Origin of the sequence: Xenorhabdus thuongxuanensis, assembly GCF_001908095.1 — a bacterium.
GTDB classification, from domain to species: domain Bacteria; phylum Pseudomonadota; class Gammaproteobacteria; order Enterobacterales; family Enterobacteriaceae; genus Xenorhabdus; species Xenorhabdus thuongxuanensis.
Genome location: NZ_MKGR01000005.1, coordinates 77,903 through 135,573, shown reverse-complemented (window position 1 = coordinate 135,573; position 57,671 = coordinate 77,903). Strand labels below are relative to the sequence as shown.

Sequence of the window (57,671 nt, the reverse complement as noted above, 5' to 3'; positions counted from 1 at the left end):
TGGGTGATGACCATAATCATCGACCAACATCACGCTACCTTCTTTGCCATTGATATGTTTAAGAGGAAAATTTCCCAGAAAATCAAAGCGGCGTCCGGTTCCCTGAAACTCAGCCAGAGAAGCCAGAATAGCGGTATCATCAATGCTTTCTTCTGTTGCCACTGCAACCGCGGCAGTTGCATTCAGCGCATTGTGGCGGCCAGGGGCATTTAACACTACATGTAAATCCGGCAAATCCAATCGGCTGATAGTGAAAAATCCCTGAGCCCCTTTCTGCTCATAATGGGTAATACGGACGTCTGCTTCCTCACTGAAACCATAGGTTGTGATATAACGCCCAATTCGGGGAATCAGTTCTTTCACGACCGGATCGTCAATACACATAACCGCACGCCCATAAAATGGCAGGTTATGCAGAAAGTTAACGAACGTTTGCTTTAAGTTTTCAAAATCTCCTTGATAGGTATCCATATGGTCGGCTTCAATATTGGTAACAACCGCCATCATGGGCTGCAAGTGCAAGAATGAAGCATCACTTTCATCTGCTTCTGCAATCAGATAGCGGCTACTACCTAAGCGAGCATGTGTGCCAGCCGCTTTTACTAACCCACCATTCACAAATGTAGGATCAAGACCCGCCTGTGCATAAATGCCAGCAATCATTGCCGTCGTGGTGGTTTTTCCATGTGTTCCCGCAATAGCGATACCGTGGCGATAACGCATAAGCTCTGCCAGCATTTCCGCACGACGGATCACTGGAATTCTCGCTTCGCGTGCAGCCACAATTTCGGGGTTTTCTGCCGAAATAGCCGTGGATGCTACGACTACGCTAGCGTCCCGCACATTTTCTGGGCGATGATTGAAATAAATAGTTGCACCCAGTGCAATTAATTGCTGTGTAACAGGATTGGGAGCCAGATCAGAACCACTTATCTGATAACCTTCATTAGCCAACACCTCGGCGATACCACCCATGCCAGCACCACCGATGCCAACAAAGTGGATATGCCTGACTTTTCTCATTTCAGGCACTGAAGCTCTTAATTTCGCCAACTGTTGTGTATTCACGTTTTAATCTTCACTCGTTATGTTTACATCACCGTTCTATCTGGAACGGCCTGAATGATTCTCTACAGCATCAATCAATGCTGCTGCTACACGCTCGGTTGCATTAATGATGGCTACTGAGCGTGCTTTTTCTGCCATTTCTAACAATTGTGGGCGTTGCCACTGGGTCAATAACCCTACGACCGCATCAACCGTAAATTCGGGCTGTTCGAGTATTTTTGCGGCTCCCGCTTTTTCCAGAGGCAAGGCATTCCAATATTGCTGTCGATCTTTATGCTGGAAAGGAACAAAAATCGCCGGTAAGCCTGCGGCAGAGATTTCACTGACCGTAAGTGCACCGGAACGGCATACGACAATATCAGCCCACGCATAAGCCTGCGTCATATCATCAATAAATTCAGATACTTTGAATTCAGTTTTAACTGAATCTTCATATTGTTTCTGCGTCTCTTCCTTGGCGCCCTTGCCTGCCTGATGCCATAAAGTGATTTTATCGCCCAAGCGAGCGGCAACTTCTGGCATAGTTTGGTTCAGGATCCTGGCGCCTTGACTGCCGCCAACGACCAACACTCGAACAGGTCCTTCACGCCCAGCCAAACGCCGAATTGGTTCTGGCAACGCCAATACATCCTCCCTTACGGGGTTACCAACAACCGGCGCGCTGGGGAATGCTCCTGGAAATGCCTGTAAAACTGTTTTAGCAATTTTGGCTAACCAACGATTAGTGAGCCCCGCAATACCATTTTGCTCATGCAATACTACCGGAATGCCACACAACCATGCCGCGATTCCACCTGGCCCAGAGACATATCCTCCCATTCCCAGAACAACATCGGGCTGATAACGGCGCATAATGGCTTTTGCCTGTCGAATAGCCTTAAAAATTCTAATTGGGGCAGCAAGTAGTGCTTTAATTCCCTTGCCCCGCAAGCCTGAAATCTGAATAAATTCGATATCAATGCCATGTTTCGGAACTAAATCAGCTTCCATACGATCCGCGGTTCCCAACCAGCGAATATCCCACCCCTGCTCTTTTAAATGGTGGGCAACGGCCAGTCCAGGGAACACATGCCCCCCCGTACCACCAGCCATCACCATCAAACGCCGGTTTTTGCCACTCATTTAGGGCTCCTTACAAACGCCTGTGCTTTTGCCAGACGTACTTCATAATCAATTCGCAACAACAAGACGATGGCCGTTGACATCACTATCAAACTAGAGCCACCGTAACTGACTAAAGGTAGTGTTAATCCCTTCGTTGGCAACATACCTGCCGCCGCACCAACGTTAATGAACGCCTGAAAGCTGAACCATATGCCGATTGCACAAGCTAAAAAACCAGAAAATCGTTGATTAAGCTGCAATGCCCGACGACCGATCATCATGGCGCGGAAAGCGACGAAGAATACCATTGCCAGCACTAAAACCACACCGAAATAACCCAATTCTTCGGCCAGAATGGAGAAAATAAAGTCAGTATGGGCTTCAGGCAGGTATTCAAGTTTCTGGACTGAATTTCCCAGTCCTTGTCCAAAGAAATCGCCACGACCAAATGCCATTAACGATTGGGTTAACTGATAACCACTGCCAAAAGGATCTTCCCACGGATCCAGGAAAGAGGTCACCCTGCGTATACGATAAGGTTCAGCAACAATCAGGACGCACACGGCAAATATTCCGCAGCCAATAATGGCAAGGAACTGCCACAATTTCGCGCCTGCCAGAAACAGCAGAGCCAATGTCGTCACAAATAACACAACCACTGTCCCCAAATCGGGCTGTGCCAACAACAAAATCGCCAATGCAACCATGACACCCATCGGTTTGAAAAATCCCCAGAAGTTGTTTCTTACTTCCTCAACTTTTCTAACCAAGTAGCTGGAGAGATAACAAAAGAGTGATAGTTTCGACAATTCTGCCGGTTGAATGCGTAATGGGCCAATCGCTACCCAACGTGATGCCCCATTAACTGAACTCCCCACAAACAGCACCACAATCAGCATCATGATTGTGACTAATAACATGACATTACTGTAACGCAGCCAGAAGTTCATCGGAATGCGCAGCGTAATCAGGGACAGGAAAAAACACAGTGACAAATAAATGGCATCACGTCGTGCAAAGATAAAGGGATCCTGGGCAAGGCGTTGACCAACAGGCATTGATGCCGACGTTACCATGACAAAGCCAATTACAGCTAACCCTAATACCATCCAGACCAGGGTACGATCATACATAACGGTATCTGTGGCATCTCCCTCCACATTTCCCGCCAACCAAGTTTTAAATTTACCAAGGCCTGGAATGGTCATCAGCCTAACTCCTCTGCCAAACGAGCAAATTCATGACCACGATGTTCAAAGCTGTTGAACTGATCGAAGCTGGCACACGCTGGTGACAGTAATACCATATCGCCAGAAACCAGCTTAGGTGCAATTTCTCTCATCGCCTGTTCCATTGTTTCCGTCAGTGTTGCAATTTCTGGGCGCAATTGAGCAAACTGTCCCCCGTCACGACCAAAACAGTAAAGACGAACATGTTTCCCCGATATATAGGGTTTCAGTGGGGTAAAATCCGCCGCTTTTCCATCTCCCCCCAATAAAAGATAGAGTGTCCCTTTCAGCTTCAATCCACTCAGTGCCGCTTGGGTGCTGCCAACATTGGTTGCCTTAGAATCATTCACCCAACGAACACCATTTCTCATGTGAATCACCTGAAAACGGTGTTCCAGCCCGGAATAAGTACGTAGAGTCTGAAGGCTGGCAACACGAGGAATACCTACAGCATCTGCCAGTGCTAACGCTGCCAATCCATTGGTATAATTATGTTGCCCGACCAACTGCATTTCACGTGTTGCCAACACAGGATGTTGATTAACCATCAGTTGTTGGTGTTCACTATCAAGCTGATAATCACCACTATCCACACCAAAGCTGATACAACGGCTGTCTTTGCCTGTTTCTGGTAGTGTCAGAGCATCCTGTTCATTTACCACACAAATTTTCGCTTGATTGTAAATACGCAACTTTGCTGCACGATACTGTGCCAACCCTTTGGGATAACGAACCATGTGGTCTTCGGTCACATTCAGTACCGTCGCTGCCGCTGCTTTCAAGCTGTAAGTTGTTTCAAGTTGGAAACTGGACAGCTCCAGTACATAAAGCTGACAAGGCTGTTTCAGCAATTCCAGTGCTGGGATACCAATGTTGCCCCCCACACCAACCTGCCACCCCGCTTCTTTCACCATTTCGCCAAGTAGAGTGGTCACGGTGCTTTTACCATTTGAACCCGTAATGGCAACGATTGGCGCAGTAACTTCGCGGCAAAACAACTCAATATCGCCGATAATCTCAACACCAGCATCAGCCGCCGCTTGCAATTCAGGCGTTGCCAGCGCAATACCTGGGCTGACAACGATTAAATCAGCATCCATCAACCATTGTTTGTTCAGGCAGCCGGTGTGACATTCGACACTATCAGGCAACTGATTGCTGCCCGGTGGCACTATACGGGTATCTATCACACGCGGGAGCACCCCACGTGTAATAAAAAAGTCAACGCAGGACAGACCTGTCAACCCTAAGCCAACGATGACAACTTTTTTACCCTTGTATTCTGTCATGAGACGCTCAGCCATGATTAACGTACCTTCAGCGTTGCCAGACCAATCAACACTAACATTAAGGAAATAATCCAAAAGCGCACAATAACGCGTGGCTCTGGCCAACCTTTCAATTCATAGTGATGGTGAATCGGTGCCATACGGAAAATACGCTGTCCACGCAGTTTGAATGAGCCAACCTGCAAGATGACAGACAACGTTTCCACCACAAAAACGCCCCCCATAATGATCAGCAGGAACTCTTGACGCAGCAATACAGCAATGGTTCCTAATGCCCCGCCCAGAGCCAATGAACCAACATCTCCCATAAACACTTGCGCCGGATAAGTGTTAAACCACAAGAAACCCAGCCCTGCACCGACAATCGCAGTACAGACAATCACCAATTCACCCGCGTGGCTCAAATAAGGGATATGCAGGTAGTTAGCAAAATTCACGTTACCCGTTGCCCATGCTACCAAGGCAAAACCTGCTGCAACGAGTACTGTTGGCATAATGGCAAGGCCATCCAATCCATCAGTCAGGTTCACCGCGTTACTGGTTCCTACAATCACAAAATAAGTCAGCAGAATGTAAAGCAAACCCAGTTGCGGCATAACCTCTTTGAAGAATGGCACAACTAATTGAGTTGCAGATGTATCTTTGCCGATGCTGTACATGACAAACGCGACACCCAAAGCGATAACGGACTGCCAGAAATATTTCCAACGAGCAATTAGTCCCTTGGTGTCTTTACGCACCACTTTACGATAATCATCAACAAATCCCACAACGCCATAACCGACTAAAACAAGCAAAACACACCAGACATATGAATTATCCAAACGAGCCCACAGTAATACAGAGATCGTAATGGAGAACAAAATCAACAATCCCCCCATTGTCGGTGTCCCACGCTTACTAAAATGGGATTCAGGACCGTTATCGCGTACAACTTGACCTATTTGCAGTTTTTGCAGATAAGCGATCAATCTTGGCCCCATCCATAGCGCGATGAATAATGCAGTAAGCAAGCCGACAATGGCTCTGAACGTCAAATATGAGAAGACGTTAAAACCGGTGTGATACTTAACCAAATATTCGGCTAGCCAAACTAACATTGGAAGTTCTCCTTCAGCACGTTCACTACCTCTTCCATTGCGGCGCTACGTGAACCTTTAATTAATATGGAAATCATTTCGTGTTGTTCCAATAAAGGAAGCAGCGCTGCAACTAATTCAGTCTTGTTTGAGAAATGCTGCCCCCGACCACTCGTATCACTAATATGGGCACTGAAAGCCCCAACGCTGAGTACCTTATCTATGTTTGTAGATGCCACGGCTTCGCCTACCTCACGATGGCACTCAATCGCATGCTTCCCCAACTCTCCCATATCACCAACAACCATGACTCGATAACCGGACATCTGCGCTAGCACATTCGCTGCAGCTATCATAGAGCCCGGATTCGCGTTATAGGTGTCGTCTAATATCATTTTTCCCTCGGTCAGAGGAATAGGAAATAAACGTCCTGCAACCGCCTGCAATCCCGATAGTCCGGTACGAATATCATCCAGCGATGCACCAACAGAAATAGCCAGCGCACTGGCTGCCAATGCATTGGCAACATTGTGTTTTCCTGGCAATGGCAATGTCAGTTCAACGCTCCCTATTGGGCTATGGAGACAAAAATGCGTGGCCAACGGTTGTTCTAAAATATCTGTTGGGTAAAAATCCGCCTCCGTTGTTGATGAAGCGGAAAAGCGCCATACTGTTTGCTGAGCGCTAATGCTGTGCTGCCAATTTTCCCAATCATTGCTATCCAGATTGATTATTGCGGTTCCGGTCGGAGCAAGGCCCGCAAAAATTTCACCTTTTGCCTTTGCAACCCCAGCCAAAGAGCCAAATCCTTCCAAATGGGCAGAAAAGAGGTTATTGACCAATGTACTTACAGGACGCGTCATTTCTGTAGTATAAGAAATTTCACCGATATGGTTCGCTCCCAGTTCAATTACAGCAAACTGGTGTTTATCAGTAAGCCTGAACAAAGTTAATGGCACTCCAACGTCATTGTTAAAGTTACCCGCGGTATAAAGGGTATTGCCACACTGACGCAAGATTGCCGCTGTCATCTCTTTTACGGATGTTTTACCTGATGAGCCCGTTAAAGCCACTATGCGTGCTTTACTTTGTTGACGAACCCAACCCGCCAGTTTTCCCATCGCCAAACGAGTGTCTTTAACCACAACCTGAGGGCAATCAATATCCAGATAACGGCTAACCAATAAAGCACCAGCGCCCTGCTGTGCTACATCATCAGCGAAATCATGTGCATCGAATTTTTCCCCTTTTAAGGCAATAAACAACCCGCCACGCACGATCTTACGACTATCAGTTTCCACCGCATTAATTTGCAAAGTTTCAGCTTGCTGTTCGGTCACACGATATAACAAGCCACCCGTCAACTGTGCTAATTGTTGTAGTGTCAGAGGGATCATGCAATTACCCCCAGCAAACGCGCAACGGTCAGACGATCTGAGTAATCCAGACGACGATTGCCAACCAGTTGGTAATCTTCATGGCCTTTGCCTGCCACCAGAACAACATCTTCTTCGCTTGCCTGCATAATGACACTGGTGACTGCCTCAACCCGCCCATGAATCGCTGTCGCCTGTCCTGGATCGATGAATCCTTGCAGGATATCAGCCACAATTGACTGAGGCTCTTCACTGCGAGGATTATCATCAGTGACAATCACACGATCAGCGCCCTGCTCTGCGATACTCCCCATTAATGGACGTTTGCCTTTGTCGCGATCACCACCACAACCAAATACACACCAAAGTTGCCCTTTACAGTGCAGACGAGCCGCAGATAATGCTTTTTCCAAGGCATCAGGCGTGTGAGCATAATCAACCACAACCGTTGGACGACCAGCAGCAGAAAAAACTTCCATACGTCCACAAACAGGCTTCAGACAAGAAGCCGTCGATAGCAGTTTCTTCAGGGGATAGTCCAGGGACAACAAAGTTGCAAGCGCCAATAGTAAGTTATTCACATTGAACGCGCCCATAAGAGGGCTATTGAACGTTCCATCCCCCCAACTGGAATTAAATGTGATGGAAGCACCTTTATCGTGATAATGCACTTCACTGGCCGATAGCCAACGCCCCTGCCAATTTTCTGGCAAGTTATTTTCCATCGAGACAGCAACTGCATCCGGCAAACGAGACAACCACTTCTGCCCAACAGCATCATCAACATTAATGATTTTCTGCTTTACACCATGGTCACTGAACAGTCGCCATTTGGCACCTTCGTAATTTTCCATATCACCATGATAATCAAGGTGATCACGGCTTAAATTAGTAAAAATAGCAGCCTGAAATGGCAATGCTGCCACTCTTCCCTGAACCAGACCATGCGAAGAAACTTCCATCGCAACAAAAGTGGCATTTTGGTTAGCAAGTTGCTGTAAATCAAGCTGGATATCAACCGCAGAACCAGTCGTGTTTTCGCTGGGTACTATCATGCCCAGCAAACCATTTCCTACTGTTCCCATCACGGCACTGGTTTCGCCAAGCCCCTGGCTCCATTGCGCCAACAATTGTGTTGTTGTTGTTTTCCCGTTGGTGCCAGTCACTCCAACCAATTTCAGTTTATTGCCGGGATGTTGGTAAAATTCGCCGGCTAGCTTTGATAATTTGTTATTCAAATTATCCAGATAGATAATAGGCACACCGTGCATTTTCTGCACAGTGCCGTTATCCGCTTTTTCCTTCGCTTCTGCAATCACCGCAGCGACACCTTGAGCGATGGATTGAGGAATATACTTTCGACCGTCTGTTTGATGCCCTTTAACCGCAACAAACAAATCTCCGGCAGCCGCCTTACGGCTATCCAATGTCATTTCACGCAGCGGAAGCTCAGGTGTATCAACACCCCAAGGAGCCAGTAAATCGCGCAAATTACGATCTGCCACTTTTATCCTCTTTATTGATTAATCACAAATTCGTTTTTATCGCCTACAGGCAATGCATCTGGTTCAACATTCATGGTACGTAAAACACCACTCATGATTGTGCCGAAGATAGGTGCTGCAACTGCACCACCATAATATTTGCCTGCTTGTGGATCATTAATGATCACAACCAGTGAAAACCGTGGATTACTCGCCGGTGCAATTCCAGCGGTATAAGAAATATGCTTATTATTGAGATATCTGCCATCCGGCCCGACTTTTCTTGCCGTACCCGTTTTAACGGCAATGCGATAACCTTTTATCGCTGCCCGTACACCGCCTCCCCCTGGTAATGCCACACTCTCCATCATGTGCACCACGGTCCGCATAACAGTTTCAGGAAATACTCGGGTGCCCGGTACGGGAGGATCGACTTTGGTAATTGACAATGGGCGATAAATACCCAGGCTGCCTATCGTTGCATAGACTCGCGCTAACTGTAACGGCGTTACCATCAGTCCGTAGCCGAAAGAAAAGGTGGCCCTATCAAGATCTGACCACCGTTGTTTATTAGTTGGAAATAAGCCACTACTTTCTCCGACCAGCCCCAAATTGGTCGGTTTTCCCATCCCAAAGCGTGAATAAACATTTACCACCTCTGAGGCAGGCATCGCTAACGCCAGCTTGGAAACTCCAACGTTACTCGACTTCTGTAATATCCCGGTGATAGTTAACTCAGGGCGTGGTGCAACATCTTTAATTTCATGCCCCCGCGATCCATACGTTAATCGATATGGTCTGGTATCTAACACCGTATTTTCTTTGACAATGCCACTATTCAGTGCACTCATCACCACCAGCGGTTTCACCGTGGAGCCTGGCTCGAAGATATCGGTGATGGCGCGGTTACGCATCGCATCTTTCGGCGTTCCAGCCAAATTATTTGGGTTATAAGATGGGCTGTTTGCCATCGCCAAGACTTCGCCTGTATTGACATCCACCAGTACTGCTGTACCTGATTCGGCTTTGTTCAGTGCAACCGCTTTCGTCAATTCGCGATACACCAAAGTCTGAAGACGCTCATCTATGCTGAGCGTCAGATCGTGGGCAGCTCTGCTATCCGTAGATGAAATATCCTCAATAACACGCCCCGTACGATCTTTACGAACAGTTCGGCTTCCCGGCATGCCGGTCAACCAGTTATCAAAGCTCTTTTCAACGCCCTCAATGCCTTTACCATCAATATTGGTCACTCCAATAATATGTGCTGTCACCTGCCCTGCCGGATAATAACGGCGGGATTCCTGACGCAAATAGATACCAGGTAACCTCAATTTCTCGACATAATCGCCGATAGACGTATTCACTTGACGAGCAAGATAAACAAAACGTCCCTTGGGATATTCGCTAATTTTGCTGGTTAATTGTTCAAAAGGAATAGAAAGGGCATCAGCCAAAGCTTGCCAACGAGTGTCATTTGTGATGCCGCCTTTTTCAAACACTTCCTTGGGATCTGCCCAGACTGCATCAACAGGCACACTCACTGCCAATGGGCGCCCATTGCGATCATTAATCATGCCACGGGCAGTCGGAACAGATTGGATACGCAGGGAACGCGAATCACCTTCTTTTACCAAACGATCAGGACTGATGATCTGCAAATAGGCAACACGAATCAAAAGCCCGATTAAAGCAACACCAATGCCTCCACATAACAAGGCAAAACGCCAGCTTACAAAACTTGCTTTATCTTCTTGCTTTTTCAACTTTAAAGAGCGTGCAGCTTTCATCGCCCACCTTTTGGTTGTCAACTGGACTTATTGAGTGATCACAATATTCTCTTTACTTGGATCAACGTGTTGCATCTGCAATTTTTCAGTCGCAATCCGTTCAACCCGACTGTGATCACCCAGTGCGTTCTCTTCAAGGAGCAGATTACGCCACTCAATATCCTGAGCATCAAGCTGGATCACTTGACGCTCTTTTTCCGCAGTCAATAAGCGGGTCTGATGTGTGACCGTCACAACGCTGATAGCTGAAACTACAACGGCTACCAGCAAAATCAGTGGGAGTTTGGCATTACGAATTAAATCGTTACCAATCACTCCAACTAACCCATGACGTTCACCAGCCATCATTCACCCACCTTTTCAGCAAACCGCAAAACCGAGCTCCGCGCTCTTGGGTTTGTGGCTACTTCACCCTCTGAGGGTTTCATTTTGCCAATGGATTTCAGACTTCTTCCTCCCAACGTTTTTAACTGCGCTTCCGTGAGAGGCAAACCGACTGGAACCTGTGGCCCCTGACTGTGTTGTCGGATAAAGCGTTTCACTATGCGATCTTCCAACGAGTGGAAACTGATGACAGATAATCGCCCTTGTGGTGCCAGAACGCGCAGTGCGCCATCTAATGCACGTTCTATCTCCTCCAGTTCACTGTTAATGTAAATTCTGATAGCCTGAAAGCTGCGTGTTGCCGGATGCTTATGTTTTTCTTTAATCGGGCTGGCCTGAGCAATTAACTCTGCCAGCTCTCGGGTACGCGTAATAGGTTGTTCCTGATTGCGTGCCACAATGGCCTTCGCGATACGCTTGGCAAAACGTTCTTCACCAAATGTTTTTAACACCCATGCGATGTCATCTGCTTCAGCTTTTAACAACCACTCTGCGGCAGACTGCCCACGTGTGGTATCCATACGCATATCCAATGGCCCATCACGCATAAATGAAAAACCACGTTCAGGATCATCCAGTTGTGGGGAAGAAACCCCTAAATCCAGTAATACGCCATTAATTTTTCCAACCAAACCAGCATCTTCTACATAAGTTGCCAACTCAGAAAATGGCCCATGAGTAATAGAAAAACGCTTGTCCGTAATGGCCTTTGACGCTTCAATGGCTTGTGGGTCACGATCGATCGCCATCAAACGTCCATTAAGTCCCAATTTCGACAAAATCAGGCGAGAATGTCCCCCTCGCCCAAATGTTCCATCGATATAAATTCCATCTTCTTGAATATTCAGTCCATTGACAGCTTCATCCAGCAGTACACTGGTATGCTTAAAATGACTATTTGCCATGTTATAGTGATAAATCCTGTAGCCTTGCTGATAGAGGTTCTTGTGTGGATTGCTCAACCGCAATATCATTCTGTACCTGTTGATACCAAACTTGTTCATCCCACAATTCAAATTTATTAAATTGCCCAACCAGCATGACCTCTTTTGTTAGCCCTGCGTGCTGACGCAGTGTGCTGGCTAATAAAAGACGTCCTGCACTGTCCATTTGACATTCACTGGCGTGTCCCAATAACAAACGTTGAACACGACGTTCGGCTGGATTCATGCTGGATAAGCGAGATAATTTTTTTTCGATGATTTCCCATTCGGGTAATGTATAAAGCAACAAGCACGGCTGATGAAGATCAATAGTACAAACCATTTGGCCTGTTGATGCTTCATTCAGCATTTCTCTATATCGGGCTGGTACAGTAAGCCGCCCTTTGCTATCGAGATTAACCAGCGTTGCTCCACGAAACATACTCAGGTTACCCCTTGATGGCCCAAATCTCCACATTATCCCACAAATCACCACAATTAAGAGTTTACGGATGGTATGAAAACCTTGTCAAGCCAGAGCCCGTGCGCTTTAGCTAGATTTACAGAAAGATTCGGAAGAGAAAAAGAAGGATTTTTTAGTTTTGGCTATAATAATAATAGATAACACTATGATAATTTTCAATAATTTAATAAATCTGTAGAGAGCCTTATTTAGTGTGGAATTTAGTACAATTAATTACCACTTAAATTAATTTATGTAACCCATATCTCATTATTGCTCGATTGTTAATCAACATAAACTTATTAATAATAACTATATATTTAAGTTACAACAGTATAAAAAATAATAACATATTGAAATTTTGCATTTATCTAAAAACATAAAACGATTATATATCAATAAAGTAAAAAAATAACTCTCAAACAACAAATAACTTACATAAACAATAACTCTTTATCACAAAATTATTCATCTTGTGAATTTAAATAACACATTATCGATTTTCACGGTTATAAAAAGCCATTTAGAAGAATTTTAGTAAGAATAATCTCAAAATTACCTTAATGCGCGTATTTTGATGATATTAGGCAGGCAAATAGCACCCTCATCTTTAATGAGGGTACTCAATCAGGCTTTTCGACTTAACTTACCGCGACGACATAGATGACGACGCATTCGGGTTATTCCGGGGGTTGGACGCTGCTTTTCATCCAAACTGGCTAATACCAGTTCAAGGGCACGTTCAGCAACATCACGATGGCGTTGTGCCACCGATAATACCGGACATTCAAGGAAATCAAGCAACTCATGATCACCAAATGTAGCAATAACCAATTGACTTGGTAACCGGCCACTGCGCTTGAGAAGCGTATCCATGACGCCCTGAAGTAACGCAAATGAAGTCGTATACAAAGCCTGAGGAACGAGGTTTGCTTCCAACCACGATGCAAATACTTCTGCCGCAGCTTCACGTTCATAGCTATTGGCATAAAGATAGTTTACTTCCCGTGGATCATGTTCCCACGCTTCACGGAAGCCTTGTTCACGCAAAAAACTGACCGATAATTCAGGTAATGCTCCCAAATAAAGGACAGATTCAGCCGGGAATTGACGCAATTCCTGTGCCAGCATCTTCGCATCTTCGAGATCATCCCCAACCACACTGATAAAATGTTCGCTGTCCAGGGCACGGTCAAGTGCGATGATTGGCAATGAGCGATTTGCCCAACGCTGGTAGAAAGGATGCTCAGGCGGCAAAGCGGTAGAAACAATGATCGCGTCAACCTGACGTTGCAAAAGATGTTCAACACAGCGCATTTCATTATCAGGCTGATCTTCAGAACATGCGATCAACAACTGGTAGCCACGTTGCCGTGCCTGACGTTCAAGATAATTGGCAATACGTGTGTAGCTCGTATTTTCCAGGTCGGGTATGACTAAACCAATTGAACGGGTTCTTCCCGCCCGAAGGCCAGCGGCGACAGCATTAGGATGATAATTATGTTCCTTGACCACTGCCATCACTTTTTCTACCGTTTTATCGCTGACCCGATACTGCTTGGCTTTACCATTGATGACATAACTGGCCGTAGTACGTGAAACACCTGCTAAGCGGGCGATCTCATCCAGTTTCACATTAACCCCTCAGTAAGATTATGAAAAAGCCCTACTTTACAGTAGGGCTCAATGAATATCTGTATTTTAACCCGCAGATTACGATTTTTCATCGCATAATTTTATCTCCGCGAGAGACACCAACTATGCCCGAGCGCGCTACTTCGACGATCTCAGCCACTTCTCTGACTGAATCAAGAAAAGCGTCCAGTTTTTCACTCGTTCCGACTAATTGGACGGTATAGAGTGTTGAAGTCACATCAACGATCTGCCCGCGAAAAATATCTGTGCTGCGTTTAATCTCTTCCCGTGCGTATCCACTGGCTTGTAATTTAGCCAGCATGATTTCCCGCTCAACATGAGGCCCTGCTGTTAATTCATTGACCCGCAATACATCCACCAATTTATGCAATTGCTTTTCAATTTGTTCCAATACCTTGGCATCACCTTTGGTTTGGATAGTCATACGTGACAATGTAGGATCTTCAGTAGGAGCAACAGTCAAGCTTTCGATGTTATAACCCCGTTGGGAAAACAAGCCAACCACGCGGGATAATGCTCCCGATTCATTTTCAAGTAATACAGACAAAATCCGGCGCATGATCAGGTCCTCTCTGTTTTGCTTAACCACATTTCATCCATTGCTCCGCCTCGGATCTGCATTGGATAAACATGTTCTGTTTCGTCAACGGTAACATCCACAAAAACCAAACGTTGATTTTCAGTGACTTCATGCAGTGCTTGGGTCAATTTAGCCTCCAACTCATCATAAGTTTGGATGGAGACGCCAATATGCCCATAAGACTCTGCCAATTTGACGAAATCAGGCAGGGATTCCATGTAGGATTGAGAATGACGACCCGCGTATATCATATCCTGCCATTGTTTCACCATACCCAAGAAACGGTTATTCAGATTCAGCACCAGAACAGGCAGACCATATTGCAAGGCAGTAGACAATTCTTGAATATTCATCTGAATACTGCCATCCCCTGTTACACACACTACCGTGGCTTCAGGCTTCGCCAGCTTCACGCCGAGCGCAGCAGGCAAGCCAAACCCCATCGTTCCTAAACCACCAGAATTGATCCAACGTCTTGGTTTATCAAATGGGTAATACAAAGCAGCAAACATCTGATGCTGGCCAACATCTGACGCAATATAGGCTTCCCCTTTGGTTAGACGATAAAGGGTTTCAATGACCGCCTGTGGCTTGATCTTCGCTGTCGTGTGATCATAATCAAGACACTTGCGGCTGCGCCATTGTTCAATCGAAAGCCACCAATCTTTCAGGGCATCAGGATCTTGGGTATCTTCTTCTATGGAATCCAATAATTCCAGCATCTGACCAAGTACCTGTTTAGCATCACCAACAATAGGGATATCTGCTGTTACCGTTTTTGAAATTGAGGTTGGATCGATATCAATATGTAATACAGTTGCTTCCGGGCAATATTTTTCCAAATTATTGGTTGTTCGATCGTCAAAACGCACACCCACTGCAAAAATAACATCAGAGTTGTGCATTGCTTTATTCGCTTCAAAAGTCCCGTGCATCCCCAGCATTCCTAAGCTTTGGCGATGTGTTGCAGGAAATGCACCTAATCCCATCAACGAACTGACGACCGGAATGTGAAAATGTTCAGCCAACTTCAACAATTCAGTCGTACATGCTGAATTTATGGCACCACCCCCGACATAAATCACGGGTTTTTTTGCCCTCATCAGCGTCTTCAATACACGTTTAATTTGCCCCTTGTGTCCCTGAACAGTAGGGTTATAAGAACGCATGTTAACTTTTTCAGGATACACATACGGGAATTTCAATGTAGGGTTGACAGTATCTTTGGGAAAATCGATAACAACAGGCCCGGGTCGACCACTTGCAGCCAGGTAAAAAGCTTTTTTAATTGTATTTGGGATATCTTCTGCTTTTTTCACCAGAAAACTATGCTTCACGATGGGACGGGAAATTCCCACCATATCGCACTCTTGAAAAGCATCATTACCTATCAGGGAACTGGCAACCTGACCAGATAACACGACCATAGGAATTGAATCCATATATGCCGTTGCAATGCCTGTGACGGCATTCGTTGCCCCTGGCCCTGAAGTGACTAAAACAACCCCAACTTTTCCCGTACTACGCGCATATCCATCCGCCATATGAACAGCACCCTGTTCATGGCGCACTAAAATATGTTCGATTCCCCCAAGCGTATGCAGGGCATCATAAATATCCAGTACCGCCCCGCCCGGATAACCGAACACATGTTCAACGCCTTGATCGATTAGCGATCTGACAACCATTTCGGCTCCTGACAACATCTCCATCGAGTTTGCCTCCAGGCTCTGTTTGCAAGTTAATTGTCTGAATTTCATAAGGTAACGAAAAAGTTACCTTATTTATCCCATTCTATTTTTATTTATAGAGAGTGAATTACGTTCAACGTTATTTTGATAACGTACTATTTTGATAACGTACTATTTCGATAACGCTACATTAACTAACATAACGTTAGATACAAGTGTTAGCAAACATCAATTTACATATTGAAAACATCCGTTGAAGAAGAGCCGAACTTTTATCTATTTTCAATCCCGATACATAGATTCAATTTCGCGCTGATAACGCTGAGAAATAACCTTACGACGTAATTTTAATGTCGGTGTTAATTCTCCTTTTTCCATTGAAAAGGCTTCTGGCAAAAGAATAAATCGTTTGACCTGATGGAATTTGACAACATTTTTCTGCATTTCCTTTAAGCGCCGTTCAAACAGAGCTATAACCTGATGATTACACAACAGTTCAAGGCGATCGCGATAATGGAGATTGATAGATTTCGCGTATTCTTCCAGCGCTTCATAACTGGGAACAATCAGAGCAGAAACGAATTGGCGGGAATCAGCAATGACTGCAATATGTTCAATAAAACGATCCTGCCCTAACATCCCTTCAATCATTTGTGGCGCAATATATTTACCTGTTGACGTTTTCATCAAGTCTTTCAAGCGCTCGGTAATAAACAGATTATCATTATCGTCTAACCTTCCGGCATCGCCTGTCCGCAACCAACCATCCTCCGTAAAAGCATGGACAGTTTCCTCTGGGCGATTGAAGTAACCTTTCATTACAATAGGACCACGCATCTGGATCTCCCCTTCCGCACTAATGCGAACATCAATCCCAGGCAATGGCGTACCAATTGAGCCTAACAGATAATTTTTTTCTTCCCAGCAAGATACCGTGGCACAAGTTTCTGTCATACCATATCCATATTTGATATTCAGGCCAATGGATAGAAAAAAACGGGTGATAGTATCATCAAGGCGTGCTCCCGCCACCGGCAAGAAACGCACTCGTCCTCCCAAAAGCCCACGGAGCTTGTTCAACACCAATTTGTCAGCCAATCGATAACTACAGCGTGTGAATGGGCATCCTTTTTTATTCTTCTGCTGACGCACCCAACGCTCTTCTCCCCGCTTCAATGCCCAATTAAAAATCATCCTACGCCAAAAAGGCGCGCGAGAAACTTTTTCTAAGATCGCACTATGCACTTTTTCATAAAAACGGGGGACAGAACACATCACTGTCGGATGCACATCAGACATAGCTTCACGCACAAGATTAGTCTCTGTTAAATAGACGTTCAGGGCACCAGTGTGCATGACATAATAACTCCACGCCCGCTCAAAAATATGGGATAGCGGCAGAAAGCAGAGTGAGACATCCTGGTTGGTCAATGTTAACCTCTGGTCATGCAGATAAAGCTGTGCCGCCATATTCCGATAATCCAGCATCACCCCTTTTGGCTCTCCTGTTGTACCAGAGGTGTAGATTAGCGTGAAAAGGTCATTTAAATCCTGACTCGCAATACGGCTATTAAGTTCTGCCTGATATTGCGAATAGTCATTGTTAATCAAGGCGGATAAATACAATGCTTGCGGACATTCTTTCAAGTCTACAGATTCATCCATGACAATAAGATGAGCAAGTTTAGGACACAGTTCGATTAGTGTTACTGCAATATCGTACTGTTCCTGCCCACCAACAAATAACACCTGTATTCCTGCATCATTAAGAATAAATGCAGCCTGCTCACAAGTATTGGTCGCATACAATGGCACGGTCACAGCCCGAAGCTGAAGGATAGCTAAGTCAGCCAATGACCATGCCATACAATTCTGCGCAAAAATACCCACTTTCCCCTGCACTTCTACTTTCAATGACAGTAATGCTTTTGCCACCGATCTCGTTGTACATTCAACCTGTCGCCAATTCATTTCCAGTTGTTCTGATGGAGACCACTGCCGAAAAGCAATTTTTTCTGGATATTCATTGAATTGCTGCTGCAATCGGTTAACCAAGTGATAGGAGTGCAGAGGATCTGTTATCACAATATATTCCTGTATAAGTATTTCATTCAGCATTTTTAGTAAGTGTATTACCTACTTTCAGCTTACAGATGTTAGCTATTTTCGCGCAGTCTACTCATTCCTGGTAAAAGGGGGAAGTCCATTTTTGATATCTTCTCCCTCGTTCTACTTTCATGTGATCTATTTTTGTTCACCAAGATGGCTTAACAGTGATTTCATCCACTGATGGCCTTTATCCCGATCTGTTGCACCATGCCATATCAAATAGCAAGGACGAAAAATCGGACCATTAGGCAAAGATACTGAACAGATATTTAACTGTTCGGAATAGTGTTCAACCATCCATTTTGGTACTATGGCAACTAAATAAGTCTGAGAGACAATATTAAGAACGCTATTTAAATCCGTTCCTTGATAAGAAACAGAACGCAATAATTCGTTATTTTCATAGTGAGGTTTACTAAATGAATCTATGTTATCCAATGCAACTATGGCATGTCTTTCTTCCTGCAATTGTTGCTGAGTAATTCCCTTACTAATTCTAGGATGATGTTTAGAAACGGCCAGAACTAATTCATCATTAAACAGAGAATAATTATGGAAATTAGGACATTCTAATTGGTTATAACTGATGACAAATTCTATTTCCTGATATTTTAATTGCTCCTCAATATCATCATTAATTTGTGTTTTAATGACAATTTCGATATTAGAAGCCTGTTTTTTTATCTGCCCAACAATTTGAGCAGCTAAACGAATATCAAGGGGACTACAAATAGAGAGATTAAATACCCTTGTACTCTTGCTGGGATCAAATCCCACTCCAGGCAGTTCATTATGAACAATTTGCAGTGCCTGCTTAAGCGGTCCAAAAAGCTGTTTTGCCCGCGCCGTTGGCTGAATACCTCGGCCATAACGAACAAACAATTCATCACCGAACATCGTCTTCAAACGTGCAACTGCATTACTGACAGCCGGTTGTGACATTCCCAATGCCTGAGCGGCGCGTGTAATATTCTGCATTTGCATTACAGTATTAAAAACAGTCAGCAAATTAAGATCCACACCACGCAATTGAATATCGCATGATTCTTTTTTTTCTGTCGCTATTGAGTCGTATTCCGTCATTATTTCACTCCATTAAACATAGCAGTTCTCTCATTAAATATGGATATTTACTGTATCTAAATGCAACAGCTCAATATCACAAACAGCCTTAGCCATTCATAAGATTAATTACCCAAATTTTTTAGAAAATAAACTGAGATTCATTTTTGTACAAAAACCAAAATATGCATAACCAATATATTTTTATCTACGTAATCGTAATATTTTTATAGGAATGAATATTAATTTCTTATATATTAATGGCTATAACTAAAATTACACTAATGACTGTATCGCAAACAATTAGCCAATAATGAAACTCCAATCTATCAAAATACAATTTATTAATATTCTATATGGTTATGATTTCTTAACCTAAAACACTGTGGTTAACATCCATCTATCCTTGTTCCTTAGAAAGGTAGTTGACTGTATAAAATAACAGGCATCCCATTTATTATCCATCAGGGCAGGATTTTACTCCATATATTGATACAAAAAATAGATAAAAACATCGCTAAAAATGTAAAAAATAGTCACTAAGCTCAACAATTGTTCAATAAAAAACCAAAAATGTGCACAATCCACACTAAATTCGTACTTATACTGCTTGACATTATTTTTTAGATAAAGTATCTATAAAATACATTGACAATTAAAACTAAATTAACAAATTTACAAAGGTTAACTCACATGATTCATTCTGTTCTTCTACTAAGCCTACTAATTATCGCCTTTAATGCGCGCGGTATGCTGGTAGATGGAAAATAGGGATAAGTTAACCTCCATCAGACATAAAAACCCGCGCCATGCGCGGGTTTTTTTTACCTGCCGGCGCTCAAAAATAAAATTCAGTTACCAAACTAAGATATCCAATCTAATCAAATCAAATGGTTAGTCTATTTAACAGGAGCACAACATGAGCCAGCAAGTTATTATCTTCGATACTACGTTACGTGATGGAGAACAGGCATTACAAGCTAGCCTGAGTGTGAAAGAGAAACTGCAAATCGCTTATGCACTGGAAAGGCTAGGAGTTGATGTTATTGAAGCCGGTTTTCCAGTCTCTTCTCCGGGAGATTTTGAATCAGTTCAAACTATCGCCCGTGAAATCAAGAATAGTCGTATCTGTGCCTTATCCCGCTGTGTTGACAAAGATATTGATGTCGCTGCTGAAGCCTTGAAAGTCGCTGAAGCCTTCCGCCTGCATATGGTACTGGCTACCTCAAATCTGCACGTCGAACATAAATTAAAAAGGACCTTTGATGATGTTGTAGAAATGGCGGTTCGCTCCATCAAACGGGCACGCAACTACACCGACGATGTTGAGTTTTCCTGTGAAGATGCAGGCCGTACAGATATCGATAATTTGTGCAAAATTGTCGAGCAAGCCATCAAAGCAGGCGCAACTACCGTCAATATTCCAGACACGGTTGGTTACACAACACCTTACCAATTTGGCGGTATTATACGTACATTATTTAATCGCGTACCCAATATTGATAAAGCGATTATTTCAGTCCACTGCCACGACGACTTAGGCATGTCCGTCGCTAATTCCATTACAGCCATTCAGGAAGGTGCTCGTCAAATAGAAGGTACTATCAATGGATTAGGAGAACGTGCAGGTAACTGTTCACTGGAAGAAGTGATCATGACTATCAAAACGCGCCAGCAAATGTTAGGCGTGCATACCAATATCAACCATCAAGAAATTTACCGTACCAGTCAGTTAGTTAGCCAAATTAGCAGTACCCCAATCCCCGCTCATAAAGCCGTTGTTGGCAGTAATGCGTTTTCCCACTCATCCGGCATTCATCAGGATGGTGTGCTGAAAAATCGTGAAACTTACGAGATCATGACGCCAGAATCCATCGGCCTGAAAGATACCCAGTTGAACCTGACATCACGTTCTGGACGTGCCGCAGTAAAACATCGTATGACAGAAATGGGCTATCAAGAGAGTGACTACGATCTGGATGCGCTGTATCAGGCATTTTTGAAATTGGCAGACAAAAAAGGACAGGTGTTTGATTACGATTTGGAAGCCTTAGTGTTTATCAACCAACAGCAGCAAGAGCATGAACACTTCCGCCTGGACTATTTCAGTATTCAGTCAGGCTCCAATGTAGTACCTACTGCAACCGTTCGTCTGGCCTGCGGAGATGAAATCAAATCTGAAGCCTCAACTGGCAATGGTACTGTTGATGCCATCTATCAGGCTATCAACCGCATTACCGGTTATCCTCTGGAATTAATTTCCTATCAATTATCTGGTAAAGGGCATGGTAAAAATGCTCTCGGTCAAGTTGATATTATCGTGGAGTGTTTTGGCCGCCGTTTCCACGGAGTGGGTTTGGAAACTGACATTATTGGCTCCTCTGCCAAGGCAATGATCCATGTTCTGAATAATATCTGGCAGGCAGAGCAAGTAGAAAAAGAGAAGCGACGCATCTCCCAAAACAGCAGTATTCGAAACGATCAACGGAACAACAAAAAGGAAACGGTATAATCATGACTTCAAGCCAATCTATTTCAAATGACACGATTCCAGGCAAACAAAAAACTCAGCATTGCCACATTGCTGTTTTGCCTGGTGATGGCATTGGCCCCGAAGTTATGAAGCAAGCCTACAAAGTGTTGGATGCCATCCGTCATCGTTTTAATATCCGTATCACAACCAGCGAATATGATGTGGGAGGGATTGCTATTGAGCGTCATGGTACGCCTTTGCCTCAAGAAACGATTACCGGCTGCGAAAAGGCTGACGCGATCCTATTTGGCTCCGTAGGTGGCCCGCAATGGGAGCATCTGCCGCCCGCCGAACAGCCAGAACGAGGGGCATTATTGCCATTGCGAAAGTATTTTAAATTATTCAGTAACTTACGTCCTGCTCGCTTATATTCAGGCTTAGAATCTTTTTGTCCCCTTCGCCATGATATTGCCGCCAGAGGCTTTGATATTTTGTGCGTCCGTGAGCTGACAGGCGGAATTTATTTTGGACAACCTAAAGGGCGCGAAGGTGAAGGAAAATATGAGCGTGCTTTTGATACTGAAGTTTATCATCGTTTCGAGATAGAACGGATAGCGCGTATTGCTTTTGAATCTGCGCGCAAGCGCCGCCATAAGGTCACTTCGATTGATAAAGCGAATGTTTTGCAAAGCTCCGTGTTATGGCGTGAAGTCGTTAGCAAAATCGCCAAAGATTATCCTGACGTTGTAATCGAACATATGTATATCGATAACGCCACCATGCAGCTGATCAAAAATCCCGCTCAATTTGACGTTCTACTATGCTCCAATATTTTTGGTGATATTTTATCCGATGAGTGCGCTATGATCACGGGTTCAATGGGAATGTTGCCTTCCGCTAGCCTGAATGAAAAAGGTTTTGGCTTATATGAACCTGCTGGTGGTTCTGCCCCTGACATTGCAGGTAAAAATATCGCTAACCCAATAGCCCAAATATTATCCACAGCATTGTTGCTGCGTTATAGCCTTGGATACCTTGATGCCGCAGGTGCTATTGAACGGGCGATCAACCATGCTTTGGAACAAGGTTATCGTACTGCAGATCTCGCGGGTAATGACACTGCGGTCAGCACCGATGAAATGGGCGATATCATTACACGCTATATCACCGAAGAAGTTTAGGGAAACCTAACTAAAGAGAAACATAGCTATTGAAAATAGGCCAGTAACATAGCTTACTGGCTGGTAAAGAATGCCATTACTCAAAAAAATTGGGAATCAGTTAAGAGTGGTGCGAATTACAGGGTAAATACAGTATGAGAAGAGTAAAAATGGATACTTTTGGATGGGTCGATTTTAAATCCGCGTGGTTTACGCCTCCAGAGGGTTAATTCACAGGAAAAGCTAAAGTTATAAACATTTATTGTCTGGCCAAACCATTTTATTCACTTTTTCTGTGGATATGTATGTGAAAAAGAGCGGGGTAAAGCGGGTATACTTTTATTACATATTTTTACACTCTCTATAAGATAAAATAAATATTTATTATTTTTCATCACATTAGTGCATTTTATACCCCTTATAACTTTGCATATCACTGGTAAAAATTTTTGATCTTTCTCGCATTGAGCAAATATTAATCATTGATGAATTTATCCACAGGATATGCCTTTTAGTTAAACAAAAATCGTCTATTTTTGTAGAAAACATCATTCATTAAGGCTGTAAATCAAACCAGTGATCTCACTTTTTATCATTTATCCCATAAATCTGTGGATAACATGGTGTAAGATCCTGTTTATTATCCTTGGAAATAGGTGAACAATCATAACAAGCCTATTTTTAATACAGAAAATACCAATGAAAAGATCTTTTATATCATGCTATTATCAAAGAGCTCAGGCTAACAATAAATTGATAATGATTTCCCTAAATCCATACGAACATTTTTTAACCAATAAAAAATATATTCTATAACATGTACCTTACACCTCCGACACCACCTGAGAACGAACAACAACTATTCAATCGTGCCCATTCTCTGGCTGGCTTATCTATGGGTGAACTTGCTGCACTGGCCAAACTCTCTATTCCTCCCAATTTAAAACGCGATAAAGGTTGGGTCGGTATGTTGCTTGAATACTATTTAGGTGCCAGTGCGGGTAGTAAACCTGAACAAGATTTTGAACATATCGGTATCGAGTTGAAAACTATCCCTGTGGATAGCAACGGTTATCCATTAGAAACAACCTTTGTCTGTGTTGCTCCTTTAACAGGTAATAGCGGCATTACTTGGAAAAACTGCCACGTCAGGCGTAAATTATCCCGCGTCCTATGGATACCCGTCGAGGGGGAAAGAAGTATTCCACTATCTGAACGCCGTGTAGGCTCTCCATTGCTTTGGAGCCCGAATGAAATTGAAGAAGAGCTGCTGCGACGTGATTGGGAAGAACTCATGGATCTTATTGTATTAGGAAAAATCGAAAGCATTACTGCCCGTCATGGTGAAGTGCTGCAATTGCGCCCCAAGGCCGCCAATAGCCGAGCATTGACAGAAGCGATAGGAGAATATGGCCAGCCAATTATGACGTTACCGAGAGGTTTTTATTTGAAAAAAAACTTCACGGCGCCGCTATTAGCTCGCCATTTCTTTTTGTAATTCTTAAATATGTACCTACCCTGGCATCAGTGGTATCTATCAGATCCAGATCAGTGGAAAAATTATGTAGCATAATGTTAAGCTTTTTCATGTGTACTTATCATTAGTAAATAAAATAATAGCTATGTATGAAACCACAATTTTACAAAATATATTAAGAAATAATTTACAATGGCTTTATTTCCCCAGCAGTTAATCCTCCTTATTTATTAATTTATTTTTCACTTTTTTCAGTGCCATTTGTCTTTTCAATGGGGACAGATAATCGATAAAAACAATGCCATGCAAATGGTCAATTTCATGCTGCATAACAATTGACAGAAAATCTTCGCTTTCTATCATAATCGGCTTACCAAACCGATCAAATGCTTCTACCTTCACTTTTTCAAAACGTTCAACATCTGCATAATATCCCGGTATCGACAGGCAGCCCTCTTGATTCACCACACGACGCTCTTTTTCAACGATTTTCGGGTTAACCAAAACCATGGGCTGATCACGATTTGGAGAAATATCAATGACCGCAATCGCTTCTTTCCGACCAACCTGCGCAGCCGCCAAACCAATACCTGCGCTGTACATTGTCTCCAGCATGTCATCAATTAGCGTTTGAATTTCATCAAAATCAGTGACATCAACACATTTTTGTCTCAATCTTTCATCTGGGATTGTGAGGATATCTAGAATTGCCATAGCGTATGCCCCTTGTTGTTACTTTTGCCATTGTTGCTACTTTTACTATATACATTTTTATCTTCCAAATTGCTACCTTATTAACTGCACCTTGAAATCTATTGAATATGTTCCTATTACGGGATGGAAAAATAAACTAAAAAATAATTTTAATAAAAATGCCAAACGAAAAATATCGCTTGGCATCAATCTTTGGTTATCTTAATTTTTTGATTAAATTAGCTTTCTTATTTTATTTTCTTGTTACAAACTCACTTTTTCAAATGCCTGAGACAAATCCGCTATCAAATCATCTGCATTTTCAATACCGACAGAAATACGGATCAGTTGTGGAGTAATTCCAGCGGCCAGGCGATTTTCCAGCGGAATAGAAGCATGGGTCATAGTAAATGGCTGGCCAATCAAGCTCTCTACCCCCCCTAAACTTTCCGCCAATGTAAACAGTTGCAGCTCCTTAATGACCTGGCGCGTATAATCTTCATCTCCTTTCAGTACAATGGAAATCATGCCACCAAAACCTCGCATCTGACGTTTTGCCAATTCATGCTGAGGATGAGAAGCAAGGCCAGGATAATACACTTTCTCAACTTGTGGCTGCTGCTCAAGCCAATGTGCAATCCTCCCTGCGCTGTCAATATGGCGCTCCATACGTAATGCCAATGTCCTAATACCACGCAGGACGAGGAAACTACTGAACGGATCAAGAATGCCGCCAATAGAATTTTGCAAGAAGGCAACTTGCTCGGCCAACTCTGCGTTATTTCCCACCACCGCAAGGCCCGCAACAACATCAGAATGACCATTCAGATACTTAGTTGCAGAATGCACAACAATATCAAAACCCAAATCAAGCGGACGCTGAATATAAGGGGAAGCAAAAGTGTTATCTGCCACGCTGATAATATTATGCCACTTGGCAATTCGCGCAATCGCCGCTAAATCAGCCAATTTCAATAGTGGGTTAGTCGGAGTTTCCACCCAAATCATTTTAGTGTCAGGCTGAATTGCTGATTCTAATGCCGCAGTATCCCCTGCTTCAATATAAGTGACTTTCAAACCCGCCGTCCGGCGACGCACTTTTTCCAGCAGCCGGTAAGTCCCACCATAGAGATCATCTACCGCAATGATGTGGCTATCTTTATCAAGTAGCTCCAGAATGGTCGAACTGGCTGCCAGACCAGAGCCAAAAGCATAACCACGTGTTCCATTCTCTAATTCAGCAATCGCACGCTCTAAAGCATCACGAGTCGGATTCCCACTACGGGAATACTCATATCCAGTATGCTGGCCAGGTGCAACTTGAGCATAAGTTGATGTGGCATAGATTGCGGGCATCACTGCACCAGTGTGATCAGGTACATAGCCTGCATGAACGCTTTGTGTATCAAATTTAATCCTATTAAACTTAGTCTTATCAAACTTAGCCATTAATTTATTCCTGAAAGAGATTAATTGAGTTGTTGACGCCATGCGTTCAGTACATCGGTACGAGTAACAAGACCCAGAAAATGATTGTCATCATCAACAATCAGGGCTACATGACCAGCATCAAAGGTAGCAATTAACTGCGCCAATGACGCTTTTTTATTGAGCGTATGAACCTGATTGGTCATCGCTTCAGTAACAGGCAACGAGAAATTACGTGAACTAGCCTGAATGGCATGCATGAGATCCCATTCATCAATAAGCCCGACAACTTGATCGTTTTCGATCACAGGTAACTGTGAAATGTCATACAGGCGCATGCGGCTATAAGCAATCTGCAAGGTATCTTGTGGGGAAACTGAAACCGTCGCACCATCCTGATAACGATAAGTAATATAATCGCTCAAATTATTTTCTTGTGGTTGTGAACGGAGTCCTTGTTCCAATAACCAGTAATCATTAAACATTTTCGACAGATATTTATTACCACTGTCACAAGCTAACGTCACTACGCGTTTCGGCGTTGTCTGTGCACGACAATAACGTAGCGCCGCCGCTAACAATGTTCCTGAAGAAGAACCCGCCAAGATCCCTTCTGTCAGTAGTAAATTACGAGCGCAAGCAAACGCTTCTGCATCAGTAATACGATAAGCATGGTGAACCTGAGAAAAATCCCCAAGAGGTGGGACAAAATCTTCCCCAATACCTTCCACAAACCAACTACCCGCTTCGTCATAGTGACCATGTTCAACATAATCGGCAAGAATAGAACCTTTAGGATCTGCGAGGACAAATTCCGTATGAGAGGAAACTTCTTTAAAATACTGGCTCAAGCCACCAAGAGTTCCGCCAGAACCGACACCCACTACCACAGCATCGACATGCTGCTCCATCTGCTGCCAAATCTCCGGCCCCGTGGTAGCAAAATGCGCGGCTGAGTTCGCAGGATTATTGAATTGATCAATATAATAAGCTCCACTGATTTCTTTCGACAAGCGCAGGGCATAGTCTTGATAATATTCTGGATGCCCTTTTCCGACATCAGAGCGTGTCAGGCGAACATCGGTTCCCAGCGCTCGCAAGTGATAAATTTTTTCCCTGCTCATCTTATCAGGTACAACCAAAATTAGTTTATAGCCCTTCATGGCGGCAACCAACGCCAACCCAATCCCTGTGTTACCTGCCGTGGCTTCAATGATGGTGCCCCCTGGCTTTAACAATCCCTGCTTTTCTGCCTGCTCAATCATTGAAAGTGCAACACGATCCTTAATTGACCCGCCAGGATTCTGATTCTCTAACTTAATGAATAGCTGGCATGGGCCTGTATCCAGATGAGTCAATTCCAGTAGTGGTGTATTCCCTATAAGTTCAAGAACCGAATGTGGTGCTGCCATATTTGCCCCTTGATAATCGGTAAAATTTGCAAATAAAACTTTTATATTGAGAAAGAATAACGCTGCATAGCAATCAATTTGAAAGAACAAAAGAAAACTACATATAACAAAAGGGAATTAATTAATTCGATATTGATAAATTAAAACATGCTCCCAACTCATTTATTTATCATTTAATAATAAATAAATGTTAATAACAGGGACTTTATGGAAATAAGCTCCTCACAATAATAACTTTATTCCAATCTAAACAAAACATCACTCAATCTGTATATTCCTTAATCCAGAAAATCCGGTAAAATGGCATACAATTAAATTACATCAAATAAACATCTCAATAACTCATCTCCTCAACAATAAAGAACAAACAAAAGAGGCACCTATGTATACATACAGAGAGGCAGCCAATTTTGCGGCATTCGTGTTATATGCAGCGAAAATGAATAAACAATACTACAATAATCCAACTCCCCCAGCCGATCCGCGCATTGAAGAAGACGGATGGAAAGTTATAGCGTATATCTCAGCAAATGATCTGTCTTTCTCAGTAACGCCCAGAAAAAGCGAATTGCCCGATCATGTCTGTTATGGCTATGTAGCAAAAAAAGTGGCCGAAAAAAAACATTCTCCAGAGAAACATATTATTGCCATACGTGGAACCGATCCCACAATTTTGCTAGAAGATGTCCATGGTGTACTGATTGATTTTACATCACCGTGGACCCGTTTCCCCAAGATAGAAGTCAGCCAGGGTTTTTTTAGTGTCTATGACTCAATGAAGCTAATTACCATTGAGCCTGAATCTCACCGTGATTACAGCAATCTCAAATTAGCTGAAGCGATTACCCAATTTATAGGGGTAAATAATCAATTCACTATAGTCGGTCACAGCCTTGGCGCAGCAATTGCATCCTATCTGATGTATGAAATTGGCCGTATAACTCCCGATCACTCAGCCTGTTTATTTGCCTGCCCAAGACCAGGAAACGGAGAATTCTCCAAACACGTTACCCAAAACTTTAGCAATTTTGTGGTGTTCAACTATATCGATGATGTCATACCTCATCTGCCCCCTAAAATTCTGGGATATGCCTCATTGGACTATATCAACGAGTTTAAATCTCAAACCAATGTAGATATTTCAGATGGGCCGTTATGTAGCCACTATTTAATCGACTACATTGCCAGATTAGATTTAGATGTGTTCAAAAGAGTCACAAAATACGGTGATGTTGATTCTTGTATTAATTTATAGTTAGGAACTCACAATCGACAAACAGGAGTATAAAGATGAAATGGCGTGGTTACACATACAGTGCAATATTAATGGCAAGCAGCCTGTTTTCCCCTGCATTATGGGCAAAAGGGGAAGCGCATTTGTTATTCCACATGGGATTGGGAGCCAATGGTAAATTCTTTGTAGGCGGCACACTGCAAAACAAAGGAAACCAACCTGTGGCGGGAGGCTATCTGGCTGTTTTACCTCTTAATGCTAAATGTGAGCCAGGTACACTGACAGTGTACTCATTTGAACCATTAGCATCGGGGGAAAAGAAAGAATTTCGCATCCCAATAAATACCCCGCTAAGCAGTTATCGTTTAATTGGTTTTGGTGCCTATGACGATATGGGCTTTTCTCTTCCCGCCATAGATGAAACAGCAAAAATCATTCAAGAACGCGAACCCAGTGAGCGCAAAGCATGTCAAGCAGCCCGAACACCAACATCTGCCAATCAACCTGCAACCCAAAGGTTGTAATATTAGGATGGTTTATTTTTGATAAACCATCCTTTTTATAACCCATTATTTCTTATAACAAAAAATTATTGTGTAATTTTTCTATCCGTATTAATCCGCAATAATGCAAACCCATCCCAACCTTTTTCCCCTACAGTCTGTAAAGCCGTTACAGTCAGTTCAGGGTAGTTGGACATTTTATCCAGTGCTTGGCGCACACCTTCAACAGTCTCACTCCGCTGCTCATGTACAATTGCGCCTTCACGGATCATATTATCCATAATGATAATAGTTCCCTGACGTCCCAACTTGACAGCCCAATCCAGATACAATGGACTGTTTTGTTTGTCGGCATCAATAAAAACCAAATCAAAGGGAGCTTCAGAACTTAGCGTTTGCAAGGTTTCACTGGCCTCTCCCACAATGATTTTGACGCGCCATCTTTTGCTCATTCCAGTTGGCTTGCACCTTTTGTGGCCTGACAAAGATAGATATCCGCTTTTAAACCTGTTTTAGATTTGTATTGTTGCTCAATCGCCTTTTCGACACTTTTCACCAAATCAGGAAGAACCAACGCCACCACACAACCACCAAAACCACCCCCTGTCATACGAACACCGCCGTGATCGCCAATTACATCTTTAACAATCGCCACCAGCACATCTATTTCACGGACAATAATTTCAAAATCATCACGCATGGAAATATGAGATGCAGCCATAAGCTGACCAAGGAGAAATAAATCACCAATACTCAAAGCATCAGCCGCCAATTTAGTACGCAAATTTTCACTGATCACATGGCGAGCCCGTTTGACAAGCAACGTATCGAGTAACGCTTGTTTAGCATTGAAATCCTCAAGAGTGATATCACGCAATGTTTTCACTCCCAGCAAACAGGCGGCCTCTTCACATTGCTGCCTGCGTAGGTTGTATTCGCTATCCACCAACCCACGCTGTTTATTAGAATTGATTACCATCACAACTACTTTATCAGGCATACGTACCGATTGTGTTGCCAACGTGAGGCAATCGATCAGCAAGGCATGATCCTCTTCCCCGCAAGCAGAAATTAACTGATCCATGATGCCAGAATTACAACCAACAAATTGGTTTTCTGCTTGCTGCCCGCCCAATGCAATCATTTTGGGACTAATATCGAGTTGATAAATCGACTTAATGGTTTGCCCAACCACGACTTCCAATGACGCAGATGAACTCAAACCCGCACCTTGTGGAATATTGCCACTAATAGCAAGATCCATACCACCAAATGCATAACCACTCTCCACCAAAGAGTTCACCACACCACGGATGTAATTCGTCCACATTTTTTCTGGCTGAAAGAGAATTGGTTGGCAGAGATCAAATTCATCACACTGATTATGATAATCAACAGCTATCACCCTGACACGCATATCCCCACGCTTAGCGGCGGCAACTACTGTCTGGAAATTAATCGCACAAGGCAAGACAAAACCACGGTTGTAATCCGTATGCTCACCAATAAGATTCACCCGCCCTGGCGCCTGAAAAAAATGCGTTGGAGAATAATTAAAGCATGCCTCAAAAGATTTAGTGACGTTTTGGATTAAAGTTTTCATCTCTTTTTCCTCCAGAAACGTTTCTTCGCGAAAATCAGCGTACCTTAAAATGAATGTCGCTGACATCCCGTAACCGCTGGGCGGCCTGTTCTGGCGTTAAATCACGCTGAGCTTCCGCCAACATCTCATAACCCACCATAAACTTACGGATGCTGGGTGAACGTAATAACGGCGGGTAAAACAGTGCATGTAATTGCCAATGATCAATATTGTGTTTGTATGATGTGGGGCTGGCATCGCATTGATGCTCGAAGAAAGGAGCAAAATGCCAGCCCATTGAATAGGGAAAAGCACATTGAAACAGATTATCATAACGACTGGTCAATTTTTTAATCGCTACTGCCAGATCATCACGTTGTGCTTCCGTCAGTTCATTCATGCGACGGATATGATTTTTCGGCAATAGCATCGTTTCAAACGGCCATACAGCCCAATAAGGTACAACCGCAAGCCAATATTCAGTTTCCACTACCGTACGAGCACCATCTTTGCGCTCTGCTTCAATATAATCTACCAATAAGTTAGTTCCTTGCTGACAATAATATTGCTGCAATAGTGCATCTTTACGTGCTAGCTCATCTGGAAGGAAATCACTGGCCCAAATCTGCTCATGAGGATGGGGCTGAGAACACCCCATCATTTCTCCTTTATTCTCAAAAATCTGAATCCAAATATAACGCTGGCTCAATTCGTCAATCTGCGCATTCCATGTATCAATAACACGACGGATTTGACTCAACGACAGTTCCGGCAATGTTTTGCTGTGATCAGGAGAAAAACAGAGAACCCGACAAACGCCACTCACTGGCTCAATTTTAAATAATGGGTTATTGGTAGGATTAATATCAAAGTGTTCCGGTAGCAAGGCAGAATAATCATTCTGGAATATATAAACGTCCTGATAATCTGGATTGATATTACCTGACGCACGGGTATTATTCGGGCATAAAAAACAGTGTTCATCGTAATTTGGCAAGGCAACATGAAGTGGTTTTTCATCAATTCCACTCCACGGTCGTTCAGTTCGGTGTGATGAAACAATAATCCATTTACCCGTTAAAGGATTATATCGCCTATGTGGACAATCAACAGAATTGAATCGCATCTTTGACATATTGGATATCCCCTTGCTTTCACCATACAAACCTTACGGAAAACCAAACATTTTTTGCTGTTTCTTACTTCTCTTTGTAGCCATTGGGGTTTTGAGACTGCCAACGCCAGACATCAGCAGTCATTTCCACGATAGTGCGGTTCGCTTCCCAGCCTAATTCTCGCTCGGCTTTCGCCGGGCTTGACCAACATTCTGCAATATCTCCCGACCGACGTGGGCAAATTTCATAAGGAACTGGTTTGCCGCAAGCATGGCTAAAAGCTTCCACCATTTCCAGCACGCTGGTACCTCTTCCGGTACCCAAATTGTAGATATGCAGTCCCGCTTTCTTACCAACAGCATTTAGAGCAGCAATATGTCCGTCAGACAAATCCATAACATGGATATAATCGCGCACTCCAGTACCGTCGGCTGTTGGATAATCATTTCCATACACAGATAGTTTTTCCCGACGGCCTACCGCAACCTGGGCAATATAAGGCATCAAGTTGTTGGGAATTCCCTGAGGATCTTCTCCCATTGTGCCAGAAGGATGAGCACCAACTGGATTGAAGTAGCGCAACAGCACCACAGACCAATCATTTTCTGCATGATGGAGATCAGACAGGCAGCGTTCAACCATATACTTACTGGTGCCATAAGGGTTAGTTGTATTACCTACCGCAGATTGCTCAGTAATAGGCACAACATCCGGATCACCATATACCGTCGCAGATGAGCTAAAGATAATGCTTTTTACACCTGCTTTACGCATACTACGCACCAGCACCAGCGTTCCATTGACATTATTGTCATAATATTCGATAGGTTTGGCGACTGACTCCCCAACCGCTTTCAAGCCTGCAAAATGAATGACTGCCTGAATTTGATGACGAAAGAAAATAGCATCAAGGAATGATTCATCACGAATATCCCCTTCATAAAACAGTGGCTGTACGCCAGTCAATGCCTCAATACGAACCAGAACTTCACGATTGGCATTGCACAGGTTATCGATGATGATCGGCACCATTCCAGCTTCAATCATTTGAACACAAGTATGGCTACCGATATATCCCATCCCACCTGTCACTAATATTTCCACAATAACCTCTTTTCAAAAATGATAATAATGACGAGTATAAAAAGAGTTATCACGTTAGTGAACTAAAATTAAGATATGGCAAAATCAGGCCATAAACATTTTTAATTGATCCGCTATCTAATAATCGCAGCCAATAATAAAAAACTATGATGAAAAAAATGACTTTTACTTCTATCCTTACCTCTGCTCAAACCGCTACCATAAATGATCCTTTTTTTACAGATATACAAACAGGTACGTTGTCAGAACATCCTGATCTTCAAGTCATAAAAACTTATTTTGATCCGTCTTACTATCGGGATGCACTATTTAACGAATGCGGCATTACTTACCCAAGCCAATTACAAAATGCAGTTAATAAACGACGTGCGGAATATCTGGCTGCCCGTTATTGCACTCAACAAGTTTTAAATCGTTTGGGTTACCCTGATTTTCAGGTAACCAATGCCCAAGATCGCTCCCCAATCTGGCCTGACAATATTTGTGGTTCGATTTCTCATTCGGCCAACTGTGCCATTGCTTTTGCGGGTTCTGGCAATAAATACCGAATGATAGGCATAGATATCGAACAAGAGATTAAACCAGATACCATCAAAAGTGTTTCATCTAGCATCATCAATGACAATGAAGTGAAATTACTGACAGGATGTACATTACCTTTTGCACAGTTATTCACTCTTGCGTTCTCTATCAAGGAAAGTTTGTTTAAGGCACTTTATCCCCACGTAAAACGCTTCTTTGATTTCCATGCGGCTGAAATTACGTCAATTGATTGCAGAGATTACGCTATAAGCATAAAACTACTGCAAACATTATCTGATGAGTATCGAGCTGGTTCGCAATTCCACGGAAATTTTGCCTTAATGCCGCAGCAGCAAGTATTGACGTACATTGTGCAGTGATATGCTTTGTTTGAAAAAAAGGGCACCCTAAATTTTTTCAAACATTGTAAATATCGCAAATTGCGATATCATAAGGAAGTGATATGCGAGTTATCACAGCAAAAATCATCATTGAAAAGATGTTTGCACCCATACCGAATATGATAAATGGTGGCGTAAGCAGACTAAATCAAAACGATCAAAAAGGTGAAGCATGAGAAAAACATCACTCGTTACTTATAAAAGGATTGATGGACTCATCGAAATTTTACCCCAAATGATGCAGTCAATATCTGAGCAAATCAGCCCGCTGACGCTTTTGTTCTCAGTGTGTATTGAACCTGTAGAAAACGATGAAGATCTGAATGCCCGCATGGCACTGATTGATGAGTTATACTCATATGCTGAAGATACCGAACATGCCGCAGCAAAGTTCGCTGATTTTATTACCGATCGTGTCTATGAGTACGAAGCTAAAAATCGCCAAGTCCCCAATGTTACTCCACGTGAAGCACTGAGTTACTTGATGAAAGAAAGAAGCATAAGGCAGCTTGATCTTCGTGGCATTGCAAACCAAAGTGTTATATCAGAGATACTGCATGGAAAACGTTCTATGAACATTCGGCAAGTAAAAGGCTTTGCCAAATTCTTTAACGTTCCTGTTGAAACCTTTATGGGTTCAGACTAATAAAAAACTACACTGAAACCATCCTGAATAAAGCGGTGGTTTTTCTATAGACACACTCAAATTAACTTTAAGAGTCAAGGCTCACCTTGATGAGCCTTTAAAAACAACTTACAAGATTAATGCATTAAAGATCTTTCTTTGATGCCTGCAAATACAGCAACTCTAGTCCAATTGTTGCGGCCGCCAATGCCGTAATTTCAGATTGGTCATAAGCCGGTGCCACTTCCACCACATCCATTCCAACGATATTCAACGGTTGTAAGGCGCGCACTATTTTCAAGGCGCGATCTGACGTCAATCCACCAATCACCGGCGTTCCTGTACCTGGTGCAAATGCCGGATCAAGGCAATCAATATCGAACGTCAGATAAATCGGCAAGTCACCAACTACAGTTTTAATCTGTTCAACAATATCATCAACACCGCGATCATTAACCTGACCAGCATCTAATACAGTAAAATCATTATTTGTATCGTGTTCAGTGCGAATACCTATTTGTACTGAATGGTGAGGATCTATCAGCCCTTCATTTGGCGCATGGTAAAACATCGTACCATGATCAAATTTACTGCCATTTGGATAAGTATCTGTATGGGCATCAAAGTGGATCAGCGCCATTTTACCAAAGTGTTTTGCATGGGCACGTAACAGTGGCAAAGTAACAAAGTGATCACCACCAAAAGACAGCATACGCTTACCCGATGCCAGCACCTTTTCAGCATGTGCCTGCAACTTATCACTCATATCCTGGGCATCACCGAAATTAAAGACCAGATCCCCGCAATCCACCACATTCAAGTGCTTACGTAAGCTAAAGTTCCACGGCCAACGGCAGCTTTCCCACGCCAGATTAGTCGATACCTGACGGATAGCGGCTGGCCCATGACGACTACCCGCACGTCCCGATGTTGCCATATCAAAAGGAACACCGGTAATTACCCATTCCGCATCACTGGAATAGGGTTGAAAATTCAATGGAAAACGCAGGAATCCGAAGGCATTTGAAACCAAAGAGTTATCAATTTGGTTTCCTAAGGAGCTAACACTCATGATATATCCTCAAAAGTCCTATGCTGGCTCATTACCCGTCTCCAATATTGGCAGTAACAAGTAACACAGAGGCTTATTTACACTATTATATAAAACACATGACCAAGAATGACTATTAATGCAGTTCAATGACTAATCAGGATTACTCATCTTCCAAATAGGTGTAGCCATACAGACCACTTTCAAACTCTTGCAAGAATTGTTCCTGCAAATTTTCATCCAGATCGGTCGCTTTCACTTGATCACGGAAACGGGTCAATAATACCTGCGGCTCCAGTTTGACATATTGAAGCATATTGGCGACCGAATCACCCTCCTCGCTCTGTTTATAAGTCACTACACCATTTTCTGAGACATAAACATCAATGGCAGCCGTATCACCAAACAAGTTATGCATATTACCCAAAATTTCCTGATAGGCTCCGACCATAAAGAAACCAATCAATGGTGGGTTTTCTGGATTATAAGCTGGCATTGGCATCGTTGTTGCCACACCATCACCATCAACATAATGATCAATCGTACCGTCAGAATCGCAGGTGATATCCAACAAAACGGCACGACGATCCAGCGGCTTATCCAGACCTTCAATCGGCAAAACAGGGAAAAGTTGATCAATCCCCCACGCATCTGGCATTGACTGGAACAGCGAGAAATTCACATAGAATTTATCGGCCATACGTTCCTGTAATTCATCAATAATCGGACGATGGGCACGGTTGCTTGGGTCAAGATCTTGCTGAATATGGCGACAAATATTTAAATACAGTTCTTCCGCCCATGCTCGTTCTGACAGATCCAACATACCATGAGCATATTGGGTATGGACGTCATGCAGATCAAACTGGCTGTCATGCAACCATTCACGCAGGGAACGACGGCTACTGTCAGATTGCATCTCCTGCCAGGTTTCCCACAAACTAGTCAGTGGACGCGTTGCCCCTTCTGTTGGTGGCGTTGTTTGAGTAAATTCATTGCGCTCTACTCCAATCACATTGGAGACCAAAACGGTATGATGGGCGGTCAATGCACGGCCAGATTCCGTAATCACTGTAGGATGAGGCAAACCGTGTTCTTCACACGCATCACCAATGCCCCAAATAACATTATTCGCGTATTCATTTAAACCGTAGTTAACTGAGCATTCTGACTGAGAGCGTGTCCCTTCATAATCGACACCTAAACCCCCACCAACATCAAAGCACTGGATCTTGACACCCAGTTTGGACAACTCGACATAAAAACGGGCAGATTCACGCACCCCCGTCGCCACATCACGGATATTCGCCAATTGGGAACCCAAGTGGAAATGCAGCAATTGCAAACTATCCAACCGCCCTGCTGAACGCAACCTTTCAACCAATTGCAATACCTGCGCGGCAGCCAATCCAAACTTAGATTTTTCACCGCCACTGGCCTGCCATTTACCAGAACCTTGGGATGCCAAACGAGCTCGAACCCCCAAACGTGGGATAACATTCAATCGCTTAGCTTCTTCCAGTACCATCTCAATTTCAGACATCTTCTCGATAACCAGATACACCTTGTGTCCCAGCTTTTCACCGATCAATGCCAGACGGACGTATTCGCGATCTTTATAGCCATTACAAACAATCACAGTACCCGTCATGCCTGCATGGGCCAGCACTGCCATTAATTCCGCTTTGGAACCTGCCTCCAATCCAATCGGTTCATCAGCATTTGCCAATGTCTCAATGACGCGGCGATGCTGATTGACCTTAATCGGGTAAACAAGGAAGTAATCTCCTTTATACCCATAAGATTCACGTGCACGTTTAAATGCAGCATTAATCGAACGCAAGCGATGTTGCAAAATTTGGGGAAAACAAAACAATGCCGGCAAACGCAATTGTTCTTTTTCTTCCTGAACTTTCTTCACCAGAGCGGCGAGTTCAATTTGAGCTCCCGGTAATTCAGGGTTTGGACAAACACTGACATTACCCAGATCATTGACATAGTAATAGCCGCCGCCCCAGTATGCGATGTTATAGGTCTGTCGCATTTTGCGAGCGATATTATCATTCATGGCAGTCTCCTTCATGGAGTCGAGGTTTGCCTTCACCTGTAAAGTCAATAACCCAAGACACTATTTTATCGTGCGTATCTTGCGCATTAAAAAATGTCAGGGAACAGCATGCTCTTAGATTATAGGGACGTTTAGAGAGTACTAAACAACATATTTACTGCGTGACTATATAATGATGCCAACCCAATTTATCTGCGGCTTAGCTGCGGGTAACATCGAAATAACTGCATATTTAAAAGGAAGGGACAATATATGGATACATCAATGGCATAATGTGGCTGTTGGCCGTTAACACCCAGCAGATAATGGTTCATAACCCCATTCACCCCCACATGGCTTACCTACCGCAAGCCGTTTCTCAGTTGAGAAGCAGGAATGCGTACATCTCCTGCAAACGCCTGTAGCTCCAAGTGCAAAAATGACTTGTGTTACGCGCGCAGTTTATACCTGTAATCTAGCAAAATTGCAAAACGAAATTTATCTAAACGGGGGCTGAACAACCTCCATACTTTTTAGATATGGAAACTAAAATGTCACACACTGAAAGCGTAATTAGAATTAAAAAAACTGGTAACCTTAGCAAGAGTAACTTAGAATAGCCGTCTAGACGGTAATACATCCCATCCGCCCTTAAACCAAGATTATATTTAAGGTAATAAAATATAATGACTACACATCTTTTTACTTCTGAATCTGTTTCAGAAGGGCATCCAGACAAAATTGCTGATCAGATTTCCGATGCCGTCCTTGATGCAATTTTAAAACAGGATCCTAAAGCTCGCGTAGCCTGCGAAACTTACGTTAAAACAGGCATGGTCATGGTTGGTGGTGAAATCACTACCAGCGCTTGGGTTGATATAGAAGAAATTACTCGCAGTACAGTACGTGAAATCGGCTATACCAGCTCAGATATGGGGTTTGATGCCAACTCATGTGCAGTTATCAGTGCCATTGGTAAACAATCCCCTGATATTAACCAAGGTGTTGACCGTTCAGATCCTCTGGAGCAAGGCGCAGGAGATCAGGGTCTGATGTTTGGTTATGCGACCAACGAAACTGATGTTCTCATGCCAGCACCAATCACTTATGCACACCGTTTGGTTGAGCGTCAGGCTGAAGTTCGTAAAAATGGCACCCTGCCGTGGTTGCGCCCTGATGCAAAAAGTCAGGTCACTTTCCAGTATGAGAACGGCAATATTGTTGGTATTGATACTGTTGTCCTTTCAACCCAGCACAGCGAAGATATCGATCAAAAAGCACTGCATGAAGCCGTGATGGATGAGATCATCAAACCGGTATTGCCTACCGAATGGCTTACTCCGATGACCAAATATTTCATCAACCCAACAGGTCGCTTTGTGATCGGTGGACCAATGGGTGACTGTGGTCTGACTGGCCGTAAAATCATCGTTGATACCTATGGTGGTATGGCCCGTCACGGTGGTGGAGCATTTTCTGGTAAAGATCCATCCAAAGTTGACCGTTCGGCAGCCTATGCTGCGCGTTACGTTGCCAAAAACATCGTTGCGGCAGGCTTGGCTGATCGTTGTGAAATCCAAGTCTCTTACGCCATCGGTGTTGCAGAGCCAACCTCTATCATGGTGGAAACGTTCGGTACAGAAAAAGTCCCAACTTCCACACTGATTCAACTAGTCCGTGAATTTTTTGATCTGCGTCCTTACGGCCTGATTAAAATGCTGAATCTGTTACAACCTATTTATCGCGATACCGCGGCTTACGGTCATTTCGGTCGTGAACAATTCCCATGGGAAGCCACAGATAAAGCTGAAATTCTGCGTTCTGCGGCAGGATTGAAATAAATTTTTTTCTAGTCTACGAAGCCCGCAAATACTGCGGGTTTTTTTATGATCAAAAGCACCTTTATTATGGAAATGGAATATATACTCATTTTTTGTTTATGTTTGCCGCTTTAATTTTCTCTGCTTCTTCAATGATTTGATCGGCTGTTTTCCCATGAAGAGATTGAAAAAATTTCTGTTCCAACTTTTGTATATCTGCATGTTTGATATTTCCATTCTTGTTATCCTTAAACAGATCATCAAAGTCGATATTATTGCTCATGACAATATTTAATGAGTCATCAAATTGTAATCTTTTATCTTCTGGTAAAGTATCTCTGATCTTCTCAATGGATGTTTTTACAGCGATTTCATTTGTTCCATCAATTTTGAGTTGATTATCACATCCCGCCAATGCAAATCCCAATAAACAAATAATTAACAATTTTTTCATGATCAACTCCGCCTATTACTGATAAAGTAATAATAGCAAGGATAGGAACATATAAGTCATTTTAAGGAAAATTTTTATTATTAAATAAGAAATGTTTATAACTTGATTATTGATTTCTTCACGTTATTAATGTGTATGTGGTTTCTAATAATCAACGTATTATCGAATGCATTTTCCCCTTGTTGTCAAAATCCCCACCAAATTGTTAAAATCATGTAACACGAAAATAACTTCACCAGACGGTTATACCAGCAACTGAAAAGATCGAAGGTAGTTTTGCCTTAATGGATTGTCATTAAAGTAAAAATTTATAAGTAACTATTTTTATCTCAGTAAAAATGTAAAAAGGGTTGATTACCATGAATAATAACCATTATCATCTACTTTGCATCGGAAAAATAACAGAAACCCTACTGCGCCCACTTTGTTAAGAAATATATTTGAAACCCATAAGATTAAAAATATAAATGAAACGAAAATTAATGATAAGTAATTTAGCCATATCTATACATTGATATCTCTTATATAACTTCAAATAATGAGGAAAAGTAATGTTTAATATACATTATCCCATAAAATGTTTTCTGTCCGCGTTATTCATATTACTCCCCATATATGCTCAAGCAGAAAAAATGACCGTTAAAGATATTATGGGGCGTGAAGTAATAATCAACGTACCTGTTAAACGCGCTATGTTAGCAGATAGCCGAATGGTTATTGCCCTGAATATTCTGCATCCCTCTGAACCATTGAAAGGTATTGCTGCGTGGGATAATGCATTGGAGAAAAAATCGCCTGACCTCGCGACAGCCTATGAAAAGAAATTCCCTCAACTAAGGAAAATTCCGGTTTTCCCTAATCCCTATACCAGTGATTTCAATGTCGAAAAAGCCATGATGTATAAGCCTGATCTGGTTATTTTCGATATTGGGTTGAAATCCAAATTGGATAGTAGCAATACGATTCACTTGTTGGAAAAAATAGGTGTTCCTGTCATTTTCATCGACTTCCGCCAACATCCTCTATCCAATACGGTTCCCAGCATGAAATTATTAGGAAAGGTTTTCAAACAGGAAGAAAATGCCAATAAATTCATTCAGTTTTATGAAAATCGCCTGTCCATAATTAATAAACGTATTGCGGCATTATCTGCTAAGCAAATTCCCAGCGTCTTTATTGAGCGTCATGCAGGTATGTTAGGTTCTGAAGATTGTTGCAATACCTTTGCCACCAATAGCTTCGGAGAGTTTGTTACTGCCGCAGGTGGTGAGAATATGGGAAGCAAATGGTTTTCTGGTATGGGAGGCAAAATTAATGAAGAACAATTATTGGCTACCAATCCCGATTATTACCTGATGACAGTAGCAGATTGGGATACAATTCATTCAAACAGTCAATCTGTTCCTTTAGGTTATACCGGAGAGCTGGCAACATCGCAGAAACGTTTTCAAAAGCTGCTCGCGCGCGCCAAGCTAAAGATTTTAAAATCGTATCGTGACAAACATGTTATGGCGATTTATCATCAATACTATGACACTCCATTCAATATTATTGCTGTAGAAGCCATTGCAAAATGGTTACATCCCGATCTTTTCAAAGATATTGATCCTCACGCAGACAATATTTATGTTCACCAAACCTTTACCGCATTAGATGGTAGTGGTGTTTTCTGGGTAACCGCAAAATAATTCCTCTTTTGAATCAAACGCACTCGTCTTCGAGTGGGGGATTTCTGACTATAAAATTATAAAAAATACAGTTTTATACTGGTTTCTTATATAATGTTTTTTTATTTTTTAACAAACAATGATTAGATTTATGATCTTGCTACTTGTCCACAACAAAAATTCAGAGTAATTTTAACATTAATCTTATCGTCCCAGTAATACCTTCCATAATAATGAGAATCCATCTCATTATTATGGAAGGTATTACTACTTTCTAACCAAAAGGAAACGTTAAATTAATTAATAAAAAAATAGATCACCAATATCAACATTATGTATAAAAAGCAGGAATCCTATGTCTACAGCTCTAAAGAAGAAACCTTTATACCAAATACTCTATGTTCAAGTCATATTTGCCATTTTGCTGGGTATCGCCCTTGGTCATTTTTATCCTGATATTGGAACATCATTAAAACCATTAGGTGATGCATTCATTAAAATTGTGAAAATGATTATTGCACCGGTTATCTTTTTGACGGTAGTCACAGGGATAGCTGGAATGAATAATATAAAAAAGGTTGGAAATGTTGCAACAAAATCGATGTTATATTTTTTAACATTTTCAACACTTGCATTAGTTATTGGGTTAATTATCGCCAATATTGTCCGCCCCGGCGATGGCTTAAATATCTCTCCTGATTCGTTAGACAGCAGCAAGGTTATTGGTTATGTGGAGAAAGCCCATGAATCATCCATTGTTGACTTTCTGATGAATATCATCCCTGAAACCGTTGTCAGCCCACTTGTAAATGGTAATATTCTCCAAGTCCTGTTTATTTCAGTTATTTTTGGTATCGCTTTAGCCGCTACAGGGAAAAGAGGCAAACCTGTCTTAGAATTTTTACAACACCTCTCAGAACCTATCTTTAAAATGGTAGGAATTTTAATGAAATTAGCACCAATTGGTGCATTTGGAGCAATAGCCTTTACCATAGGTAAATATGGTATTTCATCGATCGGGAATTTAATGATGCTAATTGTAACTTTTTACATTACATCATTGCTTTTTGTTCTTATTATACTGGGAACAGTTGCTAAATATAATGGGTTCTCTATCATTCAATTAATAAAATATATTAAGGATGAGCTATTGTTAGTTTTAGGAACCTCATCCTCAGAGGCAGCATTACCTGGCCTAATGAAGAAAATGGAAAATCTAGGTTGTGAGAAATCGGTTGTTGGTTTGGTTATTCCAACAGGTTATTCATTTAACCTTGATGGTACTAATATTTACATGACGATGGCTACGTTGTTTATTGCTCAAGCAACCAACATTGAACTAAGTCTATATGAACAAATTTCTGTATTATTAGTTGCTATGATAAGCTCAAAAGGTGCAGCAGGTGTGACAGGGGCAGGTTTTATTACGCTAGCTGCGACCTTATCTGTTGTTCCCAGCGTCCCCGTAGCAGGCATGGCTCTTATTTTGGGCATTGACAGATTTATGTCTGAATGCCGTGCATTAACAAATTTAGTTGGCAATGCTTGTGCAAGCATTGTTGTTGCCCGCTGGGAAAATGCTTTAGATAAAGAAAGGATGTGTCAAATATTAAATGGTGATATACAAAATTCAGTAGAAAAAACATCAAATAAATAAGCTATATCACCTACAGTAAATAATAAAATTTCATATCCCCCTGCTATAAATGGGGGATATATCCTCATCCAAAACACAAAAAAATAAAAAAGTTAGCTGAAATATTAAATTTAAATGTAAAATAATAACATATAACATACCGTTATTAATTTCCGGACAGAAATCTCACTAGAAAAAGAAATAATATGCAACAAAGCATTTTTCCACATCGTTCTGTTAACCACTAATATTTATATTTATTGATAGAGATCCTTTATATTTCAATTCAATTTTGATAAAAATTAAGAATTAGTCTAATAATAACTTAGGAATATATGTCCTAACATACCAAAAACCAAAGTACCCGGAGAATATAATGAAGAAATTACATAATATCGAAAAAGAATTTTTACCTTGTAAATCTTATAAGATGCTGATTAATGGCGAGTGGGTTGATAGCGTTTCAAAAAATACAATGCAAAGCTACAACCCTGCAACAGGTGAATTGCTGACAGAATATGCTGCTGGAAATGCCGAAGATGTTGAACTTGCCGTCAAAGCTGCTCAAAAAGCTCTGCCAGCATGGAGTAAAACATCTACGGCTGAGAGACAATCTTTATTACTAAAAATTGCCGACTTACTGGAAGCCGAAGCTGAACGCTTTATTGTCCTTGAAACATTGGATGGTGGTAAAACTCAGGCTCTATGTCGTCATTTCGATATTCCTTTTTCTGTTGATCATTTCCGCTATTTTGCCGGTGTTATCCGCGCTCACTCTGATACTACTGATGTCATTGATAGTGACACACTGAGCTTAGTCATCAGAGAACCAATTGGTGTAATCGGACAGATTATTCCCTGGAATTTCCCGCTATTGATGGCTGCCTGGAAACTCGCTCCCGCCCTTGCTGCCGGTAATACTATTGTTATCAATCCTGCCAGCCTGACCCCAATCACTCTGCTTGAGCTGGGACGTATCATGAATCAAGTTTTACCAGCCGGCGTTGTCAATATTGTTACAGGGCGTGGTTCAGTTGTAGGCCAAGCTATCCTCGACCATGACGGCATTGACAAAGTAGCCTTTACCGGCTCAACAGAAGTCGGTTACAACGTTGCCGCAGCGGCAGCAAAAAGGCTCATTCCGGCAACGTTGGAATTAGGGGGTAAATCGGCTAACATCGTTTTCCCTGATGCCAATATGAAAAAGGCGATCAAATATGCAGCCAATGCAATTTTGCTGAACCAAGGGCAAGCCTGTGAATCCGGTGCCCGCTTGTTCCTGCATAAAGATATTCATGATGAATTCCTGAACTCGCTGAAAACCGTGTTTGAATCCATCAAAGTCGGCGACCCTATACTGGCAGAAACAGAAATGGGCTGCCAGGTCAGTGAAGAACAGATGAACACTATTTTAGGTTACATCGACCTGGCAAAACAGGAAGGTGCAACCATTTTGACTGGCGGAAAACGCATAACCGGAGCAGGATATGATGATGGATTCTTTATCCAGCCGACAATCCTGACCAATGTCACCAATAAGATGCGGGTGGCACAGGAAGAAATTTTCGGGCCTGTGCTATGCGTTATTCCATTCAGCAACGAAGAAGAAGTCATCGAAATGGCTAATGATTCCGAATATGGCCTGGCAGGTGCTGTATGGACGCAGGATATTAACCGTGCCCTGCGCATCGCTAAGGCAATAAAAACAGGCCGTATGTGGATTAATACCTATCACGAATTGCCGGCTCATGCTCCTTTCGGTGGCTATAAGAAATCGGGGCTTGGGCGTGAAACCCACAAGATGATGTTAGATGCTTATACTGAGGTGAAAAACATCTATATCAGTACTAAAGAAGACTAACACAATCGCCACCTGCAAGGGTGGCGATTTTGAGCATGGCTTATTCAAACATTAAAAGCCAAAAGGAATTACAGCCAGAAGAACCAGGCAATCACAGAAATAATGGCAATACATACCAAATTCAGCACTATGCCTACCCTGACCATTTCAATTTGTTTGATATAACCAGTGCCATAAACAATCGCATTAGGTGGCGTTGCTACAGGTAGCATAAATGCACAGGATGCCCCTATACCAATTATCAGGGTTAAAACCACAACCGGCATTCCCAGCGCTTCTGCAACCGTAGCAAAAATAGGTACAAGAAGCGCTGCGCTCGCAGTATTACTTGTAAATTCTGTCAGGAAGATAATAAAGGTAGCAATCGCAACGATGATCACAAACCAAGAGCTGGTACCGAAAGTCGCCGCCATGCCATTTGCCATAACTTCACTGGCACCGGAATCTTTTAAGACAGCACTCAATGTCAGGCCACCACCGAACAACATCAACACGCCCCATTCGGTGTTATTCTGAATCTGTGACCATGTTGATACACCAGTGATACCAATCAGGATAGCTGCGCTCACTGCAATAATCGTATCCAGATCTTTGACACCACCCAGTGCATCACTAATAAATGAACTGAAAATCCAGCACACTACGGTTAACAGGAAAATGCCCATGGCAATAACACGTTTGCCATTCCATTCCAGGTACTCCAATTCCAGATCAAATTTGTGATTCAGATTTGGACGCAACATGAGGTACATCACTCCCACCATGACTGGCATGAGAATAATGACCATTGGCACACCGTATTTCATCCATGTAAAGAAATCCATACCCAATTGTGCAGCAGCGATGGCATTTGGTGGGCTACCTACCAACGTTCCCAGGCCACCAATACTGGCGCTATATGCAACACCAAGCAGCACAAAAACAAAGGTATTCCGCTCAGTACGTACATCCAGATTGGCCAGAATACCAAGAACTAGTGGTAACATCATGGCAGCAGTTGCCGTGTTACTTATCCACATAGAAAGCAAGGCAGTAATACCAAATATCAGCAATACCGCCACAGATAAACGTCCACGAGCAATCATCAGCAAGCGGTTAGCTATCAATCGATCCAAGCCTTGGATATGTAGCGCCGTTGCCAGTGCAAATCCACCGAAGAACAAAAAGATTATTGGGTTTGCAAAAGATTTCAGTGCATCACCGGTATTCATCAATCCCATGCCAACCGCCAGAATAGGAATACACAGCGCAGTAACGGTGACATGAATGGCTTCCGTTAACCATAACACGCCAACAAATACCATTAATGCTAAGCCTGCATTTGCTTTTTCCCCATAGGGCAAAAACTTAAGCAATGTCACAAGCAAAATGACGTCCAGCGCGAGAATAATTAAGCCTCTTTTATTTGAGGGTGTAGACCCAATCGCCGGAGTTAAAGATTCAGAAGCATCCATGAAGACTCCATAAAACAATGAAACATAACTTTGTAATGTAAAAAGAATAATTGATGAATCATTGCCACAAATGTTAAGGAATTACATTACATGTGAAATAATAAGGAGTATCAGCAAGGAATAAAATACGGGTTTTATAATTTTGGGATCTGTTACGCTGGATTTGTCTGTCCACTGAATTATTGTTCAAAAAAAGAACTGAATTTCTGTTGTCATATCACACTTTTATCCCACAATAAGATAATTAATCAATATGAAAAATAAAATTTTCTTTCAATAAAAAAGCGAAAGAGAATACTCTCTTTCGCTGAAACATAAAAAATATTTACTTTTCTGAGGGAAAAACAGACAACTATGCCTGGCCTTTCACTTCTTTCAGGCCGTTGAAAGGAGCACGATTACCCAGTGCTTCTTCGATACGGATCAACTGGTTGTATTTAGCAACACGGTCAGAACGGCTCATAGAACCCGTTTTGATTTGACCTGCAGCAGTACCAACAGCCAGATCAGCAATAGTTGCATCTTCAGTTTCACCAGAACGGTGAGAAATGACCGCTGTGTAACCTGCATCTTTTGCCATCTTGATTGCAGCCAGAGTTTCAGTCAACGAACCGATCTGGTTGAACTTGATCAGGATGGAGTTTGCGATACCTTTTTCGATACCTTCTTTCAGGATCTTGGTGTTAGTTACAAACAGATCGTCACCAACCAATTGGATTTTGTCACCCAACACTTTAGTCTGGTAAGCAAAACCTTCCCAATCAGATTCGTTCAGGCCATCTTCGATGGAAACGATTGGGTATTCTTTGGTCAGTCCTTCCAGATAGTGAGTGAATTCCTGAGAGGTGAAAGTCTTACCTTCGCCTTTCAGTTCATAGTTGCCAGTTTCTTCGTTATAGAATTCAGAAGCTGCGCAATCCATCGCCAGAGTAATGTCTTTACCCAGTACGTAACCCGCTTTCTCAACCGCTTCTTTGATTGCTGCCAAAGCTGCTGCGTTAGACTCCAGGTTTGGCGCATAGCCACCTTCATCACCTACCGCAGTGTTCATACCTTTGGCTTTCAGTACCTTCGCCAGATTGTGGAATACTTCGGAACCCATGCGTACAGCTTCTTTCAATGTACTTGCGCCAACTGGCTGGATCATGAATTCTTGAATATCTACGTTGTTGTCTGCATGTTCACCACCGTTGATGATGTTCATCATTGGCAGAGGCATGGAGAATTTACCTGGAGTACCGTTCAACTCAGCGATGTGCGCGTATAGAGGCATACCTTTCGCTGCGGCGGCGGCTTTGGCGTTCGCGAGAGAAACAGCCAAAATTGCATTAGCACCGAAGTTAGACTTGTTTTCAGTACCATCCAGCTCGATCATGATCTTGTCGATGTTGGCCTGATCTTTCGCATCCTGACCGACCAGAGCTTGTGCAATCGGGCCGTTAACCGCAGAAACTGCTTTCAATACACCTTTACCCATAAAACGAGACTTATCGCCATCACGCAGTTCCAGCGCTTCACGAGAACCAGTTGATGCACCTGATGGCGCAGCAGCCAAGCCGACAAAGCCCCCTTCCAGGTGTACTTCTGCTTCTACCGTTGGGTTACCACGGGAGTCGATGATTTCACGGCCAAGCACTTTAACGATTTTGGACATTAGGTTTTCCTCAGTACAAGTTAAATTCAGGACAACAGATTGAAACTAAAAGCCATTCTCTTAAAAGTAATTGGTTTAATATCAATCCATTGCCCCATATCTTATTTCAACTGGCCTCTCTGATATTTGCCAGCAGCTTCGACGAAGCCAGCAAATAGCGGATGACCATCGCGAGGCGTTGAAGTGAATTCTGGGTGGAACTGACACGCCACGAACCACGGATGCGCTGGGTTCTCGATGATTTCCACCAATTTGTTGTCGACTGAACGGCCAGCAATACGCAAACCTGCATCTTCAATGCGTTGCAACAGCAAATTATTCACTTCATAACGATGGCGATGACGCTCAATGATGTCATTCTGGCCATAAAGTTTATGTACCAGACTGTTTTCAGTCAGGTGGCACAATTGGCCACCAACGCGCATCGTCCCGCCGAGATCGCTCTCTTCGCTACGTACTTCTACGTTGCCGTTCTCATCACGCCATTCGGTGATCAGAGCAACAACTGGCAACTTACATTCAGGATCGAATTCAGTGGAGTTAGCCTCAGCCATTCCCGCTACATTGCGAGAGAATTCAATCAAAGCCACCTGCATACCCAAACAAATTCCCAAATATGGGATCTTGTTTTCACGGGCATAACGTGCGGTCATGATCTTGCCTTCGATACCGCGGCCACCGAAGCCACCTGGTACCAGAATCGCATCCAGACCTTTCAATACGTCAACACCACGCGTTTCAACATCCTGCGAATCGATTAGCTTGATGTTGACCGTCAGGCGATTTTTCAACCCGCCATGTTTCAGTGCTTCAATCACTGATTTGTACGCATCTGGCAGTTCAACGTATTTACCCACCATCCCAATGGTAACTTCACCCGATGGGTTGGCTTCTTCATAAATGACCTGTTCCCATTCAGACAGATCCGCTTCTGGGCATTCGATGCTGAATCGTTTACAAATATAATCATCTAAGCCCTGAGATTTCAAGAGGGCTGGAATTTTATAAATGGAATCAACATCTTTTAAAGAGATAACCGCTTTCTCTGGTACGTTACAGAAAAGCGCAATTTTTGCACGCTCATTGGCAGGAACGATGCGATCTGAACGGCAGATCAATACGTCTGGCTGAATACCAATAGACAGTAATTCTTTCACGGAATGCTGGGTCGGCTTAGTTTTCACTTCGCCCGCTGCGGCCATATAAGGCACCAGAGTCAGGTGCATGAACAGCGTGTTTTCACGGCCTACTTCCACCGCCATCTGACGAATCGCTTCAAGGAATGGCAGGGATTCGATATCACCGACAGTACCACCGATTTCCACCAACACAACATCATGGCCTTCTGCACCACGGATGATGCGGTCTTTGATTTCATTGGTAATGTGAGGAATAACCTGAATAGTTGCACCCAAATAATCGCCACGACGTTCTTTACGCAGCACTTCAGAATAGACACGACCCGTCGTGAAGTTATTGCGGCGTGTCATTTTGGTTCGGATGAAACGTTCGTAATGACCTAAATCAAGATCAGTTTCAGCGCCATCTTCGGTAACGAAAACTTCCCCGTGTTGGGTTGGGCTCATTGTGCCTGGATCGACGTTGATATACGGGTCCAGTTTCATAATGGTGACATTGAGTCCACGGGCTTCGAGTATAGCCGCCAAGGAGGCTGCGGCAATGCCTTTACCCAGAGAGGATACGACCCCGCCGGTCACAAAAATATAATTAGTTTTCATGCTGAACCTGAAAGTTTAGGTTTAAAAGGATGATGAATATAACAGGACGGGAAAGCAGTATACCCTAACCTTAATTTCGCTACAAACCATCTAAATGGGGTAAGGAGCCACATAAACAGTAACACGGCGAAACAAACACCCTTCTTTCTCTTTAAATTCATTAGGTTATTGGTTTGAAATTTTTTCACCCGACTCAGATTATTCAGCCGTTTAAGCGACATCCTTTTCGCTATTTCCATGCCACCTGGTTTGTGATTGCTATACCTTCTGACTTTTCACTCGCTGCCACATCGCTTCCATTTCATCTAATGTAGCCGTTTCCAGTGACAAGCCTTTGTCGAAGATCAGTTTTTCGACATTACGGAAACGATTCTCGAATTTCTGGCAGGCTTTTTGTAGTGCTATCTCCGGCTTATGCCCCAAGTGACGGGATAAATTAACCACCGAAAACAGTAAATCCCCCAACTCTTCTTCCAATCTGTCTTTATCAACCACCGCCTGTTTCGCTTCGTCCATGACTTCATCAATTTCTTCATAGACTTTGCCCAGCACAGGGCCAATAGTATCCCAATCAAAACCGACCGAAGCGCAGCGTTTCTGGATTTTATAAGCCTTCATCAGGGCTGGTAAACTGGCAGGAATATCATCCAGTACCGAATGCTGATCTTTCTCAGCCCTTTCTGCGGCCTTACGTTGTTCCCAACTGCCTATTGCCTCTTCACTGCTGATACCCACTTGTTGATTGAAGATATGAGGATGACGGCGCTCCAATTTGTCACATACCGCCCCACAGATATCGCCAAAATCAAACTGTTGCTGCTCCTGAGCCATCTGGGCATAAAATACAATATGAAATAACAGATCCCCTAGCTCTTCTTTTAAGGCGTTGACATCATTGCGCTCAATCGCATCAAGCACTTCATAGGTCTCTTCCAATGTATAAGGGGCAATCGTAGCGGAGGTTTGTACTTTGTCCCAAGGACAGCCATTCTGGGGATGGCGCAACTGCGCCATAATCCCCTTTAGTCGTTCAATAGAGTTCGGTTTCATCTTAATCCATGCATTAATCAATTACCGTGCAAACGTCTGGCTTCAATCACATCAGACAACTGATTGAGTTTCGCCAATACCCGCCCAAGCACTTGCAAATTATAAATCTCAATGTTCATATCAATAGTTGCAAGCTGTTGCTTAACATCACTGCGGCTGCTGACGCCCAAGACATTAATTTTCTCATTGGCGAGGATGGTCGTGATGTCACGCAATAATCCACTGCGGTCATTGGCAACAACGCGTACCACAAGTGAATAGCCGCTAGAATAACTCTCCCCCCACACTGCATCGACTATCCGTTCCGGTGAACTGGCTTCGAGTTCCGCCAACTGATCACAATCAGCACGGTGGATGGAGATCCCGCGCCCGCGTGTGATAAATCCAATAATCTCATCACCCGGGATAGGCTGGCAGCAACGGGCAATGTGGTGCATTAAGTTACCTACCCCTTCCACGACAATACGGCCATTATCTTTGCTGGTATTACGTGGTGTATAGGTTTTGTTCTCCAGGTTGCGAAGCGCCTCGCGATCTTCTTCTTCTGCCGTAATTTTATTGAATTTGCTTTGCAGGAAATTCACTAACTGGTGGATGCGGATATCACCAACACCAATGCCCGCTAATACTTCCTCCAACGAGTGGACGTTATAACGGGCTATCAGTTCCTTCTCTGCTTCCTTGACCGTGAGTCCCAAATGTGCCAACTCATTGTCCAGCATCTGGCGGCCGGCAATGATGTTTTTATCACGATCTTGCTTACGGAACCAATTGTGGATTTTTGCGCGTCCACGGCTGGTCGTCACATAGCCAAGGTTAGGGTTCAACCAGTCACGGCTTGGATTTGGTTGTTTCTGGGTAATGATTTCAATCTGATCGCCCATCTGAAGCTGATAGCTGAATGGTACGATGCGTCCGCCAATTTTTGCCCCAATGCAACGATGGCCGACATCACTGTGAATGTGATAGGCAAAATCCAACGGCGTAGAGCCAATTGGCAAATCAATGACATCCCCTTTTGGCGTAAAGACATAAACGCGATCATCAAATACCTGACTACGCACTTCATCCAGCATTTCGCCGGTATCCGCCATTTCCTCTTGCCATGCAATCAATTTTCGCAGCCATGCTATACGGCTTTCATAACTGCCGGATTTACCACCACCAAGTGCAGTGCCTTCTTTGTATTTCCAATGCGCTGCTACGCCAAGTTCCGCATCATCATGCATCTGGCGGGTACGTATCTGGATCTCAAGCGTTTTGCCATTAGGCCCCAAAACGACGGTATGGATAGACTGATAACCATTCGGTTTCGGGTTGGCAACGTAATCGTCGAATTCATCCGGCAAATGACGATGGTGAGTATGCACTATCCCCAGCGCTGCGTAGCAATCCTGCAAACGCTCGACAACAATCCGCACAGCACGCACGTCAAACAATTCATCAAAGGAGAGGGATTTTTTCTGCATTTTGCGCCAAATGCTATAAATATGCTTCGGACGCCCATATATTTCAGCACGAACCCCTTCTTTCAGCATATACTTACGCAAAGTGGTCACAAATTTCTCGATATACTGCTCACGATCAATTCGGCGCTCATGCAATAACCTGGCAATTTTCTTATATTCATCGGGATGTAAGTAACGGAAACAGAAATCTTCCAGCTCCCATTTTAGCTGTCCAATTCCCAGCCGATTGGCAAGAGGAGCATAGATATTGGAACACTCTTTGGCAGCCAGCACCCGCTCATCTTCACTGGCATCTTTCACTTCCCGCAAATGGGCAATGCGTTCTGCCAGTTTAATAATCACACAACGAAAATCTTCCACCATCGCCAGCAACATCCGGCGAACATTGTCGACCTGTACCGAACAAGTCGCATCGGTATGAGTGGCTTTCAGTTGGCGAATGGCATCCATTTCCAATACACCATGCACCAGATTCGTGATGGCCTTACCAAATGTTTCTGTCACTGTTTCGCTATCGAGTAGCTTGGCATTAAGGATGGGAAAAAGTAGCGCAGCACGCATACTGTCATTATCCATGCTCAATGTAGACAGGATCTCCACCATTTCCACACCGCGCCATAGCAACAATTCCGCATTGGGGTGACCCTGAACTTTTTCGTGACAATATCGCCAGGTTTCGACCAACTTTTCATTGGATTGTGGGTTAGTAATGTTTAAACTCGCGATCCACTTATCGACCGCAAATTCACCTGCCGGTGTGAGATGCGCACTTCTTACCGCAACCATAATTTCTCCCTACTCGATCTCCATTGGCTCACTGCTAAACAGCGCCATGGACTCTAGATGGCCTGTGTGCGGAAACATATCCAGCATCCGCACACTGACAAGATGATAACCTGCCTCCAACAAGACCTTGCTGTCCCGCGCGAGTGTTGTGGGGTTACAGGAAACGTAAACCACTTTTTCGGGGGCCAATTTTACAATATGTGCCATAACACCCGCCGCACCAGCGCGAGCGGGATCCAGCAACACTTTATTGAACCCTTGTGCTGCCCAAGGCTGCTGGTGAATATCCGATTCCAGATTTTCATGAAAAAAATCGACGTTATTAAGTTTATTGAGCCGAGCGTTATATTGCCCACTTGCTACCAGCTCAGCAACCCCTTCTACACCCACGGTTGCCTGTACTTGAGTGGCGATCGGCAGGGTAAAGTTTCCCATGCCACAAAACAGATCTAATACTCTATCTGTTGGTTGTAAATCCAGCCACTCCAATGCCTGTGCGACCATTTTTTGGTTAACGACGTCATTTACCTGAATAAAATCTTGTGGACTGAACACCAATTTCAACCCATTCACCTGATACCACGGTGCTGTTTGCCCTTCCATCAACGGTTCAAGGGATTTTTCATCACCAAGCAGATAAATCGCTACATTGTACTGTACCGAAAAAACGCACAGTATTTCCTTATCTTCCTGCTTAAGTGGAGCAAGATGGCGCAACACGACTAATGGTCCACTATCAGCCAATACCAATTCCACGTGCCCTAATCGTTTTACCGCATGCAAGCTATTCAGGCATTGGTACAGCGGGTGTAATAATTGTTCCAATTCAGGACGCATCACTGGACAGTGTTTAATATTCACCAAATCGTTAGATTGGCTCTGGCGAAACCCCATCAATAATGTACGTTGCTTGGCGTGATATTGCAGACCGAGCCTGACCCTGCGCCGATAACCATATTCTGGGCTGCGAATAATGGGATGTGCACTGATGCTAATGCCTGTTTCTCGCTGGATCAGGTGTTCCAGTACACTGGCCTTAGTTTTAACTTGCAGCTCAGCGGCAACGTGCTGCTGTTGGCACCCGCCACACACTTTAAAATGTGGGCAGTGAGGTGCTACGCGATGCGGGCTATCTGATAGCCTTTTCACAACTTTTGCTTTAGCAAACTGGCGTTTTTCTTCTGTCAGTTGGATCTGTGCCTGCTCATCCGGCAATAATCCTGGAATAAAGACAGTTTTTCCCTGATGACGAGCAATGCCTTGCCCTTGTGCATCAAGGTTATCTGCGGTAACGGAAATAATGCCTCGGTTTACGGAGCGACGATTTGGGGAGTAAAATTGCACCATGATTCTGACTGACTTTGAAAAATTGAGTTGTGATTTTCCCACAATGGACGCCTATGACCAAATATAGCCTACGCACCCGTATGATGAGCCTGATATTGGTTCCTGTTTTACTGGTCGGAACGCTTGTGAGTATATCATTTATCTCATACCGCTATTACGAGTTGAAGAGCCTGATAGTCCGTAGTGGGATCAGCATTATTGAACCATTATCTATCGCCAGCGAGATTGGCATTAATCTGGAGAATCGCCAGCGAGTCAACTCATTGATAAACAGCCTGCATCGCCGAAACTCTGAAATTGTCAGGGCAATTGCGATCTTCGATGAACATAATAAATTATTCGAGATTTCAAATAACAAGTATAATGTCAATTGCCTGAAACTTGCTTCCAACGAATCCATACCTACAACGCTATCCAAAACAGAATATGGCAACAATATCATTCTGAAGATGCCCATTATCTCAGAAACCGCCTCTCCTAATCCTTGGCACAATTCCACCAGCGATACGCTGCCCATTACCCAACCGATTGGCTACATTGCGATTGATTTGGACTTACGCGCTGCCCAGCTCCAGCAATATAAAGAGATTGCCACCTCCATTATCCTATTGATTTTGTGCCTTGGGGGAACGGCACTGTTTGCCCATGTTCTGGTACGCAAAGTCACTCAACCCCTGAATTGCATGGTTAAAGCCGTTGATCGCATCCGGCAGGGACAACTGAACAGCCGCGTGACAGGTGCCATGCCTGGGGAATTGGCTGCTCTCCAGAATGGTATCAACACCGTGGCAGAATCGCTCTCGAAATACAAAAATGAGATGCAGCTTCATATTGATCAAGCCACTTCCGACCTGCAAATTACGATGGAGCAGTTAGAAATCCAGAACGTTGAACTGACTATCGCCAAAAAACGCGCGCAAGAAGCAGTCAGGATCAAAACAGAATTTCTGGCCAATATGTCCCATGAATTACGCACCCCGCTTAATGGAGTCATTGGCTTTACCCGTCAAGTGTTGAAAACCCCCATTACACCACAACAGATGGAGTATCTGTATGTCATTGACAGATCGGCCAATAACCTGCTGAAAATCATTAATGACATTCTGGACTTCTCACGGCTGGAATCCAATAAACTGGTATTGGATCAAGTGCCTTTTCTATTAAGAGATACCGTCAATGAAGTTATTGAACTGCTAACGCCTGCTGCCAACGCGAAAAATCTTCCCCTGCATCACCATATTGATGATAAGTTACCCAATCTGATGATTGGTGATCCCATTCGCTTACAGCAAATACTGACTAACCTGATTGGTAATGCCATTAAATTCACAGATAAAGGCAGCGTGATGCTGGATATCAAATTACGCCAGCAGCAACACCATCTTATACAGATCGATTTTACTGTGACTGATACAGGTATTGGTATTAAACCAGAATACCGCCCAATTCTGTTCCAGGCCTTCAATCAAGCAGATGCCAGCATTACCCGCCATTACGGGGGAACCGGACTAGGATTAAGCATCACTAAGCGACTGGTCAGTGAAATGAAAGGAGAAATTGACTTTACTAGTGAAGTCGCTAAAGGAACGGTATTTTATTTTGATATCTGGCTGGAAAAAGATGAATATTCATTCGGATCATTGCCAGAGCATCTGTCAATCTGTTCAGCATCATCGCATTTACCCATGACGGTTATGGCAGTGGACGATAATCCTGCTAACCTGAAACTGATCGGCACACTGTTGAATGAACTCGTTGAAAACACCTTTCTGTGCAGTAATGGCATAGAAGCGCTGGAAATAGCAAAACAACATTCGCTGGATCTGATTTTGATGGATATTCAGATGGCGGATATGGATGGTATCCAAACGTCTGAGCAAATCCAACAAATACCCCAACATAAAGAGACACCAATTGTGGCTGTTACTGCCTTTGCCTGCCACGAGGCAAAGAATGCCCCATTTATTGACTGTCTTTCCAAGCCCCTGGATGAAAACTGCCTGAAAACATTACTGAACCAATATTGCCGGCAGAAAAAACCACAAGCCATTAACTGGGAGATGGCATTGCAGAAGACCGCAGGCAAAGCATCATTGGCGCGGGAGATGCTAGAAATGCTGATAAAATCACTGCCTGACATGAAAAGTATGATTAAACAAGCCCTGACTGCCGATGGTGAAGCAATCCGCAAACATTTTCAGCATCATGTCCACCAATTACACGGCAGTTGTTGCTACAACGGTGTTCCTAAACTGAAAGCAATTTGCGAATTGGTTGAAAAACTACTGCAACAAGGGGTTGCCCTGGCCGATCTGGAGCCTGAATTATTGGAATTCATGGACGAAATCAATCACGTAATGGCAGCCGCTCCCGATATACTTGAGGCTACCATGCTACTTGAATCCGTTACTTTGTGACCATAAATTTACGATATTCTTCGTAAGCATAATTATCCGTCATGCCACTGATATAGTCCTGAATAAGACGTGCTCGATAATAAAACTCAATCACCTCTTTTTCGGCTTCATCAGTGGCAACAATACCTTCCACGGCCTCACCATAAGCTAAACGATGTTTGGTCGAAAGTTTGTGCAGCAAGCGCGTTTCAATAAAATATTGT

The 57,671-nt window shown here is 43.2% G+C and carries 44 protein-coding genes and 1 pseudogene (2 of these 45 running past the window's edge); 12 read left to right on the top strand and 33 right to left on the bottom strand.

All coding sequences use genetic code 11. From position 1 onward, the window contains the following. The 16 genes and pseudogenes from murC to leuO all read right to left on the bottom strand — a co-directional run. Positions 1-1,068, bottom strand: the 5' portion of a protein-coding gene (murC, locus tag Xentx_RS05260; protein WP_074019223.1) for a UDP-N-acetylmuramate--L-alanine ligase. The gene continues 408 nt to the left of window position 1, outside the view; only the first 1,068 of its 1,476 coding nucleotides appear in the window; the start codon lies at positions 1,066-1,068; the stop codon falls past the left edge of the window. A gap of 36 nt (positions 1,069-1,104) precedes the next feature. After that, positions 1,105-2,190 (bottom strand): undecaprenyldiphospho-muramoylpentapeptide beta-N-acetylglucosaminyltransferase, encoded by a 1,086-nt coding sequence (gene murG / locus Xentx_RS05255; RefSeq protein WP_074019222.1) that lies wholly within the window; start codon positions 2,188-2,190, stop codon positions 1,105-1,107. Further along, positions 2,187-3,380 (bottom strand): cell division protein FtsW, encoded by a 1,194-nt coding sequence (ftsW, locus tag Xentx_RS05250; RefSeq protein ID WP_074019221.1) that lies wholly within the window; start codon positions 3,378-3,380, stop codon positions 2,187-2,189. Before ftsW ends, murG begins: the two co-directional genes overlap by 4 nt. Next, complete coding sequence (gene murD, locus Xentx_RS05245) at positions 3,380-4,690, bottom strand: UDP-N-acetylmuramoyl-L-alanine--D-glutamate ligase (RefSeq protein WP_074019274.1); 1,311 nt, start codon at positions 4,688-4,690, stop codon at positions 3,380-3,382. Before murD ends, ftsW begins: the two co-directional genes overlap by 1 nt. 17 nt (positions 4,691-4,707) lie before the next feature. Next, entirely contained in the window at positions 4,708-5,790 is a 1,083-nt protein-coding gene (gene mraY, locus Xentx_RS05240) for a phospho-N-acetylmuramoyl-pentapeptide-transferase (RefSeq protein WP_074019220.1), read from the bottom strand. Continuing rightward, complete coding sequence (gene murF, locus Xentx_RS05235) at positions 5,784-7,166, bottom strand: UDP-N-acetylmuramoyl-tripeptide--D-alanyl-D-alanine ligase (protein ID WP_074019219.1); 1,383 nt, start codon at positions 7,164-7,166, stop codon at positions 5,784-5,786. Before murF ends, mraY begins: the two co-directional genes overlap by 7 nt. Continuing rightward, on the bottom strand, positions 7,163-8,650 hold the full coding sequence (gene murE / locus Xentx_RS05230) for a UDP-N-acetylmuramoyl-L-alanyl-D-glutamate--2,6-diaminopimelate ligase (protein ID WP_074019218.1): 1,488 nt from the start codon (positions 8,648-8,650) through the stop codon (positions 7,163-7,165). The genes murF and murE overlap by 4 nt, the downstream gene beginning before the upstream one ends. Next, a pseudogene (locus Xentx_RS05225) lies at positions 8,637-10,419 on the bottom strand (peptidoglycan glycosyltransferase FtsI). Before Xentx_RS05225 ends, murE begins: the two are co-directional and overlap by 14 nt. A gap of 27 nt (positions 10,420-10,446) precedes the next feature. Next, on the bottom strand, positions 10,447-10,767 hold the full coding sequence (gene ftsL / locus Xentx_RS05220; protein WP_074019216.1) for a cell division protein FtsL: 321 nt from the start codon (positions 10,765-10,767) through the stop codon (positions 10,447-10,449). Then, positions 10,764-11,708: a 16S rRNA (cytosine(1402)-N(4))-methyltransferase RsmH gene (rsmH, locus tag Xentx_RS05215; RefSeq protein ID WP_074019215.1), complete on the bottom strand. Its 945-nt coding sequence runs from the start codon at positions 11,706-11,708 to the stop codon at positions 10,764-10,766. Before rsmH ends, ftsL begins: the two co-directional genes overlap by 4 nt. Before the next feature lies 1 nt (position 11,709). Further along, the gene (mraZ, locus tag Xentx_RS05210; RefSeq protein ID WP_074019214.1) at positions 11,710-12,168 is read right to left on the bottom strand and encodes a division/cell wall cluster transcriptional repressor MraZ; all 459 of its coding nucleotides are present in this window, start codon (positions 12,166-12,168) and stop codon (positions 11,710-11,712) included. A 648-nt stretch (positions 12,169-12,816) separates the two neighbouring features. Next, positions 12,817-13,824 (bottom strand): catabolite repressor/activator, encoded by a 1,008-nt coding sequence (gene cra, locus Xentx_RS05205; protein ID WP_074019213.1) that lies wholly within the window; start codon positions 13,822-13,824, stop codon positions 12,817-12,819. An 88-nt stretch (positions 13,825-13,912) separates the two neighbouring features. Beyond that, entirely contained in the window at positions 13,913-14,404 is a 492-nt protein-coding gene (gene ilvN / locus Xentx_RS05200; RefSeq protein ID WP_167366745.1) for an acetolactate synthase small subunit, read from the bottom strand. A 2-nt stretch (positions 14,405-14,406) separates the two neighbouring features. Next, complete coding sequence (gene ilvI, locus Xentx_RS05195) at positions 14,407-16,137, bottom strand: acetolactate synthase 3 large subunit (protein WP_074019212.1); 1,731 nt, start codon at positions 16,135-16,137, stop codon at positions 14,407-14,409. Between the two features lie 261 nt (positions 16,138-16,398). Beyond that, positions 16,399-18,234, bottom strand: coding sequence for an AMP-dependent synthetase/ligase (locus Xentx_RS05190; protein WP_208607542.1), 1,836 nt, complete (start codon positions 18,232-18,234; stop codon positions 16,399-16,401). 126 nt (positions 18,235-18,360) lie between these two features. Further along, positions 18,361-19,308 carry a transcriptional regulator LeuO gene (gene leuO, locus Xentx_RS05185; RefSeq protein WP_074019211.1) on the bottom strand — a complete coding sequence of 316 codons (948 nt, stop codon included), beginning with the start codon at positions 19,306-19,308 and terminating at the stop codon, positions 18,361-18,363. An 898-nt stretch (positions 19,309-20,206) separates the two neighbouring features. On the opposite strand from leuO, the gene leuA reads away from it, so the two are divergent. From leuA to mutH, 3 genes are all read left to right on the top strand, one after another. Then, on the top strand, positions 20,207-21,799 hold the full coding sequence (gene leuA / locus Xentx_RS05180) for a 2-isopropylmalate synthase (protein WP_074019210.1): 1,593 nt from the start codon (positions 20,207-20,209) through the stop codon (positions 21,797-21,799). Between the two features lie 2 nt (positions 21,800-21,801). After that, on the top strand, positions 21,802-22,941 hold the full coding sequence (leuB, locus tag Xentx_RS05175; RefSeq protein WP_074019209.1) for a 3-isopropylmalate dehydrogenase: 1,140 nt from the start codon (positions 21,802-21,804) through the stop codon (positions 22,939-22,941). A gap of 796 nt (positions 22,942-23,737) precedes the next feature. Continuing rightward, positions 23,738-24,418, top strand: coding sequence for a DNA mismatch repair endonuclease MutH (mutH, locus tag Xentx_RS05170; RefSeq protein WP_074019208.1), 681 nt, complete (start codon positions 23,738-23,740; stop codon positions 24,416-24,418). A 192-nt stretch (positions 24,419-24,610) separates the two neighbouring features. On the opposite strand, the gene def is transcribed toward mutH, so the two are convergent. The 3 genes from def to Xentx_RS05155 all read right to left on the bottom strand — a co-directional run bounded on the left by def (position 24,611) and on the right by Xentx_RS05155 (position 27,930). Next, positions 24,611-25,111, bottom strand: coding sequence for a peptide deformylase (gene def, locus Xentx_RS05165; protein ID WP_074019207.1), 501 nt, complete (start codon positions 25,109-25,111; stop codon positions 24,611-24,613). A 243-nt stretch (positions 25,112-25,354) separates the two neighbouring features. Next, positions 25,355-26,539: a trans-sulfuration enzyme family protein gene (locus Xentx_RS05160; RefSeq protein ID WP_074019206.1), complete on the bottom strand. Its 1,185-nt coding sequence runs from the start codon at positions 26,537-26,539 to the stop codon at positions 25,355-25,357. Between the two features lie 20 nt (positions 26,540-26,559). Next, the gene (locus Xentx_RS05155) at positions 26,560-27,930 is read right to left on the bottom strand and encodes a pyridoxal-phosphate dependent enzyme (protein WP_074019205.1); all 1,371 of its coding nucleotides are present in this window, start codon (positions 27,928-27,930) and stop codon (positions 26,560-26,562) included. 439 nt (positions 27,931-28,369) lie between these two features. Between Xentx_RS05155 and Xentx_RS05150 the strand changes: the two genes are divergently transcribed. Next, entirely contained in the window at positions 28,370-29,185 is an 816-nt protein-coding gene (locus Xentx_RS05150) for a lipase family protein (protein ID WP_244149822.1), read from the top strand. 35 nt (positions 29,186-29,220) lie between these two features. Then, on the top strand, positions 29,221-29,688 hold the full coding sequence (locus tag Xentx_RS05145) for a membrane-associated Zn-dependent protease 1 (RefSeq protein ID WP_074019203.1): 468 nt from the start codon (positions 29,221-29,223) through the stop codon (positions 29,686-29,688). A 65-nt stretch (positions 29,689-29,753) separates the two neighbouring features. Here the strand turns inward: Xentx_RS05145 and Xentx_RS05140 are convergent, their stop codons facing one another. From Xentx_RS05140 to galE, 4 genes are all read right to left on the bottom strand, one after another. After that, a complete protein-coding gene (locus Xentx_RS05140; protein ID WP_074019202.1) occupies positions 29,754-30,119 on the bottom strand; it encodes an O-methyltransferase in 366 nt (121 codons plus the stop codon). Continuing rightward, positions 30,116-31,270, bottom strand: coding sequence for a galactokinase (gene galK, locus Xentx_RS05135; protein WP_074019201.1), 1,155 nt, complete (start codon positions 31,268-31,270; stop codon positions 30,116-30,118). The genes Xentx_RS05140 and galK overlap by 4 nt, the downstream gene beginning before the upstream one ends. 34 nt (positions 31,271-31,304) lie before the next feature. After that, positions 31,305-32,384, bottom strand: coding sequence for a UDP-glucose--hexose-1-phosphate uridylyltransferase (locus Xentx_RS05130; RefSeq protein ID WP_074019200.1), 1,080 nt, complete (start codon positions 32,382-32,384; stop codon positions 31,305-31,307). A 64-nt stretch (positions 32,385-32,448) separates the two neighbouring features. Continuing rightward, positions 32,449-33,468, bottom strand: a complete 1,020-nt coding sequence (galE, locus tag Xentx_RS05125; RefSeq protein WP_074019199.1) for a UDP-glucose 4-epimerase GalE — start codon at positions 33,466-33,468, stop codon at positions 32,449-32,451. 158 nt (positions 33,469-33,626) lie between these two features. Between galE and Xentx_RS05120 the strand changes: the two genes are divergently transcribed. Both Xentx_RS05120 and Xentx_RS05115 read left to right on the top strand, forming a co-directional pair. Beyond that, complete coding sequence (locus tag Xentx_RS05120; protein ID WP_244149821.1) at positions 33,627-34,370, top strand: 4'-phosphopantetheinyl transferase family protein; 744 nt, start codon at positions 33,627-33,629, stop codon at positions 34,368-34,370. Between the two features lie 193 nt (positions 34,371-34,563). Beyond that, a complete protein-coding gene (locus Xentx_RS05115) occupies positions 34,564-35,037 on the top strand; it encodes a helix-turn-helix domain-containing protein (protein WP_074019198.1) in 474 nt (157 codons plus the stop codon). 124 nt (positions 35,038-35,161) lie between these two features. Here Xentx_RS05115 and speB read toward each other — a convergent pair whose 3' ends face one another. Together speB and speA are read right to left on the bottom strand one after the other, a co-directional pair. Then, positions 35,162-36,088, bottom strand: coding sequence for an agmatinase (gene speB / locus Xentx_RS05110; protein ID WP_074019197.1), 927 nt, complete (start codon positions 36,086-36,088; stop codon positions 35,162-35,164). Positions 36,089-36,230: 142 nt separating this feature from the next. Beyond that, complete coding sequence (speA, locus tag Xentx_RS05105; protein WP_074019196.1) at positions 36,231-38,135, bottom strand: biosynthetic arginine decarboxylase; 1,905 nt, start codon at positions 38,133-38,135, stop codon at positions 36,231-36,233. Positions 38,136-38,800: 665 nt separating this feature from the next. Between speA and metK the strand changes: the two genes are divergently transcribed. After that, entirely contained in the window at positions 38,801-39,955 is a 1,155-nt protein-coding gene (gene metK / locus Xentx_RS05100) for a methionine adenosyltransferase (RefSeq protein WP_074019195.1), read from the top strand. 85 nt (positions 39,956-40,040) lie between these two features. On the opposite strand, the gene Xentx_RS05095 is transcribed toward metK, so the two are convergent. Continuing rightward, positions 40,041-40,388: a DUF6694 family lipoprotein gene (locus Xentx_RS05095; protein WP_074019194.1), complete on the bottom strand. Its 348-nt coding sequence runs from the start codon at positions 40,386-40,388 to the stop codon at positions 40,041-40,043. 551 nt (positions 40,389-40,939) lie between these two features. Between Xentx_RS05095 and Xentx_RS05090 the strand changes: the two genes are divergently transcribed. The 3 genes from Xentx_RS05090 to Xentx_RS05080 all read left to right on the top strand — a co-directional run bounded on the left by Xentx_RS05090 (position 40,940) and on the right by Xentx_RS05080 (position 45,552). Beyond that, positions 40,940-42,076: an ABC transporter substrate-binding protein gene (locus Xentx_RS05090; protein ID WP_074019193.1), complete on the top strand. Its 1,137-nt coding sequence runs from the start codon at positions 40,940-40,942 to the stop codon at positions 42,074-42,076. 334 nt (positions 42,077-42,410) lie between these two features. Beyond that, complete coding sequence (locus tag Xentx_RS05085) at positions 42,411-43,712, top strand: dicarboxylate/amino acid:cation symporter (RefSeq protein ID WP_074019192.1); 1,302 nt, start codon at positions 42,411-42,413, stop codon at positions 43,710-43,712. Between the two features lie 355 nt (positions 43,713-44,067). Then, entirely contained in the window at positions 44,068-45,552 is a 1,485-nt protein-coding gene (locus Xentx_RS05080; RefSeq protein WP_074019191.1) for an aldehyde dehydrogenase family protein, read from the top strand. A gap of 68 nt (positions 45,553-45,620) precedes the next feature. Here the strand turns inward: Xentx_RS05080 and Xentx_RS05075 are convergent, their stop codons facing one another. The 6 genes from Xentx_RS05075 to rlmD all read right to left on the bottom strand — a co-directional run bounded on the left by Xentx_RS05075 (position 45,621) and on the right by rlmD (position 55,051). Then, complete coding sequence (locus Xentx_RS05075) at positions 45,621-47,006, bottom strand: SLC13 family permease (protein WP_074019190.1); 1,386 nt, start codon at positions 47,004-47,006, stop codon at positions 45,621-45,623. Between the two features lie 352 nt (positions 47,007-47,358). Then, on the bottom strand, positions 47,359-48,660 hold the full coding sequence (gene eno / locus Xentx_RS05070) for a phosphopyruvate hydratase (protein ID WP_074019189.1): 1,302 nt from the start codon (positions 48,658-48,660) through the stop codon (positions 47,359-47,361). Positions 48,661-48,761: 101 nt separating this feature from the next. Next, positions 48,762-50,399 carry a glutamine hydrolyzing CTP synthase gene (pyrG, locus tag Xentx_RS05065; RefSeq protein ID WP_074019188.1) on the bottom strand — a complete coding sequence of 546 codons (1,638 nt, stop codon included), beginning with the start codon at positions 50,397-50,399 and terminating at the stop codon, positions 48,762-48,764. Positions 50,400-50,657: 258 nt separating this feature from the next. Then, complete coding sequence (mazG, locus tag Xentx_RS05055; RefSeq protein ID WP_074019186.1) at positions 50,658-51,449, bottom strand: nucleoside triphosphate pyrophosphohydrolase; 792 nt, start codon at positions 51,447-51,449, stop codon at positions 50,658-50,660. A gap of 17 nt (positions 51,450-51,466) precedes the next feature. Then, positions 51,467-53,704 carry a GTP diphosphokinase gene (gene relA / locus Xentx_RS05050; RefSeq protein WP_074019185.1) on the bottom strand — a complete coding sequence of 746 codons (2,238 nt, stop codon included), beginning with the start codon at positions 53,702-53,704 and terminating at the stop codon, positions 51,467-51,469. 9 nt (positions 53,705-53,713) lie between these two features. Continuing rightward, a complete protein-coding gene (rlmD, locus tag Xentx_RS05045) occupies positions 53,714-55,051 on the bottom strand; it encodes a 23S rRNA (uracil(1939)-C(5))-methyltransferase RlmD (RefSeq protein ID WP_074019270.1) in 1,338 nt (445 codons plus the stop codon). Between the two features lie 53 nt (positions 55,052-55,104). On the opposite strand from rlmD, the gene Xentx_RS05040 reads away from it, so the two are divergent. Further along, positions 55,105-57,468 (top strand): ATP-binding protein, encoded by a 2,364-nt coding sequence (locus tag Xentx_RS05040; protein ID WP_074019184.1) that lies wholly within the window; start codon positions 55,105-55,107, stop codon positions 57,466-57,468. Here Xentx_RS05040 and dgt read toward each other — a convergent pair. After that, on the bottom strand, positions 57,458-57,671 hold the end of the coding sequence (dgt, locus tag Xentx_RS05035) for a dGTPase (protein ID WP_074019183.1). Its footprint extends 1,322 nt past the window's final position; the window shows 214 of its 1,536 coding nt (coding positions 1,323-1,536); the start codon falls outside the window, past its right edge; the stop codon is at positions 57,458-57,460. The two genes, Xentx_RS05040 and dgt, sit on opposite strands and share 11 nt — an antisense overlap.

Coding starts and splice junctions, on each gene's coding strand:
- murG (WP_074019222.1), bottom strand. CDS start 2,190: ATGAGTGGCAAAAACCGGCGTTTGATGGTGATGGCTGGTGGTACGGGG.
- ftsW (WP_074019221.1), bottom strand. CDS start 3,380: ATGACCATTCCAGGCCTTGGTAAATTTAAAACTTGGTTGGCGGGAAAT.
- murD (WP_074019274.1), bottom strand. CDS start 4,690: ATGACAGAATACAAGGGTAAAAAAGTTGTCATCGTTGGCTTAGGGTTG.
- mraY (WP_074019220.1), bottom strand. CDS start 5,790: ATGTTAGTTTGGCTAGCCGAATATTTGGTTAAGTATCACACCGGTTTT.
- murF (WP_074019219.1), bottom strand. CDS start 7,166: ATGATCCCTCTGACACTACAACAATTAGCACAGTTGACGGGTGGCTTG.
- ftsL (WP_074019216.1), bottom strand. CDS start 10,767: ATGATGGCTGGTGAACGTCATGGGTTAGTTGGAGTGATTGGTAACGAT.
- rsmH (WP_074019215.1), bottom strand. CDS start 11,708: ATGGCAAATAGTCATTTTAAGCATACCAGTGTACTGCTGGATGAAGCT.
- mraZ (WP_074019214.1), bottom strand. CDS start 12,168: ATGTTTCGTGGAGCAACGCTGGTTAATCTCGATAGCAAAGGGCGGCTT.
- ilvN (WP_167366745.1), bottom strand. CDS start 14,404: ATGCGCCGGATTTTGTCTGTATTACTTGAAAATGAATCGGGAGCATTA.
- ilvI (WP_074019212.1), bottom strand. CDS start 16,137: ATGGAGATGTTGTCAGGAGCCGAAATGGTTGTCAGATCGCTAATCGAT.
- Xentx_RS05190 (WP_208607542.1), bottom strand. CDS start 18,234: ATGCTGAATGAAATACTTATACAGGAATATATTGTGATAACAGATCCT.
- leuO (WP_074019211.1), bottom strand. CDS start 19,308: ATGACGGAATACGACTCAATAGCGACAGAAAAAAAAGAATCATGCGAT.
- leuA (WP_074019210.1), top strand. CDS start 20,207: ATGAGCCAGCAAGTTATTATCTTCGATACTACGTTACGTGATGGAGAA.
- leuB (WP_074019209.1), top strand. CDS start 21,802: ATGACTTCAAGCCAATCTATTTCAAATGACACGATTCCAGGCAAACAA.
- mutH (WP_074019208.1), top strand. CDS start 23,738: ATGTACCTTACACCTCCGACACCACCTGAGAACGAACAACAACTATTC.
- def (WP_074019207.1), bottom strand. CDS start 25,111: ATGGCAATTCTAGATATCCTCACAATCCCAGATGAAAGATTGAGACAA.
- Xentx_RS05160 (WP_074019206.1), bottom strand. CDS start 26,539: ATGGCTAAGTTTGATAAGACTAAGTTTAATAGGATTAAATTTGATACA.
- Xentx_RS05155 (WP_074019205.1), bottom strand. CDS start 27,930: ATGGCAGCACCACATTCGGTTCTTGAACTTATAGGGAATACACCACTA.
- Xentx_RS05150 (WP_244149822.1), top strand. CDS start 28,370: ATGAATAAACAATACTACAATAATCCAACTCCCCCAGCCGATCCGCGC.
- Xentx_RS05145 (WP_074019203.1), top strand. CDS start 29,221: ATGAAATGGCGTGGTTACACATACAGTGCAATATTAATGGCAAGCAGC.
- Xentx_RS05140 (WP_074019202.1), bottom strand. CDS start 30,119: ATGAGCAAAAGATGGCGCGTCAAAATCATTGTGGGAGAGGCCAGTGAA.
- galK (WP_074019201.1), bottom strand. CDS start 31,270: ATGAAAACTTTAATCCAAAACGTCACTAAATCTTTTGAGGCATGCTTT.
- Xentx_RS05130 (WP_074019200.1), bottom strand. CDS start 32,384: ATGTCAAAGATGCGATTCAATTCTGTTGATTGTCCACATAGGCGATAT.
- Xentx_RS05120 (WP_244149821.1), top strand. CDS start 33,627: ATGACTTTTACTTCTATCCTTACCTCTGCTCAAACCGCTACCATAAAT.
- Xentx_RS05115 (WP_074019198.1), top strand. CDS start 34,564: ATGAGAAAAACATCACTCGTTACTTATAAAAGGATTGATGGACTCATC.
- speB (WP_074019197.1), bottom strand. CDS start 36,088: ATGAGTGTTAGCTCCTTAGGAAACCAAATTGATAACTCTTTGGTTTCA.
- speA (WP_074019196.1), bottom strand. CDS start 38,135: ATGAATGATAATATCGCTCGCAAAATGCGACAGACCTATAACATCGCA.
- metK (WP_074019195.1), top strand. CDS start 38,801: ATGACTACACATCTTTTTACTTCTGAATCTGTTTCAGAAGGGCATCCA.
- Xentx_RS05095 (WP_074019194.1), bottom strand. CDS start 40,388: ATGAAAAAATTGTTAATTATTTGTTTATTGGGATTTGCATTGGCGGGA.
- Xentx_RS05090 (WP_074019193.1), top strand. CDS start 40,940: ATGTTTAATATACATTATCCCATAAAATGTTTTCTGTCCGCGTTATTC.
- Xentx_RS05085 (WP_074019192.1), top strand. CDS start 42,411: ATGTCTACAGCTCTAAAGAAGAAACCTTTATACCAAATACTCTATGTT.
- Xentx_RS05080 (WP_074019191.1), top strand. CDS start 44,068: ATGAAGAAATTACATAATATCGAAAAAGAATTTTTACCTTGTAAATCT.
- Xentx_RS05075 (WP_074019190.1), bottom strand. CDS start 47,006: ATGGATGCTTCTGAATCTTTAACTCCGGCGATTGGGTCTACACCCTCA.
- eno (WP_074019189.1), bottom strand. CDS start 48,660: ATGTCCAAAATCGTTAAAGTGCTTGGCCGTGAAATCATCGACTCCCGT.
- pyrG (WP_074019188.1), bottom strand. CDS start 50,399: ATGAAAACTAATTATATTTTTGTGACCGGCGGGGTCGTATCCTCTCTG.
- mazG (WP_074019186.1), bottom strand. CDS start 51,449: ATGAAACCGAACTCTATTGAACGACTAAAGGGGATTATGGCGCAGTTG.
- relA (WP_074019185.1), bottom strand. CDS start 53,704: ATGGTTGCGGTAAGAAGTGCGCATCTCACACCGGCAGGTGAATTTGCG.
- rlmD (WP_074019270.1), bottom strand. CDS start 55,051: ATGGTGCAATTTTACTCCCCAAATCGTCGCTCCGTAAACCGAGGCATT.
- Xentx_RS05040 (WP_074019184.1), top strand. CDS start 55,105: ATGACCAAATATAGCCTACGCACCCGTATGATGAGCCTGATATTGGTT.